This window comes from Bdellovibrio sp. (assembly GCF_047637665.1).
In the GTDB taxonomy this organism is placed as follows: Bacteria; Bdellovibrionota; Bdellovibrionia; order Bdellovibrionales; family Bdellovibrionaceae; genus Bdellovibrio.
Genome location: NZ_JBLJBT010000036.1, coordinates 1 through 56,021 on the forward strand (window position 1 = coordinate 1; position 56,021 = coordinate 56,021).

The 56,021-nt window shown below is 46.8% G+C and carries 56 protein-coding genes and 4 tRNA genes (1 of these 60 running past the window's edge); 35 read left to right on the plus strand and 25 right to left on the minus strand.

The window, feature by feature from the left end; translation table 11 throughout:
• The first annotated feature begins 999 nt into the window (after positions 1-999).
• The gene (gene rho / locus ACM64D_RS12140; protein ID WP_415063554.1) at positions 1,000-2,253 is read left to right on the plus strand and encodes a transcription termination factor Rho; all 1,254 of its coding nucleotides are present in this window, start codon (positions 1,000-1,002) and stop codon (positions 2,251-2,253) included.
• Positions 2,254-2,317: 64 nt separating this feature from the next.
• On the opposite strand, the gene ACM64D_RS12145 is transcribed toward rho, so the two are convergent.
• Positions 2,318-2,668, minus strand: a complete 351-nt coding sequence (locus ACM64D_RS12145) for a hypothetical protein (protein ID WP_415063490.1) — start codon at positions 2,666-2,668, stop codon at positions 2,318-2,320.
• Between the two features lie 336 nt (positions 2,669-3,004).
• On the opposite strand from ACM64D_RS12145, the gene ACM64D_RS12150 reads away from it, so the two are divergent.
• From ACM64D_RS12150 to murA, 4 genes are all read left to right on the plus strand, one after another.
• On the plus strand, positions 3,005-3,250 hold the full coding sequence (locus ACM64D_RS12150) for a type B 50S ribosomal protein L31 (RefSeq protein ID WP_415063491.1): 246 nt from the start codon (positions 3,005-3,007) through the stop codon (positions 3,248-3,250).
• A 129-nt stretch (positions 3,251-3,379) separates the two neighbouring features.
• Positions 3,380-4,453 carry a peptide chain release factor 1 gene (prfA, locus tag ACM64D_RS12155; RefSeq protein WP_415063492.1) on the plus strand — a complete coding sequence of 358 codons (1,074 nt, stop codon included), beginning with the start codon at positions 3,380-3,382 and terminating at the stop codon, positions 4,451-4,453.
• 3 nt (positions 4,454-4,456) lie between these two features.
• Complete coding sequence (gene prmC, locus ACM64D_RS12160) at positions 4,457-5,338, plus strand: peptide chain release factor N(5)-glutamine methyltransferase (RefSeq protein WP_415063493.1); 882 nt, start codon at positions 4,457-4,459, stop codon at positions 5,336-5,338.
• Positions 5,331-6,584: a UDP-N-acetylglucosamine 1-carboxyvinyltransferase gene (gene murA / locus ACM64D_RS12165; RefSeq protein WP_415063494.1), complete on the plus strand. Its 1,254-nt coding sequence runs from the start codon at positions 5,331-5,333 to the stop codon at positions 6,582-6,584. The genes prmC and murA overlap by 8 nt, the downstream gene beginning before the upstream one ends.
• Before the next feature lie 175 nt (positions 6,585-6,759).
• Here the strand turns inward: murA and ACM64D_RS12170 are convergent, their stop codons facing one another.
• Positions 6,760-7,155 (minus strand): hypothetical protein, encoded by a 396-nt coding sequence (locus ACM64D_RS12170; protein WP_415063495.1) that lies wholly within the window; start codon positions 7,153-7,155, stop codon positions 6,760-6,762.
• Positions 7,156-7,426: 271 nt separating this feature from the next.
• Here ACM64D_RS12170 and ACM64D_RS12175 point away from each other — a divergent pair, with 271 nt between their 5' ends.
• The 5 genes from ACM64D_RS12175 to ACM64D_RS12195 all read left to right on the plus strand — a co-directional run bounded on the left by ACM64D_RS12175 (position 7,427) and on the right by ACM64D_RS12195 (position 12,851).
• A complete protein-coding gene (locus ACM64D_RS12175) occupies positions 7,427-10,312 on the plus strand; it encodes a tetratricopeptide repeat protein (protein ID WP_415063496.1) in 2,886 nt (961 codons plus the stop codon).
• A gap of 24 nt (positions 10,313-10,336) precedes the next feature.
• The gene (locus tag ACM64D_RS12180) at positions 10,337-10,645 is read left to right on the plus strand and encodes a hypothetical protein (RefSeq protein WP_415063497.1); all 309 of its coding nucleotides are present in this window, start codon (positions 10,337-10,339) and stop codon (positions 10,643-10,645) included.
• 15 nt (positions 10,646-10,660) lie between these two features.
• Positions 10,661-11,953, plus strand: a complete 1,293-nt coding sequence (gene serS, locus ACM64D_RS12185) for a serine--tRNA ligase (protein ID WP_415063498.1) — start codon at positions 10,661-10,663, stop codon at positions 11,951-11,953.
• Positions 11,954-12,039: 86 nt separating this feature from the next.
• A tRNA-Ser gene (locus ACM64D_RS12190) sits at positions 12,040-12,129 on the plus strand.
• 95 nt (positions 12,130-12,224) lie between these two features.
• The gene (locus ACM64D_RS12195; protein WP_415063555.1) at positions 12,225-12,851 is read left to right on the plus strand and encodes a DedA family protein; all 627 of its coding nucleotides are present in this window, start codon (positions 12,225-12,227) and stop codon (positions 12,849-12,851) included.
• A 16-nt stretch (positions 12,852-12,867) separates the two neighbouring features.
• Here the strand turns inward: ACM64D_RS12195 and ACM64D_RS12200 are convergent, their stop codons facing one another.
• Complete coding sequence (locus tag ACM64D_RS12200) at positions 12,868-13,551, minus strand: substrate-binding periplasmic protein (RefSeq protein ID WP_415063499.1); 684 nt, start codon at positions 13,549-13,551, stop codon at positions 12,868-12,870.
• A gap of 17 nt (positions 13,552-13,568) precedes the next feature.
• Here ACM64D_RS12200 and ACM64D_RS12205 point away from each other — a divergent pair, with 17 nt between their 5' ends.
• From ACM64D_RS12205 to queF, 6 genes are all read left to right on the plus strand, one after another.
• Complete coding sequence (locus ACM64D_RS12205) at positions 13,569-13,712, plus strand: hypothetical protein (protein ID WP_415063500.1); 144 nt, start codon at positions 13,569-13,571, stop codon at positions 13,710-13,712.
• A 133-nt stretch (positions 13,713-13,845) separates the two neighbouring features.
• Entirely contained in the window at positions 13,846-14,313 is a 468-nt protein-coding gene (locus ACM64D_RS12210) for a nucleoside deaminase (protein ID WP_415063501.1), read from the plus strand.
• 58 nt (positions 14,314-14,371) lie between these two features.
• On the plus strand, positions 14,372-16,411 hold the full coding sequence (locus ACM64D_RS12215; protein WP_415063502.1) for a hypothetical protein: 2,040 nt from the start codon (positions 14,372-14,374) through the stop codon (positions 16,409-16,411).
• Positions 16,401-17,732, plus strand: a complete 1,332-nt coding sequence (locus ACM64D_RS12220) for a hypothetical protein (RefSeq protein ID WP_415063503.1) — start codon at positions 16,401-16,403, stop codon at positions 17,730-17,732. The genes ACM64D_RS12215 and ACM64D_RS12220 overlap by 11 nt, the downstream gene beginning before the upstream one ends.
• Positions 17,729-18,214 carry a hypothetical protein gene (locus ACM64D_RS12225; RefSeq protein ID WP_415063504.1) on the plus strand — a complete coding sequence of 162 codons (486 nt, stop codon included), beginning with the start codon at positions 17,729-17,731 and terminating at the stop codon, positions 18,212-18,214. The genes ACM64D_RS12220 and ACM64D_RS12225 overlap by 4 nt, the downstream gene beginning before the upstream one ends.
• A 46-nt stretch (positions 18,215-18,260) precedes the next feature.
• Positions 18,261-18,773, plus strand: a complete 513-nt coding sequence (gene queF, locus ACM64D_RS12230; protein ID WP_415063505.1) for a preQ(1) synthase — start codon at positions 18,261-18,263, stop codon at positions 18,771-18,773.
• Between the two features lie 14 nt (positions 18,774-18,787).
• Here queF and ACM64D_RS12235 read toward each other — a convergent pair whose 3' ends face one another.
• Complete coding sequence (locus tag ACM64D_RS12235) at positions 18,788-20,548, minus strand: methyl-accepting chemotaxis protein (RefSeq protein WP_415063506.1); 1,761 nt, start codon at positions 20,546-20,548, stop codon at positions 18,788-18,790.
• Between the two features lie 239 nt (positions 20,549-20,787).
• On the opposite strand from ACM64D_RS12235, the gene ACM64D_RS12240 reads away from it, so the two are divergent.
• Complete coding sequence (locus ACM64D_RS12240) at positions 20,788-22,266, plus strand: methyl-accepting chemotaxis protein (protein ID WP_415063507.1); 1,479 nt, start codon at positions 20,788-20,790, stop codon at positions 22,264-22,266.
• Here ACM64D_RS12240 and ACM64D_RS12245 read toward each other — a convergent pair whose 3' ends face one another.
• Both ACM64D_RS12245 and ACM64D_RS12250 read right to left on the minus strand, forming a co-directional pair.
• Positions 22,267-23,196 carry a hypothetical protein gene (locus ACM64D_RS12245; protein WP_415063508.1) on the minus strand — a complete coding sequence of 310 codons (930 nt, stop codon included), beginning with the start codon at positions 23,194-23,196 and terminating at the stop codon, positions 22,267-22,269.
• A 92-nt stretch (positions 23,197-23,288) separates the two neighbouring features.
• A tRNA-Ser gene (locus ACM64D_RS12250) sits at positions 23,289-23,379 on the minus strand.
• Between the two features lie 142 nt (positions 23,380-23,521).
• On the opposite strand from ACM64D_RS12250, the gene ACM64D_RS12255 reads away from it, so the two are divergent.
• The 6 genes from ACM64D_RS12255 (at position 23,522) to groL (ending at position 27,085) form a co-directional block, all read left to right on the plus strand.
• Positions 23,522-23,598, plus strand: a tRNA-Arg gene (locus ACM64D_RS12255).
• 59 nt (positions 23,599-23,657) lie between these two features.
• A complete protein-coding gene (locus tag ACM64D_RS12260; protein ID WP_415063509.1) occupies positions 23,658-24,110 on the plus strand; it encodes a hypothetical protein in 453 nt (150 codons plus the stop codon).
• A 55-nt stretch (positions 24,111-24,165) separates the two neighbouring features.
• A tRNA-Asn gene (locus ACM64D_RS12265) sits at positions 24,166-24,241 on the plus strand.
• Positions 24,242-24,487: 246 nt separating this feature from the next.
• Positions 24,488-24,994, plus strand: coding sequence for a hypothetical protein (locus tag ACM64D_RS12270; RefSeq protein WP_415063510.1), 507 nt, complete (start codon positions 24,488-24,490; stop codon positions 24,992-24,994).
• A gap of 114 nt (positions 24,995-25,108) precedes the next feature.
• Positions 25,109-25,411: a co-chaperone GroES gene (gene groES / locus ACM64D_RS12275; RefSeq protein ID WP_088616100.1), complete on the plus strand. Its 303-nt coding sequence runs from the start codon at positions 25,109-25,111 to the stop codon at positions 25,409-25,411.
• A gap of 33 nt (positions 25,412-25,444) precedes the next feature.
• Positions 25,445-27,085, plus strand: coding sequence for a chaperonin GroEL (gene groL, locus ACM64D_RS12280; RefSeq protein WP_415063511.1), 1,641 nt, complete (start codon positions 25,445-25,447; stop codon positions 27,083-27,085).
• Between the two features lie 113 nt (positions 27,086-27,198).
• On the opposite strand, the gene ACM64D_RS12285 is transcribed toward groL, so the two are convergent.
• Positions 27,199-28,797, minus strand: coding sequence for a hypothetical protein (locus ACM64D_RS12285; RefSeq protein WP_415063512.1), 1,599 nt, complete (start codon positions 28,795-28,797; stop codon positions 27,199-27,201).
• 77 nt (positions 28,798-28,874) lie between these two features.
• Between ACM64D_RS12285 and ACM64D_RS12290 the strand changes: the two genes are divergently transcribed.
• Genes ACM64D_RS12290 through ACM64D_RS12300 form a run of 3 tightly spaced genes read left to right on the plus strand, consistent with a single transcriptional unit; the run spans position 28,875 to position 30,709 of the window.
• A complete protein-coding gene (locus ACM64D_RS12290) occupies positions 28,875-30,026 on the plus strand; it encodes a hypothetical protein (RefSeq protein WP_415063513.1) in 1,152 nt (383 codons plus the stop codon).
• A gap of 43 nt (positions 30,027-30,069) precedes the next feature.
• On the plus strand, positions 30,070-30,462 hold the full coding sequence (locus ACM64D_RS12295; protein ID WP_415063514.1) for a response regulator: 393 nt from the start codon (positions 30,070-30,072) through the stop codon (positions 30,460-30,462).
• Positions 30,449-30,709, plus strand: coding sequence for a hypothetical protein (locus ACM64D_RS12300; RefSeq protein ID WP_415063515.1), 261 nt, complete (start codon positions 30,449-30,451; stop codon positions 30,707-30,709). The genes ACM64D_RS12295 and ACM64D_RS12300 overlap by 14 nt, the downstream gene beginning before the upstream one ends.
• An 81-nt stretch (positions 30,710-30,790) precedes the next feature.
• On the opposite strand, the gene ACM64D_RS12305 is transcribed toward ACM64D_RS12300, so the two are convergent.
• The 17 genes from ACM64D_RS12305 to ACM64D_RS12385 form a co-directional block, all read right to left on the minus strand.
• Entirely contained in the window at positions 30,791-30,988 is a 198-nt protein-coding gene (locus ACM64D_RS12305; RefSeq protein ID WP_415063516.1) for a hypothetical protein, read from the minus strand.
• Between the two features lie 190 nt (positions 30,989-31,178).
• The gene (locus ACM64D_RS12310) at positions 31,179-31,472 is read right to left on the minus strand and encodes a hit locus (protein WP_415063517.1); all 294 of its coding nucleotides are present in this window, start codon (positions 31,470-31,472) and stop codon (positions 31,179-31,181) included.
• Between the two features lie 16 nt (positions 31,473-31,488).
• The gene (locus ACM64D_RS12315) at positions 31,489-33,141 is read right to left on the minus strand and encodes a DUF6531 domain-containing protein (protein ID WP_415063518.1); all 1,653 of its coding nucleotides are present in this window, start codon (positions 33,139-33,141) and stop codon (positions 31,489-31,491) included.
• Positions 33,142-33,171: 30 nt separating this feature from the next.
• Positions 33,172-34,047: a type II secretion system F family protein gene (locus tag ACM64D_RS12320; RefSeq protein WP_415063519.1), complete on the minus strand. Its 876-nt coding sequence runs from the start codon at positions 34,045-34,047 to the stop codon at positions 33,172-33,174.
• Between the two features lie 3 nt (positions 34,048-34,050).
• A complete protein-coding gene (locus ACM64D_RS12325) occupies positions 34,051-36,270 on the minus strand; it encodes an ATPase, T2SS/T4P/T4SS family (RefSeq protein WP_415063520.1) in 2,220 nt (739 codons plus the stop codon).
• 53 nt (positions 36,271-36,323) lie between these two features.
• Complete coding sequence (locus ACM64D_RS12330; RefSeq protein WP_415063521.1) at positions 36,324-37,853, minus strand: BON domain-containing protein; 1,530 nt, start codon at positions 37,851-37,853, stop codon at positions 36,324-36,326.
• A gap of 24 nt (positions 37,854-37,877) precedes the next feature.
• Positions 37,878-38,807, minus strand: coding sequence for a Flp pilus assembly protein CpaB (gene cpaB, locus ACM64D_RS12335; RefSeq protein ID WP_415063522.1), 930 nt, complete (start codon positions 38,805-38,807; stop codon positions 37,878-37,880).
• Between the two features lie 16 nt (positions 38,808-38,823).
• Positions 38,824-39,327 carry a hypothetical protein gene (locus tag ACM64D_RS12340; RefSeq protein WP_415063523.1) on the minus strand — a complete coding sequence of 168 codons (504 nt, stop codon included), beginning with the start codon at positions 39,325-39,327 and terminating at the stop codon, positions 38,824-38,826.
• Positions 39,321-39,971, minus strand: a complete 651-nt coding sequence (locus ACM64D_RS12345; RefSeq protein ID WP_415063524.1) for a hypothetical protein — start codon at positions 39,969-39,971, stop codon at positions 39,321-39,323. Before ACM64D_RS12345 ends, ACM64D_RS12340 begins: the two co-directional genes overlap by 7 nt.
• Positions 39,972-39,983: 12 nt before the next feature.
• The gene (locus ACM64D_RS12350; RefSeq protein WP_415063525.1) at positions 39,984-40,238 is read right to left on the minus strand and encodes a hypothetical protein; all 255 of its coding nucleotides are present in this window, start codon (positions 40,236-40,238) and stop codon (positions 39,984-39,986) included.
• Positions 40,235-40,426: a hypothetical protein gene (locus ACM64D_RS12355; protein ID WP_415063526.1), complete on the minus strand. Its 192-nt coding sequence runs from the start codon at positions 40,424-40,426 to the stop codon at positions 40,235-40,237. Before ACM64D_RS12355 ends, ACM64D_RS12350 begins: the two co-directional genes overlap by 4 nt.
• A gap of 27 nt (positions 40,427-40,453) precedes the next feature.
• A complete protein-coding gene (locus ACM64D_RS12360; protein ID WP_415063527.1) occupies positions 40,454-40,639 on the minus strand; it encodes a Flp1 family type IVb pilin in 186 nt (61 codons plus the stop codon).
• A 397-nt stretch (positions 40,640-41,036) separates the two neighbouring features.
• Positions 41,037-42,389 (minus strand): hypothetical protein, encoded by a 1,353-nt coding sequence (locus ACM64D_RS12365; protein ID WP_415063528.1) that lies wholly within the window; start codon positions 42,387-42,389, stop codon positions 41,037-41,039.
• Positions 42,390-42,474: 85 nt separating this feature from the next.
• Complete coding sequence (hpt, locus tag ACM64D_RS12370; RefSeq protein WP_415063529.1) at positions 42,475-42,993, minus strand: hypoxanthine phosphoribosyltransferase; 519 nt, start codon at positions 42,991-42,993, stop codon at positions 42,475-42,477.
• Positions 42,994-43,005: 12 nt separating this feature from the next.
• Complete coding sequence (locus ACM64D_RS12375; protein WP_415063530.1) at positions 43,006-43,728, minus strand: tetratricopeptide repeat protein; 723 nt, start codon at positions 43,726-43,728, stop codon at positions 43,006-43,008.
• Positions 43,728-44,468 carry an outer membrane protein assembly factor BamD gene (locus tag ACM64D_RS12380; RefSeq protein ID WP_415063531.1) on the minus strand — a complete coding sequence of 247 codons (741 nt, stop codon included), beginning with the start codon at positions 44,466-44,468 and terminating at the stop codon, positions 43,728-43,730. The genes ACM64D_RS12375 and ACM64D_RS12380 overlap by 1 nt, the downstream gene beginning before the upstream one ends.
• Positions 44,469-44,502: 34 nt before the next feature.
• Entirely contained in the window at positions 44,503-45,288 is a 786-nt protein-coding gene (locus ACM64D_RS12385) for a tetratricopeptide repeat protein (RefSeq protein ID WP_415063532.1), read from the minus strand.
• A gap of 135 nt (positions 45,289-45,423) precedes the next feature.
• On the opposite strand from ACM64D_RS12385, the gene ACM64D_RS12390 reads away from it, so the two are divergent.
• Genes ACM64D_RS12390 through mltG form a run of 5 tightly spaced genes read left to right on the plus strand, consistent with a single transcriptional unit; the run spans position 45,424 to position 51,774 of the window.
• On the plus strand, positions 45,424-46,800 hold the full coding sequence (locus ACM64D_RS12390) for an aminotransferase class III-fold pyridoxal phosphate-dependent enzyme (protein WP_415063533.1): 1,377 nt from the start codon (positions 45,424-45,426) through the stop codon (positions 46,798-46,800).
• Complete coding sequence (locus tag ACM64D_RS12395; RefSeq protein ID WP_415063534.1) at positions 46,801-48,147, plus strand: M20 family metallopeptidase; 1,347 nt, start codon at positions 46,801-46,803, stop codon at positions 48,145-48,147.
• A complete protein-coding gene (locus ACM64D_RS12400; RefSeq protein WP_415063535.1) occupies positions 48,144-49,172 on the plus strand; it encodes an arginine N-succinyltransferase in 1,029 nt (342 codons plus the stop codon). The genes ACM64D_RS12395 and ACM64D_RS12400 overlap by 4 nt, the downstream gene beginning before the upstream one ends.
• A 2-nt stretch (positions 49,173-49,174) precedes the next feature.
• Positions 49,175-50,692: a succinylglutamate-semialdehyde dehydrogenase gene (locus tag ACM64D_RS12405; RefSeq protein WP_415063536.1), complete on the plus strand. Its 1,518-nt coding sequence runs from the start codon at positions 49,175-49,177 to the stop codon at positions 50,690-50,692.
• Positions 50,692-51,774, plus strand: a complete 1,083-nt coding sequence (mltG, locus tag ACM64D_RS12410) for an endolytic transglycosylase MltG (RefSeq protein ID WP_415063537.1) — start codon at positions 50,692-50,694, stop codon at positions 51,772-51,774. The genes ACM64D_RS12405 and mltG overlap by 1 nt, the downstream gene beginning before the upstream one ends.
• Here the strand turns inward: mltG and ACM64D_RS12415 are convergent.
• A complete protein-coding gene (locus ACM64D_RS12415) occupies positions 51,771-52,262 on the minus strand; it encodes a hypothetical protein (protein WP_415063538.1) in 492 nt (163 codons plus the stop codon). The two genes, mltG and ACM64D_RS12415, sit on opposite strands and share 4 nt — an antisense overlap.
• A 90-nt stretch (positions 52,263-52,352) precedes the next feature.
• Between ACM64D_RS12415 and lysC the strand changes: the two genes are divergently transcribed.
• The 4 genes from lysC to typA form a co-directional block, all read left to right on the plus strand.
• Positions 52,353-53,735 carry a lysine-sensitive aspartokinase 3 gene (lysC, locus tag ACM64D_RS12420; RefSeq protein ID WP_415063539.1) on the plus strand — a complete coding sequence of 461 codons (1,383 nt, stop codon included), beginning with the start codon at positions 52,353-52,355 and terminating at the stop codon, positions 53,733-53,735.
• Between the two features lie 3 nt (positions 53,736-53,738).
• Positions 53,739-54,335, plus strand: coding sequence for a nitroreductase family protein (locus ACM64D_RS12425; protein ID WP_415063540.1), 597 nt, complete (start codon positions 53,739-53,741; stop codon positions 54,333-54,335).
• 123 nt (positions 54,336-54,458) lie between these two features.
• Complete coding sequence (gene dusB, locus ACM64D_RS12430; protein ID WP_415063541.1) at positions 54,459-55,472, plus strand: tRNA dihydrouridine synthase DusB; 1,014 nt, start codon at positions 54,459-54,461, stop codon at positions 55,470-55,472.
• An 85-nt stretch (positions 55,473-55,557) separates the two neighbouring features.
• Positions 55,558-56,021 carry the 5' portion of a translational GTPase TypA gene (gene typA, locus ACM64D_RS12435; RefSeq protein ID WP_415063542.1) on the plus strand. 1,351 nt of this gene lie beyond the right edge of the window, so 464 of the gene's 1,815 nt are visible here — the first part of the coding sequence; it begins with the start codon at positions 55,558-55,560; the stop codon falls past the right edge of the window.

Sequence of the window (56,021 nt, forward strand, 5' to 3'; positions counted from 1 at the left end):
TTACGAAAAATTAATAGGTGGTCGAGCTCATTTTTATTAAAATGACGTAAATTTTTAGGAAACTGGACTCATTTAGAAACATATTTAAATATCCGAAATACCTTCAAATCTGCAAAACTCACGAAGTGTTTAGCTGTGATACAAATTCTATTTACTGGACCAAAGTTAGATCCCCCTGGTCTAGCTTTGGAGGGCGAAACTTCTCATTTTGAGACGCCCTTTTTTTGGGTCAAAAAAGATGAAGGAGGTCTCACAAGCGACAAAACGGGGGTCTTGGCGGGCCTTCAAAAAGGTTCCGAGGAGTTTGTAAATTTATAAGTAATTACAGCTCTTTGTGATCTATTCGAGGGTGGCACCCATTTTTGGAGAAAGAGGATCTGGGTCATCTCAAAAAAGATTTTCGATTGACAAGGGATGGCTATTTCAAGGAAAGTTAGGGCAAGCATAACAGTTTAGTTCCAATCGGATCAAACTTCTTAAATCTTTCTCACTCGTTCTTTATTTATTCCTACAAGGAGAATTTGTTTGTCTGAACCCAAAGATTCACAAGGCGTTGAAGTCGTTAAAAAGCGCACTCGCTCAAAGTCTGCTGAAGAGACACCCGCTGAGTCTGCACCCGTAGCTGCTGCGGCCCCCGCACCAGCTACCGAGCCTCCTCCTCCCGCTGCCAGCGCCCCAGCAACAGCTCCAGCCCCTCAAGAGCCGCAACAACAAACTCAAAGGCAAGACCGCCCCCAACACCAACAACGCCGGGACTTCCGCCCCAATAACCGTGACAATCGCGGGGACAGAGACAATCGTGGAGACCGTGGCGACAGAGGCGATCGCGACCGTGGTCACCGTCATGGTGGCGGTGGCGGACAACGCCGAGACTTCCGTAACGACAGACATCGTGATGAGGGACAGCCCCTTGGTGATGATGCCCACGCAACACCTCCAGCACAAACTCAAGAAGTTGACTTGGCCGACATTCAATTGACCGATGAAGAAAAAAGCTGGTTGTCTTCAAAGGATTTGAAATCAAAAAACATCACTCAGCTCACGGAGCTTGCGACTAAACTTAAAATTGAAAACGCCGCGGGCCTTCGTCGCCAAGATATGATTTTTGAAATCTTGAAACGCGCCGCAAAGCTCGGACAAGATATTTACGGCTCTGGTGTTCTTGAGATCTTGCCGGATGGTTACGGATTCTTGCGTTCGCCCGATTACAACTATCTTCCAGGTCCTGATGATATCTATGTCAGCCCGTCGCAAATTCGTCGTTTTGGCTTAAGAACCGGCGATACGGTGACAGGAACAGTTCGTCCTCCGAAAGATGGCGAACGTTATTTTGCACTTTTAAAAGTTGATTCTCTGAATTTTGAGACGACGGAAAATGGAAAAGACAAAATTCTTTTCGACAACCTGACGCCTCTTTATCCGAACGAAAGACTGAAGCTTGAGCACAGCCCCGGCGAATACACAACACGTGTTGTGGATTTGATGGCTCCTCTTGGAAAAGGTCAGCGCGCTTTGATCGTGGCGCCACCAAGAACTGGTAAAACAGTTTTGATGCAACAAATCGCCAATGCAATCACTCACAATCACCCCGAAGTAAAACTCATCGTTCTTTTGATCGACGAGCGCCCTGAAGAGGTGACGGATATGCAAAGAACCGTTAAGGGTGAAGTCGTATCGTCTACGTTTGATGAACCACCGACTCGTCACGTTCAGGTTGCAGAGATGGTTATTGAAAAAGCGAAACGTTTGGTTGAGCACAAGCATGACGTCGTCATCTTGCTGGATTCCATCACGCGTTTGGCTCGTGCTTACAACACGGTTGTTCCGCCTTCTGGAAAGATCTTGTCAGGTGGTGTGGACTCGAACGCCCTTCACAAGCCAAAACGTTTCTTCGGTGCTGCTCGTAACATTGAAGAGGGTGGATCTTTGACAATCATCGCAACGGCGTTGATTGATACAGGATCTCGTATGGACGAGGTTATCTTTGAGGAATTTAAAGGTACTGGTAACGCCGAGATTCACTTGGATCGTAAGCTCATGGAAAAGCGTATCTTCCCATGTATGGACATCAACAAATCAGGGACTCGTAAAGAAGACCTTCTTGTTGAGAGAGCCGATCTGAACCGCTTGTGGGTTTTGAGAAAAGTTTTGGCTCCGATGAACGTCGTCGATGCGATGGAGTTCTTGTTGGACAAGGTTCAAGGAACGAAAACCAACACAGACTTCCTGAAAGCGATGTCGGGACCGGGCTAACGATTTTGTTAAAATCAAAAAAGCAAAAAGGAGTCCTCGCGGACTCCTTTTTTTATTCCAACAGTTACTGTCTTTTCAGCGAATCCGTCTCGCATCCGCCGTATAAAGTGCCGTTGATGATTCCTTCAAATGGATAAACAAAATCCGACATTCCGTCAGAACCTTCTTTGGTCAGATCGACCTCCAGATATTGCGTAACCCCCTCCGCAGAAATTTTCAGAAGGCCGCCCTTTTGATAGATCACGGATCCATTCAGCTCCACAGAGCCGTCTTGGGGAGAGTCCACCTTCACCTTATTGGTGTCAGAATTATAAGTGACGGTCAGAAAAGGTTCAGTGAAATAGCAGTAGATGCTTTCAGCCTTCGCTGTTCCAGTCAGAACCAGCAAAACAGTGACAAGAAAGAGTGGTTTCATCGGGTGCCTCCCTTGGTTTTTGCCAGAGTAGTGAAGCCTAAAATGAGCGGCAAGAAGCAGCTTAAACTGTCGTTAAAAAGCAAAAGTGGACTTTGTTGATAGAGGGGGAGGTCTTGAATTTATCGGGGCGGATGAATTTTCAAGGGAATACGGGCGGAACTTGTGATATAAGTTAAGATATTGAAAATACGAGATTATTTTTAAACCAAAGAGGGCCTTCATCGGCTATGTTGTTGCTAAAAAAAGCAGCGATTTATGCTCGACAGGGGGGACCCAGTGTGTTAAACCCTTTTAGCTTAAGACCCATAGTTTTGACTATTTATAAGGAATCAGGTCATGAAACAGAACTTACATCCAAAAGTAAATACCGTTGTATTTAAAGACATCTCTTGCGATTACTCTTTCTTGGGAACAACAACCCTTCACTCTTCAGAAACAGTAAAATGGGAAGACGGTAAAGAGTATCCATTGGTTAAAGTTGAGATCTCTTCTGCATCTCACCCTTTCTTCACTGGAAAACAACGTGTGATGGATACTGAAGGTCGTATCGATCGTTTCAAAAAACGTTACGGCAAGAAATAAATTTCGGCCCTCCAATCGGAGGACGTTCTTGTATGAAATGCGGTTCACTCTTGGAGCCGCATTTTCGTTTTCAGTTCTCACAGTTTAAAAAATCATCTTGATGTACCAACGGAATTAGAGGCGGTTCGCATGTTCTCGAAGTTGAATGAGGTGGAATCTCGTTACGAAGAAGTCAATATGGCTCTTCAAAGACCCGATATTGCTTCCAATCAAACTCAGTACCGCGCTCTTATGAAAGAGTTGGGAAATCTTGAGAAGATCGTTGTGGTCTATCGTGACTACAAAAAGAAGACTGAAAACCTTAAGGCGAGCAAAGAGCTTTTAACAGCCGAACAAGATTCTGAAATGCGTGAGCTGATCCGTGAGGAAGTGAAGGAACTTGAGGCCGCGATCCCTGAGTTGGAGCAGCAGCTTAAAATTGCATTGATTCCGAAAGATCCGAACGACGATAAAAATATCATCCTCGAAATTCGTGCCGGTGCCGGCGGTGATGAGGCCGCTCTTTTTGCCGATGAAATGTTCCGTGGATATATTCATTATGCCACCTCTCAAGGATGGAAAGTCGAAATGCTTTCTTATTCTGAAGGGAATGCCGGGGGCGCCAAAGAGATCATTGCCAGCGTTACGGGTGAATCGGTTTTCAGTAAACTTAAATATGAAAGCGGTGTTCATCGCGTTCAGCGCGTTCCTAAAACGGAGGCTGCGGGGCGTATTCACACCTCGACCGTGACGGTAGCGGTGATTCCTGAAGTCGAAGTTACGGAAATTAAGATCCCTATGAGCGATGTTCGTATTGAGACCATGCGCTCTCAAGGGTCTGGCGGTCAGTCCGTCAACAGAACAGAATCGGCAGTCCGTGTTGTTCATATTCCCACAGGTTTGGATGTTAAGTGCCAAGAGGGAAAATCCCAGTCCGCCAACAGAGAGCGCGCTTTCCAGATCCTTTACGCAAAATTGCAGCAGATCGAAGATGAAAAGGCCCGCAAAGAGGCTTCGGATGTTCGCCTAGAACAAATCGGCACGGGTGATCGCTCAGAGCGAATTCGCACCTACAACTTCCCGCAGACCCGCATCACCGATCATCGCATCGGTTTGACCATCCATCAGCTAGACCAGGTCATGAATGGTTCATTTGAGTTGCTGATTGATCCGCTCGTTGCTAACTTTCAAGCAGAGGCACTTAAAAGACAGACCTCTGCTTAATGAATGAAACTTAAAGAAATCCTCGATAAGACGACTGCCTTTTTCAAAGATAAAAAAATCGAGACTCCCCGTCTTGATGCCGAGCTGTTGTTAGCCCATGGTTTAAAGCTGGATCGGATTCAGCTCTACCTTCGCTTTGATCAGCCTATGAAGGAAGACGAGTTGGTTGTGTTGCGGGAGCTGGTTCGTCGTCGTGCCTCAGGAGAACCGGTGGCCTATATTCTTGGCTATCGGGATTTTTATAAATACCGCTTTGAAGTCAATTCGTCAGTCCTCATCCCCCGACCTGAAACGGAACATATTGTTGAAGAGGTTTTGTCGTGGGTAAAGACAAACGACGACACAATCGGAATTCTTGATTTGGGGGCCGGATCGGGCTGCATTGGCTTGAGTCTTCTTAAAGAACTTCCTAATGCACGATTGGTTTCTGTCGACATGTCCGAGTCCGCGTTGGTCGTGGCAAAGCGCAATGCTCAGATGTTGGAAGTTTCTGACCGGGTTAAGTTTGTTCACGCAGATGCCGCTCAATGGGAGACCATTTTGTCGGTTTACAAAGAGTGGACTGGTTTTGATAAAATCGATGTTCTTGTTTCCAACCCACCCTACATCGCCCCACAAGACCCGCAGGTGGAAGAAAATGTCCGAAAGTTTGAGCCCTCCACGGCGCTTTTTGCTGAAGACAACGGACTTGCACTTTTAAAATCCTGGTCGCAGCTTTATGGAAGCCAGCTCAACACTCCGGGTCTTATGCTTATGGAGATGGGAATGAGTCAGGGGGCTGCGATGAGGGAACATTTTCAGAACTTAAAAATATTTAACGAAATAAATGTCATCAAAGATCTTTCCGGGCATGATAGAGTGATTCGTGGAGTAACGCATGGATAAAATGGTTGTCATGGGCAATGGCCCTTTAAAAGGTACTGTCGCTACGAGTGGCGCAAAAAACGCGGCTCTTCCGATTCTCTTTTCAACACTTCTTGCTGAAGGGGCGCATGTTTTTAAAAACGTTCCGAAGCTTAAAGATATCGAATCCACCGCAGAGCTTTTGCACAGCCTGGGATGCGAAACGAAGTGGGTTGGCGATGAGTTTCATGTGACAGTCAGTCCGCTGCAATCCTATGAAGCCTCTTATGATCTTGTTCGAAAAATGCGCGCAAGCTTCCTTTGTATGGGGCCGATGTTGGCGAAATACGGTGAGGCCGTCGTTTCCCAGCCCGGCGGTTGTGCAATCGGAAGTCGTCCGATTGATCTTCACCTTGAAGGTTTTAAAGCCCTGGGTGCTGAGATTACCCAAAGAGAAGGATATGTTCATGCGGCTGCAAAAAAACTTAAAGGCGCGACATTCCTTTTTGAAACCGTCACGGTGGGTGGTACTGAGAACGTCATGATGGCGGCAGCTCTTGCCGAGGGCGTGACCATTCTTGAAAACGCCGCCAAGGAACCAGAGATCGTGGATCTTGCAGAGTATCTTAACAAGATGGGAGCAAAGATCACGGGTCATGGAACCAGCGTGATTCGCATTGAAGGGGTTTCTAAATTGAAGCCCGCTGTGCACTCGATCATGCCCGATCGAATTGAAGCCGGAACATTGTTAATTGCCGGAGCCATCACGAAGGGTCAGGTCACGGTCACGAAGTGTGTTCCTGCCCATTTAGAAGCTTTGATTTTGAAAATGCGCGAGGCGGGTTTTAAAATTGAAACCACGGCCGACACAATGACCGTTTTTCCATGTGATAAGTGGGAAGCGGTGGATATCACGACGGCTCCCCACCCCTTGTTCCCAACGGATCTTCAGGCGCAGTTTATGGCTCTGATGACAGTGGCGCACGGAACCAGCGTGATTACGGAAACGGTTTTTGAAAATCGTTTCATGCACGTGACAGAGCTGACTCGCCTGGGTGCGGATATCACTCCCAAAACGCGAGTGGCCGTTGTGCGTGGGCAGCCGGGTCAGTTGACTGGGGCGCCGGTGATGGCGACAGATCTTCGTGCCAGTGCGTCCTTGGTTTTGGCGGGGCTTGTGGCAAGTGGAGAAACGGTTGTAAATCGTATCTATCACTTGGATCGTGGTTACGAAAAATTGGAAGACAAACTTTCAAGTCTGGGTGCGAAGATTCGTCGAATCGACTAAATGGTTTTAAAAAGTAAAATACGTGAAGGCTTCCTCAAAGGGAGCCTTTCTTTTTTTGCGTAAGTTGAAAAAGAAAAAGGCCTACAAGGAGGGGATCCGTAGGCCTTTTAAGGGATAAAAAGAAAAGTCTCAGCCCGCGGAGGGGATGGGGCTGAGACTCAATGATCAAAGGTTATTATCTAACCTCGCTGATACCGAACACAAAGAAGACGACTGCTTTGTTCCCAGAACCGAAACCAGGGAGGGGGTCCACAGTTTCCAGTTCAAAATTGGGAGCAAGTTGATGTTCAAGCTCGATACCACTAATCATAACTTTAGAACCAATAAAAGCTGTCAGATCCATTTGTGACTTCAATACGAAGAAGGATTGCTGATCTTCCATCGCCAAAACGAGAGAACCATCAGCCAAAGCCACGATTTCACCAACATGAGTTTTGAAGTTGTAATTTTGAAGCTCAGAAGCTGCGGCTTCTTCATTAAGAGCATTGTTTGGAAGAACGCCCGCGCGAGCTACTGCTGAAATCGCGAGAACTGCCAAGATGTAAAATGCGATTAATGCGTTACGAATCACTTACCGACTCCTCAAAATAACAACGAACGCTTTCTATTAAAGCAAGTCGTGTGCCAACTTGAGACAGTCCTGGAGTGGTCTTAAATTTGATTTGAGGGTCGAAGCCTGCGCTCCGCACACTCAAATCGGAACCAAGGGTAATTCCATATTGGGACGGAGGTTCTATTCTGGAACCACAATAGGTCCCTTTCCTTGACTAAAGCACAGACCTGATGGCGGGGGGCAGAGGAGCATAGTCCTCAGTAGAAAAGCTCAGTATAATCAGGTGTCTATGTCGCGTATTCAAGTTACTTGGGTTGTAAAAACACGGAATGGTCAGGTTAAGGGCCCGTATTCCACTGAAGCCATTCTTCGAATGATTGGTGAGGGCGCCTTTTCGGGTCAAGAGATGATCTCGCGACTTCCCGATGGTCAGTGGACGTTGATTTCCAAAGAGCCTGCATTTTACGACAAACTTCTTGAAGCGCTTGAGGGGGTTGTTGATGTCGATCCCAAAAAAGCACAGAAGATGGAAGCTGAGACGGTCATCACACGAGCGCCGAAGCCGCCCAAACCTCAGGCTCAAACACCCTCTTCAGAAAGCTTTGCCAATATCAAAATTGAGAAACCTCCTCAACAGGTGGATATCTACGATGCTCCGGCTTATGTGCCTCCGGCCAGCACTCCGATAGAGAACGTGTCGGCCAATAAAAAATCCGACTCGGTCATTGAGCTTTCCAATTTGAAGAACATGGAAAAGGGAGAGCTTATCCAGACTCTCCGCGTTCCAGTTTTGATTCTTGTTTTGGTGATTGTCTTTGGTGCGTGGTTTTTGTGGGATAGCGGACCGAGCGATGGATCAAAAATTCATCTTCTGGCGCCGGGAAGATCGACTTCGACATTGTCCGAAGCTCAAGTTAAAGAAAAATTGAATGAAGCTCTTTTTGCGATGGAGCAAGACACTTTTGAGTCCTATTTTTCGGCACAGAACAAGCTTGTGGCTATTGTGGAAGGGGCTCCGATGAATATCGAAGTCCGGGCTCTTCTGTGTGTGGTGTATCGGGAGTTATGGCCTTTTGCGGTCCAAGATGCCCAAGACATCAAAACAATTTCCTTTGCAACTCAGTCAACGCGGGCTCTGAATGTGGTGAGTCCTTTTGGGCAGGTGTGTGAAGCTGTGAAGCTCATGACCTCGGGTCGTTACAAGGAAGCCAAGGGTGTCGTTGAGGCGACCTTAGAAAGCAATGAGCCCTTTTCATTGTTGCCCGTGGTTTATAATTTCAAGGGCGAGCTTTTGGAGGGGGAAAAAGATCTCAACAACGCCGCCCCTTACTATGAAAAAGCCGCACAACTTTGGGAAAAATGGTTGAGCCCTCAGGTCGCTTTGGGAAAGGTCTTGTTAGAGCAAGGCGATTACACCTCTGCGGCAAGTCTTTTAAAGAATGTATTGGCGAAAAATCCAAAACATCGTGAGGCAAAAATTCTTTTAGGAATTATTGAATATCGAGGTTTTAAAAAATCAGATACGGCCTACAGCTATTTGAGCACAGCCCTTGAGGCGAAGGGTCGTATTTCGCAACTGACTGAAGCCGATGGATACGCCATTTTAGCGGAAATATTTGTGTTGCGTGGAGAGAAGAAGAAAGCTCTGGATATGGCTCAGCGGGGCTTTGCTCTGAACCCCAACAACAGCGACGTTCGTCAGTTGGTGATTCGTTTGGGGGGCTCGGATAAAATCAAGGGAGATAAGGGTAAAAACAACGAGCTTTTATATCTTGGAGATCAGTATGTGCGCCAGGGGGATTTCCTAGCCGCGCAAGCCGAATTTAAAGCGGCCTTTGAGGTCGATCCTAAGAATGGAACTGCGGCTATGAAGGCGGCCAAGTGTCTTTGGCAGCTCAATCAAAGTTTTGAGGCCATTGAATGGCTAAATAAAGCCATGAAGGCCGAACCCAAACTGGTGTCCGCCTATGTTCTTCAGGCCGACTATATGTCGCAAAGATTTGATTTTACGGGCTCGCTGCAGGTTCTGACCAACGCCCTCAGAATTGCTCCGAACAACTATGAAGTTTTGCGCGGTTTGGCCATGTTGGAGTTTCGAAAGAACAATATGATCGGCGCGATCAATTATGCAACCCGTGCAGTGAAAGCTTATGATGGAGATATCGAGACTTATATTCTTTTGTCGAAGGCCAATGGACTGCTGGCTCGTTCAGTCATGCCGATCAATAAAAAAGAAATTGAGAAGAAAGAGAACGCTGCCAAAGATGCCATTCGTTATGCGACCAAGGCTGTCGAGATAGACGCTACGAACCCAGAGGCTCAGATCACTTATGCAAAGATGCTGGCACAAACCAACGGAGTGGATTCGGGGATAGCGTATTTAAATGAGCTTATTAAACGTTTTTCGTACACCTTGGATTATCGTGTGGCTTTGGCTGAAGTGTACAAATCAGAAGACCGTTACTCGCAGTCCAAAGAAATTTATGAAAGAGTTGTTGAAGCTGATCCTCGCAACAAGAAAGGATGGCTGGGTTTGGGAGAGAGCGAAAAAGCCCTGGGTTTGAATGACAAGGCCTTGAAGGCATTTTTAAGTGCAGCTGTCTTAGACCCCACCGATGGGGAAGCCCTCTTTCAGGCGGGAAAGTTATATCTGGAAACCAGTCGTTTTGAAGAGGCGATCCAACAGTTCAAACGTGTGCAACGCCTGAATCCAAACTACCCAAGAACTTATTACTACATTGGTAAAGCGGCCTTTTCTTCGGGTGATTTTGCCACGGCTTTAGAGGCATCAAAGGCCGAGAAAAAACTAAACCCCAATGTGGCGGATTCATACATTTTGGCAGCAGAGGTCTATACCGCTCGACGCCAGTATGCGGAGTGCGCTGCGGAGTACTCTCAAGCAATGAAACTTCGCCCCCAGGGGGCTGATATCTATGTAAAGTCAGCAACGTGCTATCGTCAGTCGGGATCTTTGGATGTGGCTGAAGATATGCTGGCTCTAGCGGCCGCGCGCGAAAGTGGATTTGCGGAAATTTATCGTGAACAAGGTGCGATCTATGAGCTGAAGGGCGACACCCGCTCTGCGGCGCAGGCCTATAATAAATATTTAGGCCTCTCGCCAAATGCACCAGATCGTGTTGAAATAGAGAGCAAAATCTCAAGACTCGGCAACTAAGGACGGACAACGGAGGATTAAGCCATGGGAATCGGCGACAAAATGAGAGGACTTGCAAGCAGCGCACAAGAGGGCGTGAAATCATCGAGCCTCTCCTTCTTTCATTTCAGTTTGCGTTTTATTACAGGAATTTTGTTGGGCCTGGTGCTGGCTTTGATTGGCCAGGAGTTGATGGGCTATGGAACATTTGCTCTGCTTTTTGTCATGGTCGTCGTACTCGCCGTCATTATAAAGTTGTTGGCGAGCTGGAGCGTCAGTCAGATTTTAATTTTTGATTTGATCTGCGTCCTTGTCGCCATGCTGTTGAGAATGTATATATTGGTCGCGCCGTAGAAAAGGATTCTTGAGATGATCGACATTAAACTTCTGGAAAAAAAAGCTGAAAATGGACCTTCTTATTACGATGAGTATAAGCAAGGGCTTATCAATCGCGGAGCCTCCACGGAAATTCTTGAGCAAATTACGGAGCTCAATAAAAAACGCAAAGAGATGATCACTCAAGCGGAGTCCGCGAAGGCCAATCAAAACAAACTCAGTGGAGAAATTGGCAAACTTAAGCGTGAAGGCAAAGATGCGTCGGCGATTTTGGCTGAGGTGGATGTTTTAAAGGGTCAAGTGAAGGATCTTGAGGCCAAGGCCGCAGAGGCCGACCAAGAAGTGACGAAGCTCGCTTTGGTCATTCCGAACAAACCCCATTCTTCAGTTCCCGTGGGCTTGTCTGAAAAAGACAATAAAGAGATGAAGGTTGTGGGAACGCCTACGAAGTTCTCCTTCAAACCCAAGGAACATTGGGAATTGGGCGAGTCATTGAATATTATTGATTTTGAAAGAGCGGGAAAAACCACCGGAACGCGCTTTGCGTTTCTAAAGGGTGCGGCTGCCCAGATGGAGCGCGCTTTAATCCAATTGATGATGGATTTGCACTCTACTCAGCATGGTTATACTGAGATGATTCCGCCGTTCATGGTGAATAGCAATAGCTTGTTGGGCACGGGGAACTTTCCAAAGTTTAAAGAAGACGTGTTTCATCTGGAGGGGTCTGATCTTTATTTGATTCCCACAGCGGAAGTTCCTGTGACGAACTACTACAATGGCGAGATCTTGGATGAAAAAGATTTGCCACAAAGTTTTTGTGCGTACTCTCCTTGCTTCCGCTCTGAGGCCGGAAGTGCAGGAAGGGACACGAAAGGTTTAATCCGTCAGCATCAGTTCGACAAAGTGGAATTGATGACGTTCTGTCATCCAGACAAGTCTCACGAGGTGCATGAGGCGTTGACGTCCCATGCGGAGCAGGTCTTGATGAATCTAGAACTTCCCTTCCGTCGGATGCTTCTTTGTACGGGAGACATGGGCTTTGGATCGGCAAAAACCTATGACCTTGAAGTGTGGTTGCCAGGGCAGAACACGTACCGTGAGATCAGCTCGTGTTCAAACTTCGAGGACTTCCAGGCTCGTCGCGCCAACATTCGCTTCCGTTCTGCCGGAGGAAAACCTCAATTTGTTCATACCCTCAACGGTTCAGCCTTGGCCGTCGGGAGAACATTAGTGGCCATTCTCGAGAACTACCAACGCGAAGACGGCTCCGTCGCCATCCCCAAAGCTCTCCAAAGCTATATGGGCGGCAAAACCGAAATCCGCTAAAGGTGCCTGCTTCTTTTTTGGATCTACGGCGCGTCAAAGAGAACAACTGCTTGAATACCTTCGTGAAAACCCATAAAACGGTCGACGGAGAGTTGGTAGAGTGGTTGAATACACCAGTCTTGAAAACTGGCAGCCCTTCGCGGGGCTCGAGGGTTCGAATCCCTCACTCTCCGCCATTTAATAAAAGCCGCTTAAACAGCGGCTTTTTTATTTTTAAGGTACCTAAAGAGCTTGCCCTTCTTTGAGATTCCAAAGATTCTAGGCCCCTATGATGGAACTCGTCGATATTATCTTGCATCTTGATCAGCATATCCCGGAGTGGATCACCTTTTTTGGCCCCTGGCTTTATGTCATTCTATTTTTAATTATCTTTGCAGAGACTGGCCTTGTTGTGACTCCGTTTTTGCCGGGGGATTCATTATTATTTGCCCTGGGGGCGTTCACAACTATGGAAAACGGTCTGAACCTTTGGATTCTTCTTTCAAGTTTGACCATCGCGGGAATCTTGGGAGACACCGTCAACTACCACATTGGAAAATATTTGGGTCCCAAGGTTTTTGAGGGGAATTCGCGCATCTTCAAAAGACAGTATCTTGATCAGACCCACGCTTTCTATGAAAAGTGGGGTGCTTTCACGATCGTTGCGGCTCGCTTTGCGCCGATTGTTCGCACGTTCGCGCCCTTTGTGGCGGGCATTGGTGAGATGAAGTATCGCCGATTTCTTTTATATAATGTCATCGGTGCGATCGCCTGGGTTTTTCTGTTTGTTTTGGCGGGACATTTCTTTGGAAACCTTCCCGTTGTAAAAAGAAACTTCCACGTCGTGATTTTTGGTGTGATCGGCGTGTCCTTGTTGCCGATGGTTTGGCCGTGGATTTCTTCAAAGTTAAAAAAATAGAGAATCTTTGCCGCTGTTACTTTGACAGCACATCATTAGGAACTTGGCCGACGCCGTAGTAGCGTTCGGCAATTTTCTTGAGATCTCCGTTAAGTCTCATCTTTGCGAGGTTTTCAGAGATCATCGGAAAAATCTTGTCATAATGAGGATGGCTTTTTGCTATGAGGAAAGAGAGCGGCACATCAGTGATGGATGAGGGAACTTTGGCAATTTTTATCTGTGGGTGATCTTTCAAATAAAAATCTCCAGATAGATCTAACACCAACGAAACATCAATTCTGTTTGAAGCAAGCACCTTAAAGAGCTGCTCAATGTTGCTCACTTCCAAAGGGTTAATACCCGAGTGCTTGAGTATTGGAACCACGGCACTTCCACGAAGGGCGGCGACCCGATAGGACCGCAGCATTTCAACGGTGACGGAGGGGCCTTTTGTCAGAGAGCTTTTGGGGGAAACATAGGCCGCAAAGGCACCAGTGATCATGGTGATATCAGAGAAAACACCTGCACTGATTTCGTTTTTAAAATTAAGAGCTGTTCCTAGGTGGACAAATTTCTCTATGTTTCGAGGTTTTTGCATTTCCACTACGGATCGTCGCAGAGGAAAGATGTGATAGTCGGGCTTTAAGCGAAGAGGCTTAATTGTTTGCTCAAATATTTCTACCATCAGGCCCTCAACAGAACCATCTTTGCTGTCCATCATATAAGGCGGATAGTAGAATGTCGAAACCTCTAGTGACCTCGGCGGGGCTGCGTATGCCAGGCAACCCAACAACAGAACAAGAAGAGCGGATAAACAGCGCATATTTAAAGATGGTAGACCATGTGGGTGGAAAAACAAGTTTCCATTTGATTTTAGTCTAGATGGGTGTTTGCGCAGGGGCATCAGCGTGGCAAAAGTTCCTATAATTGATTTGGGGGTGCGGCCAAAACGTGAGGACCGCTTCATAGTCCAAGAGTTGACTAACGAGAAAACTCCCGCGAGTATGGGCGCCTTATGAAAAAGGAATTCATGATCAGAGCCATCGAGCTCTCTCGAAAGAACATGCAAGCTGGTGCCGGTGGGCCTTTTGGTGCCGTGATCGTTAAAGATGGAAAGGTTATTGGCGAAGGCTGGAATAAAGTGACTTCTTCCAATGATCCCACGGCTCATGCTGAAGTTGTTGCCATCCGAAACGCCTGCGAGAACGCAAATAATTTTAGCCTTGAGGGTGCTGAGATCTACACAAGCTGCGAACCTTGCCCTATGTGTTTGTCGGCGATCTACTGGGCCCGCATTGAGAAGATTTACTACGGGAACACTCGCAAAGATGCGGCCAACATTGATTTTGATGATGACTTTCTTTACCAAGAGATTCCTAAGGACATTTCTCAGCGCAAAGTGCCGATGATCCAATGTGCTCACGAGGAGGCCTTGGGGGTCTTCAAAGAGTGGCAAGCCAAGTCTGACAAGGTTCCCTACTAAAGACGAGGTTGTCCTTTCAGGACTCCTGTGCGTAAGTCTTCTTAGAGACAATAAAGGAATGAAAGCATTGAGTTCATTCCTTTTTTTATTTTTGAGCGTTCTTATCTTTAACTCTTGCGCCCACAAAGAAAGACAAGTTCCCCGCGACATTGCCTCACTGCAGGCCAACGGTGGCATGGAAGGGATCTGGTTTTTACAAGGGACCTCCTCGACTCGCGGACCCTACAATGGTGAGCTGGAGTTGAGAAAGGCCGGTGATGGCACGTTTAATGTCGTTCGTATTGTCACCTACATTAACTACTTCTTTGATGGTCTTCGGGTTCAAGAAGTTTGGACTGGAAAAGCCGTCGCCAATGCAGGCACGTTGACTGTGACCTATGATATCCGCCAAGGTGATTTTATAACAAAGTTGAGTTCGCAAAAACGTGAGGCCTCTGACTTTAGAAATCCTATTACAATTCTTGCTAGATTTTCGCCGACCTCGGCTGGTTTGGCGACTTCGTTTAGCGACAAAAAAGTATCTGATTATTCCGAGTGGATCACAACCAGACGAGATTTAGAGAGTCGACCTCTTTGGGTCAATGAGCGAAAATATTTAGATGCCAAGGGAAAAAATATTCCGCTGCTTGTTCGTGGAATTATCAAGGCATTTAAAATGGACATTGGCTATGACAAAGACTCATTGGTGAAGTCGTACAAAAACAGACCAGAATTTAAGAATGAACAGCCTTACATGGTTTTTGATCCGACGGACTTTGAGTTTTATCGCAACAACAAAGATATAATTCGCGTGGTGAACAAGATCACGGACGCCATTAGTATCACAGAATCTGCCGTTAAACGAAACGCCTACGCTCCATCGCTGGATGAAAAAGCACAGGGCTATGATCGCAATGCCGCAGACTTTCACTTGAATGAAGCCGGAATGTTGTCTCACGCTATCTTGGATGAGAAGGGGCAGCTGGTGTCATATTCTCCTGACGGAGACTCGGCCCTGTGGACGGGAATGTATCTGGGCTCTCAAGCCATGCGCTATTTGACGACGAAGGATACGGAGGCGTTGCAGAACGTGCGCAAAGCTTTAAAGGGCCTGATGACTTTGATGGACGTGACCGGCAATCCCCAGGAGTTTGCGCGAACTCTGGCGGTGTATGACCCTAAATCCCCGCCAACGGGCTCTTGGCATCGCGGCTCGGGAGCCTTCGAAAATCTGGTGTGGTTAGAGGGTGGAAACAATGACATGTTGAAGGGCCTCACTCACGGTTTTATGTGGGCCGGATTGGTGATTCCCAAATCAGACACTGAAACATGGAATGAATTAAAAGAAAAATCTCGCCGCCTGATCGATCTTAAAATCATGTCTGAGAAACCTCACAATAAGCCCCCCGCTTTGGGTTTGGCGGCGTGGATGACTGGGGACCCTTCACTAAAAGAACAATATATAAAGTCTTATGATGCCATTTCCATGAAGGTTTCCGGCTATAGCTTCGATACTTCTTTTTATTGGCACGGCACTTCGGACTGGAGTGGCATCAACCTGGGGATCGTCGGAGATATCACCAACATCACGCTAGCGGACCTTCTGGGGCAAACAAAAATTCGCGATCAGTTGCGCGAACGCTTGATGGATTCGTGGGTGACTTTTGAACCCGCACAAAGACATCTCTTGACGATGGCCGCCTATGGTTTTGCTTATAGACACGGAACACGAGGAGGAAACTTTCGGTCTGAAACCAATGACGCTCGCTTTGAGTCTGCGTTGGCTCAGTCCATATGGGGCCTCAGAGAAATTCCCTATCCGCGTCCGAACCTGACAGTCAGCATTGATCACTCGCTAAAACCAGAATGGTGTATTTCTCCAATCCCCCGTCTTTTCTGGAAGGCCGTGAAAAAGCCAGAACCGCCGATCGACTTCTTCTATCAAGGCCTCTACAACTATCCTCTCTTCGAGTATCAGGCGTTCGCAAGTAACTTTGTTTGGAAAGACTCGGCCTTCCTCTATCAAACGAGCCACAATAAGGGCGATGAAAATTCTGGAGTGGATTACCTTTATGCCTATTGGCTGGCGCGGTATGTGGGAGTGAAGAATGTGGATTAGAGGGGCGCTTTCGGCGCTCCTGATTTTTTCGCTTTCGATTTCATCTTGGGCGAAAAAGGAAGTGGTGTTTTTTGGAGGCGGTGGCGAGCCCGCCACTCCAGGGACAATCTTTGATAAAACTTACGAACAGTTTGCGCCCTTTGCAAATGGGAGTGGTTGGACGTCGCGGTCGTATTTTAATGGAGGGCATCCGCAGTCAGAAGCTTTGGCCCAAAAAATCTTGCCGAATCAGAATAAGCCCATGACAACGCAGAATATTCAGGAAGAGATCGCAAGTCTTAAAAAAAGAATTTTAAACAAGAACCTAAAAAGTGGTGATCAGGTCATGCTCACTTTGGCAACACATGGCTTGCCAGCAAGCGACTCAAAAAAGGCGCACCAGGTGGCGACCTCTGATAAGCAATTTGACTTGAACGAACTAAAAGAACTTCGAGATCTGGCAGAGAAAAATGGGGTGCAGCTTGCGATATTGGATTTTTCCTGCCATTCGGGCTCTTCCCTTGCGTTAGCGACGGATAAAACGTGCGTTGTTTCAGGAGCCTCCCACAATCTGGGGTATGTTAATGCCGGCCAGTATATTGGAAAAAGTTTGAAGTCGGGAACAAATCTAGAAGAGGCGTTTCTTTCCGCCCGCTTGAAGAGGGGAGCTCTTTCCCCGGGAACCCCGCAGATCTCAACGGAGGCCGGGAAGAAGGCGTATGAGCTGACGAAATTTCTTTCGGACTCAATGTTAGAAGCAACATCGCTGACCGAGGAGCTTGACAAAAAAGGCACTTGCGAAGGATTGAGTTCTTCACCCTATAAAAAACTGATCGCTCAGTTGCGCGAAATTCAGAAGTCGCCGGACATGTACACTCAAATTAAGATTCGCTATGAAATCGAAAAGCTTTCCTTAGAGCCGGTGTTTAAGAACTTGGAAGCGTCGATGAAAAACTATCAAGAAAAACGTTCTGGAGCGGAGCTGGCTTATCGGGCGGCTCAGCGTGAAAATCAAAAACGCTGCGTCCCTTTAGGTCGTAACCAACTTTGCGGCAACAATAGACAATGGGAATATGGGTATTCGGATCTTATGTTTCAGCAAAAAGAGGGAAAGTTGCGTGGGGATGGAATTGCTGAATTGAATATCTATAAAGAACAAGTCGCCAGCGCATCGTTTAAAAGATGGAAGTCTTTGAAAGCGCAATATGAAAAAAAAGTTTCGGGCATCTATTTCACGGCCAAAGAGGTGGCGAAGGCTGAAAGAGATGTTTATCAGATGTTATATGAGCACTTTTCGTCTCAAGAAAAAAAGGCAAATCCTTGCCGGAGTTTTGTATTATGAAGATGTGGAAAAACTTGTTAATGATGTGGATTTCTTTTTTCGCTCTGAGCGCTCTTGGCGAAGAGCCGTTTCGTTGTGGAGAGTACGAAATCAGCGGAGTGATTCGTAAGGTGGATGGCCAGAATGTTGTGAAGCTTTACGATGGTTCCATGAGTGAAACAACCTTGAGTCTGGCTCCCGATTTGGCCGAACTGGCCGAGATCTATTTGGGGAGCGCTGTGACCTTGCGTGGGCGCTTGTCTGAACCCGTGAAGAACTATCGTGGCTCGGTGGAGTCTCTGTTAAGTGCCGAAGAGGTTCGCCGCCTCACCGCCCCCGACAAACCCTACACGGCTCGTTTCATGCGAGAAGACATTAAAGAGAGAGTGCCGGACCCCCTTCATCCTGACATGGACTCGGGATTAAAGTTGATCAAGGAGCGTCCCTGCGGAGGGCGAGAGCCCACGGCAACCCCGACAAAGAAGAAGTCGGTAAAAAAGTAAGTAGCAATTGATCTTCACAATTTAATGAAATAAAAGAGCCCACATTATGAAAAAGAAAACCGGTCGAGACGCAAAAGAATTAAAAGATTTCGCTTTGGGCGAAAATCAAACTCAATACCCCGAAACTTATGCACCAGAGGTTTTGGAGGCGTTTGATAATAAGAACCCTGGAAAAATTGCGTGGACAACGTTTGTTTGTACTGAGTTTACCTCGCTGTGTCCGAAGACGCGACAACCAGATTTTGCGAAAATATTTATTAATTATATCGCCGACAAAACGATGGTCGAATCGAAGTCTTTAAAACTTTATCTTTTCAGCTTTCGCAATCACGGAGATTTTCACGAGGACTGTGTGCAAACAATTTGTGACGATCTTGTGAAACTTATGAAACCCAAATATATCGAGGTCGTTGGGGAATTCACTCCGCGCGGAGGCATCGCCATTTATCCCTACGCAAGCTACTCGTCGAAGGAAAAATTCTTTGTCGATCTTTATAAGAAGCGTCTGAGTGAGTACGCTCCAGGGAAATATTCCATGGAGCTCTCAAAGTTGTATTAGAGGTTCGTCAGGGGCTAAGCCGCCCCGTCGACGATTCCTTGCAGGGTGTGAACGAGCTGGCCGATGCTACTGACTTGACCATTCATTTGATCTGCAGAGGCAGAGACCTCTTCCGCCACCGAGGCATTTTGCTGCGTGGACGTATCCAGTTCCGTCATGGCTTTATTGATCTGTTGAATGCCCAGAGCTTGTTCATTGCTGGCGGCGGAGATTTCGCCATTGAGAACTGCCACTTTATTAATTTCCTGAACGATCGACGACAGAACAGCTTCGCTGGAGTCGGCAACGCGAGTTCCGTTTTCGACCTGCTCAACACTTTCTTTGATAAGAATACTGATGTCTTTGGCGGCCACAGCACTTCGTTGCGCGAGAGATCTTACGGCCTCTGCCACTACGGCAAATCCCTTTCCTTGTTCCCCAGCGCGTGCGGCTTCCACGGAGGCATTGAGAGCTAGCAGATTGGTCTGGAAAGCGATATCATCAATGACCGTGATGATTTCCTCGATGCGACGAGAACTGGAGGCAATTCCATTCATGGCCGTGATCAGCGTGGTAATTTCTTTTTGTCCGTTTTCAGCGACACCACAACCGTGAGCGGAAAGTTTTGCGGCCTCTTCAGCTCGGGCGGCATTTTGTTTCACAATACTGTTAAGCTCTTCAACAGAAGCCACGATTTCTTCCAGGGCGCTGGCTGACTCGACGGCGCTGGACGAAACCTGATGACTGGCTTCAGTCACTTGACCGCCACTCAAGGCAATCGAATCGGAAGCCTCATTCAGACTGATGATAGCTTTATGAAGGGGTTTGGTGAGGCTGTTGATAAGAACGACGGAGATCACGACAAGAGAAACCGTGCCCAACATGAGAATAATCGCAGTGATCCACATGTCTCGGCTGGCGCCAGCGCGGATGCTCTCGGAGGTCTTTTCGACGTCCACCAGTTCATGCAAAACGATTTCCCGAAGGCTATTTATCGAGACCGTGATGTCTTGATAAAATTGTTTCGGATCGGTTGCAAAATTTCCGGTTTGTGATTCTGCAAAAACATTTTCGTAGGCCGAGTCCACCTTTTTCCATTGATCGCCAGCCAAGAAACTTTCGATAAGCTTTCTTCCCTCAGGAGAAATATCAGAAATAGGTGATTGAAGATTTGTATAGATCCGACTTTGGAGATCCTGAAGAAGTGAAATTTGTTTCATGGTCAGAGGCTTCTTGGCGCCTAGAATGTTGGCCATATTGGCTCTCATGCGGCCCGTATACTCTTTGGCAAGCTCCAACATATTGATGCCGAGCATGTGCATTTCAATACCATCCAGAATAGAACTCTTAGAGATTTTCACCTGAGACTCAATGAGAAGCACAACCGCCTCAGTGTATTTTGCGATCACTGTCGGAGTGGCTTCTTTATCATCGGCCATCTTTCGCGCCGAGGTCAGGAGATCTTTGAGAGCCTTAACATCGGAAAGGTCTTGGTAGCCGTGCTTTTCTTGAGAGTCAGAAAAATCTGAAAAACTTTTGTCGACAAGAACGCGATGGTCTTTAAGTTCGGTCTCAGAACTTCCGCCACCTAGAAAAAGAGCTGTCTGACCACGCTCAACTTGCATCTCATGAATAAGCTGTGAGGTAATTTTGAAAAAGGCACTTCTCAGGACGATATCTTTGGCGTCTTGGGAGCGCCTGATATTTCCATACAAATGAATGCCACCATAAACCAAAGCCAGTATCAGTGACATTGATACTAGGCCAGCAATCTTAACGCGCAAACTTAAACCCATGTAAATCCTCCGGGTGGTGAAATTGTAAAAATAGTTCGGATTATTTATGAACAAATAAAGGGTCCAATGTTTATTTTCATGAGAATTTATATATTTTCCGTGTATTTGGACTAGTTTAAAACATAAGTATATATTGGCTCCAATATTGCAGCCAGGCTTGCATCTAGGTGTTATCCACCGTTGGATGAATTTCCCGAAAATTTCTCAATATGAACTGCAAATTCTCCGAATATAGCCTCATGAAAAAGCTATTCAAATTCTTCAAAGGTTTACGTGGTCGTTTTCTAGGAATTTCTGTTTTGCCGGCAGTGGGGTTTGTGACCCTATGTCTGATTGCCGTGTTTACGACGGGAAAACTTTCAACCATCCTGGATGATGCTTATGATGATTTGATTCCCGCTGTGGATCTGTTTAACAAGATGTCTACAGCGAAGGCCTCATATGGTTACTATATGTATGGAGCTCTTGCGAATAACAACAACGAGCTTCTAAAAAACTATTACACGGGCCAAGCTCAGGTGATCTTAGATCAAATGCACGACTACATTCAGCAGTTGGATGCCAAGCCTAAAGATCCAGAAGAGCTGCGCATCTATCAGAACATGGAAAAAATCATTCCGGGCTTTTTTGAAGTTTCAGAGAAGATGCTTCAAGAGCTTCAGAAGCACACTCCCGAGGGGGATCAGTTCGTCCGGGATGCCTTGAAGTTGGATGGGGCATGGTTTATTAGCTCTGCCTACGTGGATGCGGTCTTGATGGAAGAGATTGATCTGCACTTTAATCAAACGGAAGACAATAAAGTCGAAAAAGAGCTTATTCAGAAAAATTCAAAAACCGGCTTGATTGGCGTAAGTATCGTTGTTGGCCTTCTGATTTTCGGTTTGTTGTCTTGGCTGTCGGCCATCACCGGCCGTCGTATCGAGATGCTGACGCAAGAGTTGAAACAATCTATCGAAAATGTGAATCAATCGGTCGATGTTGTTACAAGCTCTGTGTCCGTGCTTTCAACGTCGGCCACACAGTCGGCGGACTCTGTAGATAAAACGGCTCATGCGGTCCGTGAGATTCGTGACAAGGTTGAGAGATCTGCGGATCACGCGTCGATTGCAGCGGGACTGTCTGAAAAGTCAGAGGAAGCGGCGACGCTGGGTGAAAAAGAACTTCAAGAGCTGATGCATTCTATGAAAGCGATTTCGGACTCTGCGAAAAAGATCGATAACTTTGTCAGTATCATTAACGACATTTCTTTCCAGACCAATCTTCTGGCTTTGAATGCGGCGGTGGAAGCGGCTCGGGCGGGAGAGGCCGGAAAAGGTTTTGCCGTGGTGGCGGATGCCGTTCGCCAGCTTTCGACAAAATCTTCGTTGGCAGCTCAAGACATCGCAAGCCAAATTGAAGACGTTACGGGAAAGATTGCCCATGGATTGTCCGTCGCAAATAAATCCGCAACGGTTTTTAGTGATATCGTGAGCTCGGTGAAGAAAGTGTCGAACCTCAATAAAGAAATTGCGGTGGCGACTCATGAAGAAAAAAGCAGTCTGGTTATGATTGATGAGAACTTGGGTGAAATCGACTCGGCGGTTCAGGCCAATGCACAGAACTCGACGATGATTTCACACAACAGTATGGATATCGCAAAACAGACAAACAAGATTTCGTCCTTGGTGATCGAACTAAATACGTTCGTTCAAGGTCACGACGACGAGAACGCGGCCTAATTAAAAGGTCGCGTAAGCATTCAGGTTGTAGCTCAGGGTTTCATAAGAAAAAACTCTTGAGCTTTTGCTGAAGACGGAACCATCGCTAGTGTCGAGGTTGGTTTCGCTGATAAGTGCGGGATTAAAAAGAAAAGGCCCAGTTCCAATATACATTCCAATTTCATGAGCGCCGACATTGGCCATGTCAGGTGTCCAATTCCCTCTCTGTGCCTGACTGTATTTCTGGTTCAGAGCGCACGCGTAGTAAGCAGAGACATTGTCATTGAAGTAATAAGACAGATAAGGAGCAAACTTTATCTGATAGTATTCCGCATCAGCGCCGACGGCTTTGTTGGGATTGTCGGCACTGTTGAGCTGAATTCGTGGGGACAGCCACGTCGCTAAAGACCATTTGGGATTCATCATCCACTCTGCATAGTAGTCCGCGCGAAGGCGACCCAGTTCTCTATTTTGTTGAGCCACGCGATCCACGGGGATGTAGTATCGCAACTCAAAGATGATGGGTTTTGAACCCCAAAGACTCCACTCAGGCTTTGCGGCTATGCGAAGCAGAGTTTCTGCGACAGCGAGGTCATTTGTGTTTAGAACTTTGTCACGACCAGTGAGCTTTTCTTTATTTGTCGCATACTGAAAATGCTGGCGCAGTTCGATCGCCCACTTGGGATTCACGTTGTAAACGGCCCCGATCCAATTCGATGAGACGACAGGTGCCTGTGCCCCCAGGGTGCGCTGTTCAATCTCATAGGTATAGTTTTCTGAACCAAGGGACAACTTCCAGGGGGATTGCGTTTCTGAGGCCGAGATGCTGGAGGATGCCACCGCTTGTTCCGGAGTCTGCACGGCCACAGTCTGTGGTAAGGTCGTTGTGCTTTGTTGGGCGAGGCCTGTTGAGCAAATAAATGAGGAAATCAATAACCCTTTGCGCAGCATAAGTGCCTCCCTATGAGTCTTTCAGGGTGACAACTTGATCCGGGGCCGGTCAAACAAAAAACTGAATACTTGTGCAGATATTGGGAGTTAAATGGCGGAGAGGGAGGGATTCGAACCCTCGGTACACTTTTGGTGTACGAGCATTTAGCAAACGCTTGGTTTCAGCCACTCACCCACCTCTCCGCGGTCGGTTTTCTCGACTGAGGATCCAAATTGCCATAGCCAGGCCCTTTAATCAAGGTATTGCCCTGCCTCTTTTTGTAATTTTATCAAGAATGCTTGATTTTTCCCTGGCCGCAGTCTATCAATACGTCTCTTTCACAGTGCACTCGTAGCTCAGCTGGATAGAGTACATGACTACGAATCATGTGGTCAGAGGTTCGAATCCTCTCGAGTGCACCATTTTTTCCTCCTCATTTTATCGCTAGACCTAGTTCAACTCGCCGAGTTACAACTAAAGCATGAAAATTTCGTTTTATCTCAAAATTGGCGTGATGTTGATTTCGTTCGGGGCCGTTTTATATGCGATCCAGGCTCTGCGTTCACGGGATGTAGCCAATAAAATTTCAGACCCTCAAAGTGCTTTGGGGATTTTAATTGGCAGTGACTATCGACCCTTGAATTGGTGCCCTGCGGACACCGTCAAAGTCGAAGTCTATTCTTTTCAGGGAACTCTTCTTAAAACTTTAAACTCCCCCGAGGATCTCAGTGCTGTCTGTGAAATTATGATGGGCACCTTTTCCAGCGAAGGAATTGAGGAAAAGGCCTATCGTCAGCGCCTGGTCGCCATCGACGCGAAGGGTGAAAACAAGATTTTGCAGCAACACGAGGGGCGCCCCATCTTTCGCGTCCAGGGAATGCCATTTAGCTCCCCCATGTTAGAAAAGGCTCTGGTCAGGATTGAGGCTCCTTAGGAGAAATCTGTTTGACAAGAAAAGCACAAGGCCCTAATTTAGCCTCTCACCGAGTTCAGAAGTAGCTCAGTCGGTAGAGCAAGCGGCTGTTAACCGCTGGGTCGGGGGTTCGAGTCCCTCCTTCTGAGCCAATCTTTTAGATTGTGATTAAGAAAACCAAGTCCCAAAGGGCTTGGTTTTTTTATTTTTAAAGCTCGAAAACTTTAGATTTTTGACCCTCTTACTGTCTCAAAGTGATCAACTAATTACGGCTCAAACTGACACAAATGGTCCCCCCGATACCCTCAAACTCAATATATTGCAGATAATCCATCTTTTGAGGGGCACGGGACTTGTAAAAAGAGTCCTTGGAAATTCGGACGTTTGTTGGAGGAGCCATGCGCTTTCTTAAATTTTTACCCCTTATCGCCTTCTGGTCGATGACGGCCTTCACTCTCAAAGCGGGAGCCGAGGTGAAGAGCTATCGCGAATGGAAGACGGAGAAGGTTCAGGTCGCTCAGAATAAAATCTCTTCGATCAAGGCTCAAATCGACGTGAAAAGATCCCTTCGCCTTATGGCTCAAGGAATGGACCCCAATCTTGCGCAGAGGAATTCATTAGAGGCGGTGTCCTCTGGTGATATGTCTGTGGAAAAACTGGAGCGGCAGCTTCGCCAGGATACCTATGAACTTGAAGTTGCGAAGGACCTCTCTGTGACTGACTATTTTGTGGGTTATTTGACCAAAGTACAGGATAAGAAATCGGCCTTTAACGAAGTTGCAGGTAAATTGTCCCCCGAAGAGGTGGCCGAGCTTATGACCGCCTATGCGAATTCGGTATTTGGAGCCCACGCTTCGGATTTGCCCGTTAGCGCCACAAATGTAGGAAAAGACTCTGTAAAGTAGTTCCTGAAGATTCTGAAATTATTCGGCGTGTCTAATGAAATTTAGGGCGCCCGACCTTGACTCCTTCCCGATCCAATTCATATTACCTTCGTTGAATTAAAAACGGAGGAAAAAATGGCTAAGAACGAAATTGGCGTTCGTCCACTTCATGATAGAATTTTGGTTCGCAGAATGGCGGAAGAAGAAAAAACCGCGGGCGGACTTTTCATCCCTGATACGGCAAAAGAAAAACCACAAAAAGGTGAAATCATCGCGACTGGAAAAGGTCGTGTGACTGAAGACGGAAAGATCCTTCCGTTGGAAGTGAAAGTGGGCGACAAAGTGCTTTTCAGCAAATACGCAGGCACAGAGTTGAAGCTAGAGGGCGCTGAGTACCTAATGATGCGCGAAGAAGACATCTTGGGTGTCTTTAACTAAATCTTTTTTAAGTAATAAATAACGGAGATAAAAATGAGCAAGGTAATTACATTCTCAGAAGACGCTCGCGCTCACATCCTTAAAGGTGTGAACACTTTGGCGAATGCAGTAAAAGTAACTTTGGGACCTAAAGGTCGTAACGTTGTTATCGATAAATCTTTCGGTTCGCCTTTGATCACTAAAGACGGCGTAACTGTGGCAAAAGAAATCGAATTGGAAAATAAATTCGAAAACATGGGCGCTCAGATGGTTAAAGAAGTTGCTTCTAAGACCAACGACGAAGCCGGTGACGGAACGACGACGGCAACAGTTTTGGCTCAAGCGATCTATCGCGAAGGTGCGAAACTTGTTTCTGCGGGTCACAACCCAATGTCTATTAAGCGTGGTATCGATAAGGCCGTGGCCATCGTTATCGACGAATTGAAATCTATGTCTAAGCCAGTAAAAGGCTCTAACGAAGTCGCTCAAGTTGGATCGATCTCTGCAAACAACGACAAAGAAATCGGTCAAATGTTGGCAGACGCGATGGATAAAGTCGGCCGTGAAGGCGTGATCACTATCGAGGAATCTAAAACAGCTAAAACAGAAGTGACAGTTGTTGAGGGTATGCAATTCGACCGTGGTTACCTTTCTCCGTACTTCGTTACGAACGCGGAAAGAATGGAAGCTGTTCTTGAGAACGCTTATGTTCTTGTTTACGACAAAAAAATCTCTTCAATGAAAGACATGATCGGAATTCTTGAAGGCGTTGCAAAGCAAGGTCGTCAATTGTTGATCATCGCTGAAGATGTTGAAGGCGAAGCATTGGCAACTTTGGTTGTGAATAAGCTTCGTGGCACTTTGCACATCTGTGCAGTAAAAGCTCCTGGTTTCGGTGATCGTCGTAAGGCGATGCTTGAAGACATCGCGATCTTGACTGGCGCGAAGGTGATCTCTGAAGACATCGGTCGTAAGCTTGAACAAGCGACCGTGGCAGATCTTGGTATTGCAAAACGTATCGTTGTCGACAAAGACAACACAACTGTGATCGATGGCGCTGGTAAAAAAGCCGACATCACAGCTCGTGTTTCTGCTATCAAAGCTCAAATCGAGGAAACTTCTTCTGACTATGATAAAGAAAAATTGAAAGAGCGTTTGGCGAAATTGGCTGGCGGCGTAGCTGTTATCCACGTAGGTGCTCCTTCTGAAGTTGAAATGAAAGAGAAAAAACACCGCGTAGAAGATGCGTTGAACGCAACTCGCGCTGCGGTTGAAGAAGGTATCGTTGCGGGTGGTGGTACTGCTTTGCTTCGCGCTTCAACAAAAGTTGATAAGTCTAAATTCTCTGAAGAAGAGCAATTTGGTGCTGTGATCATTAAGCGCGCTTGTGAAGAGCCGATCCGTCAAATCTCTGCTAACGCAGGTCTTGATGGCGCGATCGTTTTGGATCGTATCCTTCAAAACAAGTCTGTGACTTGGGGATTCAACGCTTACTCTGACGAATACACTGATCTTATTAAAGATGGTGTTATCGATCCAGTGAAAGTGGTTCGTTGTGCATTGACGAACGCAGCGTCTGTGGCGTCTTTGATGCTGACGACTGAAACAATGATCGCAGAAGCTCCTAAGAAAGAGACTGCGGCTCCGGCAATGCCTGACCATGGTGGTATGGGCGGCATGGGCGGTATGATGTAATAAAGCCTGCGACCCATTCAGGTCGCGGCAACATCCATCGCGGAATCTTTAAAAAGATTTCCTAAAAAGCCTGGGATTTAAATCCCGGGCTTTTTTATTTGTCTCATTGAGTATTAGAACAAGTACTGAACTCCACCCATGAGGGTTGTGAGCTTGTGACTGGCGCTGGTGGCGGATTCCGTACGTTGACCCGTTCCACTAAAATCAGAGTTGTAGTTCTCTAAAAGAATTTCGCCGCGAATTTTAAAGCGGGTTTTCATTTTATAATCCACAAAGAAGCTAAACGCATTGATCTTGTTGTCTGAAGAGGCGCCGCTGCTTTTGCTTTCGCTTAAAGCGCTATTGAGGAAGAAATCAAGTTTTCCTCCGATGTCCACCGGAACTTCTTCTGAAACGGGAAACTGACCCGCAAGACTGATCATGAATCCACCGTACTTCATCGTGGTGAAGGCTGTGGGCGTGCTGTCATCCACGGTAAAGTTGGTATTCAGGTACCCGGCGGCAATTTGGAGTTTGGGTCCAAAAAAATCGTTGGTAAGAAGAAAATTGTATCCCAGGTTCACACCATACTGACCTAGGGCCATGTTGAGTTTGCTGGGTGAAGAGCCCGCCAAGTTGTTATCAATTGAGAAAACGGACTGTCGCAGCTGAAGGCCCACATACCATTCAGGGTTGAGCCACAGTTCTCCGCGCGCCATGATGTTGGGGGCTAGATTATTGCTCCCACTGATAGACCCTGAAGTCACTAACGTCGCGTTTTGAGTATAGTTAGACAGACCCGCCATCAGTTCAATTTTTCCAAACTGCGGAGGCATTGTGGGGAGCCACTCTTGAGGCTCTTCGCCGAACGCAACGTCTTTGTCCGGGCGTGTGGTGATATCTTGAAGAACTTTTCCCGAAGGGGTCGTCACGGGCACAGAGTATTTCACAAACTCATCAGGCATCACTTTAGAACCGACACTGATCACGCCAGGTTCTTTTTCCATTTCAACATAACCAAAGCTGAGATAGGGCTCGACCTTAAAAAGTTTCACGCGACCCAAAACTTCTTTCTCAGTACTGATCATAAATTTCAATTTGGGGTGACGATTGATTTTAATAATCTGTACAACAGAAACACGGCTGTCTGGCTTTAGGCCATAAGCGCTACCCAGGTTCAAGGTCACTTGCTGACCTCGACGACTGAGAATTGTTGAACGAAAGGGCATGCGGTATTTGAGATTCTCAAAGAGTTTTTTTACTTCCGCACGGATTTCGGCAGTTTCAAAACCCTTGTAGTCCGTGAGGGACTCTTGGAGAAGAGGCAGGCCTTCTCGCCCCACAAACAATGTCAAAGTGATCGAGATGCCGCGAGGGCCGCGAATAATTTTTGAGGTGAGAGCAGCTTCGCTTTGGGCTGCTTGCAGAATGTTTTGAACATCCTGGGGACGTTCATCCAAAATCTCGGATTTAATTTTTAAATCAGGGGGGAAATTGGCAAGAGACCACTGTTTGTCGTCGTTCAGAAGTTGTCGAAGTTCATCTTCAACAGGTTTCGCGTAGATGCCTCCAACATTGTCTGTGGTTGGCACCAGAACAATGGACTTGATGGCTAGATCTTGATCCACAGCGCTGATGTATGCATTCTGGGCGTTGGTCTGGGCCCACGCGGCGAGGGATATTGAAATGAAACAAGACGCGACGAGGAAAAATCTAAGAAGAAATGATTTCATAAAATAATTCTGCCCTGCCTCGGAAAACTCGTCAATTTGACGTCAAGTAATTCGGACCGAGAGCCGAAAGAATTCTTATGACGTCGTCTCTTTCTTTTTTGATTATTGCAGCTTTAATGACTTTGAGTCTTCCGACCTTTGCGCAGACAGGTCTTGAGGGATTTTCCTCGGGCCGCTACGAGGTTCGCAAGTCTAAAGTTCCTACGAAGGGACGTCACCCTGCTTCTGAGGGCGAGGCCGGCGCTGTTGTGACGGATTCAGATGGTCTTAAGGTCCGAACCTTGAAGGCCAGCGAACTTGCCGCCGAGGAAAAAGTTCGTAAAGAGGAAGAACAAAAAAAGTTGGAAGAAGAGAAAAAGCAAGAGGCTGAAAAGGCTGCCGCAGTGTCGGCTCCTAAAGAGGTCGAGGTTGTTGAGGTCCAGGAACCCACGATCAGCGAGCAAGCAGAAAGTCTTTTTTCAAGTAAGGCTGAAAAGATCTACGACTTCTATCGCGAACAGATACATCCTGATGATATCAGAAACAACCGAGTTGAAATTGATCTGACACCCGTTGTGTCTTATACGGATTCGCAGTCCAACTACTCCTTTAGAGACTATCAAAGCTTTTTTAATGCCTTAAAGATCAAATCGAATGTTTGGTTCACGCCGCTGATCGGTGTGAGCGGACAGATTATGTTTTCTCTGGCTGCGGATGTGGACTCTTTGGCTGCCGACAAATCACGAATCCCTGCAAAGTATGAATTCGTAGACTTGGGAGTGAACTTTAGAAAGTTCTTTGGGGTTTCGCGAAAATCGAGCTCTGTGGAATTTTCGGTGCTTTATAGCGACAACAAGATGACTGTTCCTAGTGATAACACCTCACGGGCGCGTTTGAAGTCTCAAGGGTTTGGAATGGGTCTCAAAGCACGTATTCCGACGTCGGCAAACTATTCTTGGGTGGTGGGTGGAACCTTCTTCCCCCGCTTGCAGCATACGGAATCAGCGACGGGCGCAGCAATCAGTTCTGGGTCCCCTGAGGAAAGCATCCGTATTGGCCTTGATCTGGGGGGCGAGTGGAAGTTTACTCGCGAAGGTCAGATGATTTGGAATCTAGGTCTCAGTGCTGAACGCAATGTCTTTGATGGCGCTGCCGGCCTTCCAGACCCAAGTACAGGATCAACGCCGTCGAACGTGAGTGTCACAAATTCGTTGTACATGTTCTCCCTAGGCTATCGTTGGGGCCACTAAAATCCGCTAATCAAAAGTTTCTATAAATCCTATACTAAAGCGTATGAACATACGTTTTGCCGTCATTGACGATGCTGCATTTTTGCGTGAACTGGTGAAGAACATTGTGACTTCTGCGGGTGGCACATGTGTGGGCGAAGCGGCCAATGGGGACGAGGGTATTTCTCTTATTCAGTCTACACTGCCCGAGCTTGTATTTTTAGATATGGTGATGCCTCTTCGTAATGGGATTGAAACTGCCAAAATTCTTAAGGAGCTTCACCCTGAAATTAAAATCATCGGGTGTTCGACAATAGATCAAGAGGTTCTGGTGCAGAAAGCTCTGGAGTCCGGATTTGATGACTACGTCACGAAGCCATTTAGCAAAGAACAAATTATCAACGCCATCTTTAAAGTATTACCGCATCTAGGAGAATCCACTCATGGAAGAACTTAAATTTGTACTAAAGTGCTTTTGTTTCACAGCGCTTGTGATTGTGCTTATGCAAGTGAAGGTCGGTGGAGCTTCCATTGAAGCGCATTCGTTTCGATGGCTGCAAAGCTCAACGGTCTCTCAATATATTCAAAGTGCTGCGGCCGGCGGGGCTATGGCGATTCGCAATCTGGGGCAAACCTTGAAGGATGGCGTAGCCAGCACTGTGGATGGTTTCCAAGAAGGCGCTCACGAAAAGGCGATCCGCTAAAGGTTGTTTTTCAAAAGGAAATGGGAGAGCAACTGGGGGATGTCGCTCTCCCTTTTGGGGGCTTGTGTTTTCGGGCTCGATCTAGCGAACGCCGGATTTAATTTTTGACTGACCAGTTTGCGTCGTATCTTTAGCAACCTGTACTTTTACGGGGTTGGTGTTTTTAAAGAGATCATTTGTAGAAGAAACAACTCGATGAGAGCACTTCGGGTTTGCCATTGCGAAAGATGTAAATGTAATAACCGACAATGTGGCAGCCGCTTTCAATATTTTAGTCATGTAAAACTCCTTTAAAGAGAGTAATAAAAATATAAATACTCATAGGAGATCTATTGCATCGCTCATGCCAGGGGAATGTTTCATTTTGATACATTAAGAGGGAACTTAGGGAGACTTCAGGGGAAACTAAAAGGGCTTTGGATGTCCAAAGCCCCTTTTAGGTTATCGTGTGACAAATCTTTAGACAGGTTTAACGAGTACCCTCTTTAGCCGTCTCTTTGGCGCCGCCCACGTCAGCTCCAGAACCTTTGGGTCTGAAAGTAGTATCATCTCCCAAGCGAGTGTGCTTCATCCGCGCTAAACATTCTGGACAAATTCCAGGTGCCGCAACGTCAGCCTCATAGGGTTTTGTAGAGTGGGCTTCATTAGGGTCTTCGCCCGGATTTGCTGTTCTTTTGGAGTCTCCGTCCTGAGCCCAGGAGGAGGTGCCTACTGCGGAAAAACCGAGAGCCATCAAAATGGAAAGAGCTAAAAGTCTTTTCATAAATTCACCTTCTCCTTTATAGATACAATTCCGCAGTTGCGGGGGCAATGATATCTAGCAGGTTGTTGAATGTACTTGCAACTTGCATTGCGACGGAAGGACCTTCTTTGCTGTCCACTTTGTTGATTTCTCCGTTTGGCTTATAGCTAACAACGATGGTTCCCAATCCTGGGCGGGTGACAACAGAAGGCTTGCCATAGCGTTCTTCATATTCAATTTTCACGACCTTTTTGGCTTGATCGGTGATTGTGGCAATACGTCCTCGATTGTCGTAGGTCATATTAATCTTTTGGCCGTCACTGTTTTGTGCGAAAGCAAGATTTCCTTTTCCGTCGTACTTAAACTGAGTTGTCTTAACTGAGACTTTCTGTCCTTTTTCGTTGAAGAAAGTACTGCTGACGGCGCTGACCTTTTTGACTTTAGAATCATACTCAAACGCCATTCTTAAGTTCGGAGCGGCTTTGACCTTCACAAGTCCATCGGGATAGTACTCGTAAGACACGCGATCGGCGTTACGACGAATAGAGACAGGCTTTCCAAACACCTCATGGTAGGTGATGTCGGTGACGTTGCCACCCTCCGTGGTCATCACTCTTTGCAGATAGTACTGACCATCGGCACGTTGTTGATGCCAGAATTCGTATTTATTTTCAGCCATCACCTCTTTGCCACAAGTCTTCTTCACAGATGACCAGTAGTGGTTCTTAGGATCATTGGGAGAGAATTCATATTTGTACGACTCAAGGCACTTTTCGCGGTTTGCAAAGGCCACGACCCAGTCATTCTTTTTATCGTACTTGATGGCAATAAAAGTTTTATCTGGCCAGTTGGCTTTAGTCAGGTTGTGAAGCTCATCGTATTCATAGGTATAGGTTTTCAACCAAGCATTTTTAACCAAAGAAAGATCATCCAGATTTGCGAACTTATATTCAGCCATCAAACCGTTGGGCCCGACGATGGATTTCACTTTTTTATTTTGATAGTATTTGAAACTCAAACGACGGCCGTTATTGTCTTGAATGGAGGCAATCACGTCTTTGTCATACTCAAACTTTAAGAAGTTCCCGTTCTTGTCGTAAATATGAGTCATCTTGCCCTGAGGGCTAAAGCGCTGAGCACTGCCATCGGGAAGATTGCGAGTGTAGTAAGTTTTGTTGAAGATAAAATGTTCAACCTCGCGACCATTGGCATAGAACTTTGTGCCCTCGCGAACAGGCACAGAAATGCCGTATTGCGAAGCATATTCAGAGCGAAGGCTGTCATCCTCAAGAAGTTGAGTTTTAAGATTGTTCAGATAAGTCTCTGTCAATCCCACTTTCTTTTCGGCCTTCATCTTGTTAATGATTTGAGCGATTGTTCCTTCCACCTCTTTGCGAGTCACCTCACGAGGAGAGAACGTCACTTCCAGACCACCGCCGCACTCTTTTACTTTGATGTTCCCTTCGGCGTTGACCTCCATGGAGGTTTCGAAATCAGAACACCATCCGAATCCGAACATTCCATTGAAAAGAGAACGGCTGTTATAAGTGCGCACGATCTTCAGATCGTAACCACTTCCAGGAACATCCATGTCAATCCATGTATTTGAGTAGTTGGCATTTTTCATATCCACAAGAGCAAACGCTTGTGCTGAAAAAAGAAAAGCGAACGCCAAAATTGCTTTCTTCATTATCAATACCTCTTCCTTGAAACTGACAAACTACACTTTAATGGTAACAATCTTTTTAATTATTACGCCACCGATTATTTGAAGGCCAAGCATCACGAACAACAACACTAGACCTAAGGTTGTGTTAAACATGGGCTTGATGAAAGCGGGATCCACCATAAAGAAAACGCCCATAAGGATGAACGGAATCATCGTGACGATAATTCCCTGCATAAGTCCCTGAGCGGTGAGAGCCTGAATTTTTTTCTCTACCTTTTGTCTTTCGCGAATCGTTATGACGATGGTCTGGAAAGTTTCGGCCAAGTTACCGCCGGTTTCTTTCAAGATGTTGATAGAGGTTACGAACATTTGTACGTCAGGACGTGGAATGCGATTACCTAAGTCGTTGAGCGCGCTTTCAAAACTATCACCAACTTGCATTTGATAAAGGACTTGTGAGAACTCTTGGCTGATGGGGTTTCCCATGATCTCAACCACACGTTTCATGGACTCTTGGGGATTTGAACCAGCCTTGATTCCGTTCGCCATGATAGTGAGACCATCCACCATTTGATCGACAAACTTGGTGCAGCGTTGTTCATAAGTCATTCGAACCAATAGGAGCGGAAGCTGCCATCCCGCCACCGTGATGGAGGCACCAAAAAAGAACCCCAAAAGAACATTGGGCCAAAACGCCAAAAAGGCGAGGGCACCGACACCGAAACTCATTAACAAGATCAGGATTGTGATCTTCTTTTCGTTGATGTCCATTCCCATCAAACGAAGGATTTTGATGACTTCATCTCTTTGCCCCAGGCTGCGCTTGTGAAGCCAAGCAATCGCCTTATCGGCCCAAAGGATGACAAGGACAAAAACGCAGATACCAAAAAGAGGAATCATGACCCATTCGTTAAAGAGAAAGCTCATATGTTACCCCGACTTCTTCACCGGACCAACACCAGGCATTTTAGGCATGGCGGCTGCAATCGGGGGTTTGGCTCCCGCTGCAGGTGTTCCGGGTGAGTTGGTGTTTGGATCATTGGCAAAGATTTCACGAGGAATAACGACGCCTTTGTCACTGAGCTTTTGAATGAAGCTAGGAATTGTTCCCGTTGCCTGGAAGATTCCTTGAATCTTTCTATTTTTGTCATAGCCGGTTTCTTTAAAGCGGAAGATTTCCGCCAAAGTCACAACGTCCCCTTGCATGCCCGCGACTTCGGTGATGCTAAGGATTTTACGGCTCCCATCAGAAAGACGAGAAATCTGAACAATCAAATTCACCGCTCCTGAAATCTGTTCGCGAATGGCGCGCACGGGAAGTTCCATTCCTGACATCATACAAAGTGTTTCCAAACGAGCAATACACTCGCGAGGACTGTTGGCGTGAGTCGTCGTCATCGAACCATCGTGACCTGTGTTCATCGCCTGCAACATATCCAAGGCGGCGCCGTCACGGCACTCACCCACGATGATACGGTCAGGACGCATACGCAGGGCGTTCTTAATAAGGTCACGGATGCTCACGGCATTATTTCCCTCCATGGAAGGAGGGCGTGTTTCAAGGCGCACGACGTGCTCTTGTTGCAATTGCAACTCGGCCGCATCCTCGACAGTAATGACCCGTTCGTTGGAGGGAATAAAGGTAGAAAGCATGTTCAGCAAAGAGGTTTTACCGGAACCGGTACCGCCGGAGATCACAACGTTAAGTCCGTTTTCAACGCAAATGCGCAGAAAGTCGATCATGCTTTTGGTGACGCTTCCGTAGTTGATATACTTCTCGGGTGTGATACCGCCCTTTTTAAACTTACGAATTGTCAAAGCGGGTCCGTCAATGGCTAAGGGCTCAATCACTGCGTTCACACGTGAGCCGTCTTTTAAACGAGCATCCACATATGGAGTCGAGTCATTAATCTGACGTCCCAAGGGTGTTACGATCCGCTCGATGATACGACGAAGGTGATCGTTAGACGTAAATGTCACGGGGCTCAGTTGTACCTTACCACTTTTTTCGATAAAGATTTTCTTAAAGCCATTGACCATGATCTCTGAAACATCTGAATCTGCAAGCAGATCTTCGAGGGGACCTAAGCCCAAGGCCTCTTCCAGTACTTCCTTGATAATCTTGGAGCGCTCTTCGCGAGCAGTGTCTGGAGCTTCGCGATCTACGATCAAGGTGATTTCTCTTTTGGTTTTTTCGCGAACTTCTTTTTCTTTGTTTTCATCTTGTTTGGTGTCGACCAAAAGCTTCTTCAGATCCACGGTGCGAATCAATTCGTTATGCACGCGAATTTTGAGAAGAGTACGCGCATCCATTCCGGCCACAGGTAAAGCGGCGTTGCCACCCGCCGCAGGGTCTGCAGCAGGAGCCGCAGGCTTGGGGCGCGAAAGGGTTTTAAGCCGTTGCAGGACTCCACCGGTCAATTTTCGAGCGACGTCATAATAAGCCGCCGTGACGGGTGCTTTCGGTGCGGCAAGAACAAAAGGAGTGTACTTCTGCAAAGCCATCATAGACGTGGCTTCGTCTTGCGGGATAATTCCTAAAAAGGGAAGTTGCAGTTGGTTTGAAATCGTTTGAGGTGATAAACCCGTAGGAGAAGCCTTATTGATGACCAACTGAAACATGTCTTTGGGAAAGGTCGCCGAAAGAAGTTCGTTGATCAAACGTTGAGTTTGAGTCACTACCAGAACTTCAGGGCTGGTGACGATCATGATGGCCGTGGCTTCCTGAAGAACAGCCATCTGAGCAGGACCCAAATCAGTTCCCACATCGACAACGATAAACTTGAAAGCGCGACTGAAAAATTCTAAAAGTTTTCCCAAAAGATCCGGAGAAATATTCAAAGATTCTTCGGGGCCTCGGACCGCACCAAGATAAGCAAGGCCTGACTGGTGCATGGTGACCAGTGAGTTCATAGGTTGAGAGTTTAAAGAGCCTTGGAAGTTGGCGAGTTCTTTGAGGGTTTTTTGAGGTTTGATCCCCATAATGACGTTTTGATCGCCGACACTTTTTCCGTCAGCATCAATGAGGAGCACTTGTGCACGCAGTTCTGTCATGAGGGTACAAGCAAAGTTCGCCGCAAAGACGCTCTTACCAACGCCGCCCTTACCGCCAACCACCGCGATGAGATTACAATTCGGATTAATAGCCAATGCAGACCTCCATTTCCTTTATCGGCTGGAAGGGGAGGTCCGTTTACGAGATTTTAGTCGCGTAAACGGAACTTCTTCTTAATTTGCTCGGCTCCAGAGCTCGCAGAAGTTTTCACGATGGGAGTCACAAAGACCACAAACTGGCTTTGTTGTTTGATGAAGTCTTTTGATGCATACAAGCTGATAATGGGGTTCTTTTGTCCGGCAGGACGATTGTACCCTGTTGAAGTCGAGTTACGAATCAATCCCCCGACCGCCGCACTTTGACGATCGCGAATGGTCACGGAACTGGACATCTGGTTTTTACTCACAATCGGAGCCCCGAGGGGTGTGTTTCCAAGCAAGCTGGAGACCTCAAAGTTCATATCCATTTGAACACTTCCAGATTTTTCACCTAAGAGCGTAGGAGTGATGGCGGTAACGATACCCACGGACGCAAAGGCGGTCCCTTGAGTGCCATCCTTCCCGATCACGGGATAAGGTTGGTCCGTCACTTGTTTGATTTCACCCTTTTTTCCATCTTCGACAATCAAACTAGTACTTTCTAGAACGCGTGCATGGCCATGTTGTTTTGCCCAATTCAATTTAGGCAAAAGATTGGAAACGGTTCCAGTGATCGTACTCACCACGCCTCCAGGGCTGTCGCCGCCGGTTTGGAAAGTGAGTTGCGAGTTGTCACCCAATTCCGGAGTGAATTGGAACTTAAAGGCCTTTGAATAGTCCTTGGCAAGTTCCACATAGTGAACCACCAATTGAATCATTTTTGCTGGCGGCTTCGGAGCGGCCTCTTTAATTTGAATGAGGTTAATAACCCCGTCATTCAGAGGTCTTCTTTTTTTAATAGGTCCGCCGTCTTCTGCCGCATCAATAACGATGTCAGGAAGATAGGTCTTCGCAATGATCTCAGCGCGTTTGGATTCTTCTTCGCTGTTAGCCCAGCCTTGCAAAATGATTTTATCATTCACGGCGCGGACTTCGATTTCCGGATTATTGATATCGCGAGCGATAAACTCCGCAATCTTCTTTTGCGCCAGAGGGCTTAATGTCACAAGGGAAGAAGCCTGATCTCCAAACTGCTTTACCACATTGAAGATTCGAGCCAGATCCTTGGGTAAAAGAATCTGACCATCGACGACGACTTTATTGTTCACGATTTTGATGTTGATACCTTCGATGTCACCTAGAAGGGCGCGCATCTCGCGGACTACTTTGTCCAGTTTACTTTTCTTTACGTCAATACGGAACTCGGCCACGACTTTGCCGTTGCGTTTGTCATGAATAGTCAGTGTGGCAAAACCCTCTGCGCGAGGCGTGAAGCGCATGATATTCAAATCTTTTGCGTAAGCGGCGGTGACAATGCGTCGGAAGTCGCCTTTAAATTCAATGCTATCAGGAAGAGGTGGCAATTTTTCGTCTTGTTCGATCCCCAAGGTCAGATTGATGAACTTGCGAGAACGATAGACGCCGGTGCCTTCATCTGGCGTTACAGAGGAGGGTTCAGCCACAAGCTCTTCCTGGGCACTGGCCATGTGTCCACACGAAAGGCTGAGGAGTAGTCCTGCTAAAATAAAATGTTGTTTCATACCCGTTCCCCCTGAGTGACCCATTTACAAAGTTTGAAATCCGTTGCCACGAGGTTGTTGTGCTGGCGGCGCCGGAGCTCTTTGCTGTGCTGGTGGCGCATATCCGGGTCTGCCTGGCGGCATCGCAATCGGCGCGGCAGCGGCCGGCGCTGCGGGAGGCCCATCCAAAGAGACCATAGGTTTTCCTAAAACAGAATCTGATGTCGAACTTGGCAAACGAGGCGGAACAGTTCTGTCGCTGGGATTTCTCAGTGCGAAGAATAGATTTCCCGGAGCTGTTGAAAGTATATAGAAAAGATCTTGCGCCTCTTTGGGAGTCGCTTCAACCGTGATTGTGGTGTACTTCGTGTCCCCGGTCAGGGCAATTTGCGTTAGATTTTTTCCCGTGGAATCGAGCTCAAACATACGGGGAATGTTATTCACAACACTGACTCCCGTAGCCAACACGACAACATCTGAAAGCATTGTGAAAACTTCACGACGTTGATTGACGCCTTTTCCGGTGTCAACGGCAGCGAAAATATCCACGCGGTCTCCGGGGCGAATAAGTTTTGCAACCCCGCGCACTTCATCGACGGGGATGGTCACAGCGCGTTTGCTGGGCGCCACTTGCAAAGCAATCCCCGTATCAGGACCCGGAGTCAGTAGATTATTTTTTACGATCATCTGGCCCTTACGAATAGGTACGGCGGCCACGTTCCCGATGATTTCATCGGGGATCGTGATGGAGTCGGGTTGAATAAAGTCCGCGGGCAACTCTTTCGTTTCAACCATGGTGTCGTAGATCGTTTGCATCTCGGCGATGTCTTCTTTGGCGACGACGACTCGCTTTGTGGAACCAAAACGCTTGTCATATTCGGCCTTCTTTTCCTGGGAATAGCTGTACAGCAAGAAAGTCGCAAAGACCCCTGCTGCAATCGAAAGCCATAGATTTCTTGTCTCGTTAGATCCCATAAAGTCCTACTTCTTTCTAAGTTCCACACTTCGCGTTGAGGCAAATACCATAAGCTGTCTTAATCCAGATGGGATTCACACCCACAGTGGTGTTTCTTCCGTCTGGAACTTCCCGCACTTTTTGGTGGGTCCCCTTATCGGTACCTATCTGGTCTGCGGCTCTCTTTTCAAAACTCATAAAATCAATCAAACGGGAGGTGGCGGTCCACGGAGGATTTCCACTTTTCCCCACGCTCTTTTCGGAGTTGGTTCCGTGGACACGCATTCCAATGGTTGCGTATTGATAGCTTAAGTCCACTTGGCCCTTGTTGCGGAAATAGTTAAGATTGGATCTGTTATTAAAAGTTTCAAAGGCATAGTTGCGGGATGCAATGGAATTCAAGATGCCGGTATGGATGGCACCAAAAAATCCCAGCGAAAAGTTCACGAATAAAACAATAACGACCAGAATGGGGATCATTTCAAAGACCGCCATCCCTTTTTCGTTATTTAAAGTAGAGGACTTCTGTTTTTTTAACATCCGTTGTCCTCCATAGGAACGTACTTATTTTCGCCACTAGAGCCGAGCAGCTTAAAGCGTCCGGACTCAAGATTGAGAATATTTGTGTAGCGAGGTTTTACCTGCAATTCCCAGCATTCTTTCTGAGTGGGTTCACGAATGAGGAATCCAGTGATTTTGGCTGAAAATCCTTGGCCGTCTTCACTGGTAGAGCCTAAAAAGGCAATTTTCAAATTTAGAATTTTAGGTTGAAAGTCGAAACGAACACCGACTTGAGGGGCACGATCTGCCGTTGCCGGATAGTCTTCATCAAAGTTACGACCATTCGGACCGCCTCCGCGCACGTCGATATCGTCAGAGAGTTTGAACCAACCACCACCTGCGGAACTATTAAAAAGAGGTTTTAAGATGGGGTTATTCACCAGTTCTTTGTATTTGTCTTTAGCAAGCTGTTCTTGCTTATCTTGATCGACGTGGCCAGCGGCATGGGCACGTGCCGAAGAAAAGGCGATATACTGCGCCACCTCAGCCATGGTGAGCGTGAAATTCAGAGAGAACAGGATAATACATAAGCCTGCGCACAAGACGAGCGCAAAAATAAACTCTGTGGAAATCATTCCACGAGAATTTTTTAACGGCTTAAAGGGTCCTCTCAAAGTTTTCATATCTCCCCAAAATTAATGATTGGGATCCACTGTCACGGATCGTTCGATTTGGTTAGGATGAAGCTTGCGAGCCTTGTCGGGAGTTTCCCAAACGCCCGCCTCGATCATGCCAGCCACTTTCTGCCAGGGGCCGCCGATCATCTTCGCCAAGAATTTTCCTTCACGAAGCTGATTTGTGCCCCACAGAAAAAATCCAATGGTTACAACCATCATCAGGACGGTTTCGATGACAAACTGACCCTTGTTATTAGAAATAACGGGTTTCATTTGTCCTCCTCCCAACCAATGTGATTGCCCCCAATAGGTTTGAAACCATCGCCTGTCGCTAATTGTTGCTCAATCCGCGCCCCCAATCTGGGGCCAGACTCTTTAAATGCCTTTGCCGGAGCTGACATAAATGCTTTCAGTCCGAAAAAGAACACTGCAAAAAGCAACAGGACGTATTCTATGGTCATCGAACCTCCAAATCGGAGAAGCCGATACTATTGGCTTACGGAACCAATCATTCCCTGTAGCTCTTGAATTTTAGAGCTGACAGTGCTTTGAATTTGGCTCTTAAACATGATTACCAACGCAACCACGACAACCAATAACAAGATGTACTCGGTAGCACCTTGACCTGATTGATTTTTCAATAGTTTCTTAGAAAAGTTACTGAACTTCTTCATAGATGTTCCCCCTTAAACACGATATCGGCTAATTTTGGGATTCTCTTTAGAGGACGGGCTAGAAAATGACGGGAGAAAAAGCCGTCTCATTATGAGACTTGCGAGGAGAAAACTCGTTCCTCACCCTCAACGCTGTCGAAATTCTTGTCGCCAGGACCTTTAGACAGGTTTCATTCGAGTTTTAAGGGAAATTGTTAATTAAATAGTCGGTTTTAAAATTTGAACCTGAGTCAGAAATTGAAAAGGATATTTATGGACCTTCGTTGGGCCCAGCTATTGACGAAGGTCCTAAGACTGCTTAGATTGGGCTTTAGGAGACCCTCAGCATGCCAAAACAACTTGTGTTCCTTTATGCCTTTTGTGTCGTCATTCTTTTTCTAGTGAACGTCGCAGTATCTTAAGGGCTTTGACGCTGTAAAAGAACGTATCCGTTCTCTGAGAAAACGGTTTTAAACCGATATTCTGTCTGCATTTTTCCAATCAAATTTGAAGAGCGACTTTGTGACAAAATCACAAAGCAAGGTGCCGTTGTTGAGATCAAAGAATCCGTTTGTGTCCCGTTCATGAAAGAAAGATACGTTGAAAGGGCTTTTTTGGTATAGGGGGTAATTCGTCCGTCCATTAACAAGGGATTGGTCGTCTTTAGAAGAAGAAAATGTCCCAGATTCAGGTCGTTGAGGATCGGGCATTGAGCTTGTTTTGAGTCTTCAATGTAGTTTGTAATTCCAAAGATGCTGGCCTCATCGAAGCGATGGGTTTCCTTAAAATAAGGTGAAAATCGAATCATGATAAAGGTGATGACCCCGAGCGCGGCCAAAGCGGCCCACGGGCTTGAACTGGTTTTTTGGGCCGGTCGCTGGGCATACAAAGTCGTCCAGTGAGACAGAAAAATCGGCAGCGCAAAAAAAGCAAAAACACTGAGGCGAAGTCCCCCCAAGAGCGGAAGAAGAAGCAGAGGTGTGAAGGCAGATCGAAGTAAATTTGAGTTCTTAGGCCGCGAAAAGAAAACCAGATAGATCATCCCCCAAAAAAGCAGCCAGTAGCAAATAAGCTGTGTGGGATATTCCCAAGATAACACTGAGATCCATTCAGAAATCCCAAGAAGTTCGCTGAATTCCTTGGTTTTGAAAACATAGGGATAAATTTGAAAACCGAAGGGGTTGATTAAGGTCGCAAGAAGAAGGCCGACGAAACCTGCGAGGTTCTGCCCTTGAAACCGCGGCCGTTGAAAGAGAAGCACCCATCCCGCCATGAGCGGCAAAAGAACAAAACTTCCATGCACATTGACCCAAAGAATCTGCAGAAGAATCAAAGCCCGCCAGTCCCTCCAAGTGAGGGTTTCCTTCGAGGAGGACCGTTTATCCAAAATAAGATAAGAGAAAACAAAAGGCAAAAAAGCCAGAAGAGCTGGACGGGGTGAAAAGTAAGCCCCACTCCCAAGCCACATCAGATAGATGGTGGCACGTTCACCCAGGGTCCAAGGCCAGGCATTTTTAAAGATCGTCTTTGAGTAAACGACACCTAAAAGTGCCAAAAGGACAAGGTGATGAAGATGCGCAACCGCAAAAAGATCCCCCAACCGATAAGCCCCATAATAAATCAGCGAAAGAAGCCAAGCACTGGTGACATTATTGTCGGTGGGGAGCACGCTCGCGGTGTCCTGATAAAGAAAATGCCAATCACTCCAGAGATGTTTTCCGTAGCCAGTCCACAGCGCTGTTTCGCTGAGTTGCCAGGGGGTGATGATCATAAACGTGAGAGGGACGAAAAAAAGAAGCCATCGATTGAGAACTTGGTTCAAACTTGAACTGGTTATCACGCGATGGCCTTAAGATTTAGTTCTTCAAAGTATAAATGTCTGGATAATTTCTTCCGACTTCTTCAGAGTCCATGCCGTAACCAACCACATAACGATCATCAATCGTTTTTCCGATATAGTCCGCACGAATTGGCAGCTCACGACGAGCCGGCTTATCAAGCAAAGTCACAATTTTCAAAGAGGCTGGCGCCGACGCAAAAAGGCGACTGCGTAGGAAACTCAAGGTGCGACCGGTGTCGATAATTTCTTCCACGATCAAGACGTGTTTGCCGGCAATATTCACCGAGATATCTTTAACGATTTTAATGGCGCCACCTTTTTCAACGGCCTGGACATGGACGAAATCCACTTGCTGCGGAAGATCCACCTTGCGCATAAGATCTGCTGTGAAGTGAACGGAGCCACGCAAAGGGCAGATGAAGATGACTTCTTTACCCTCATAATCGCTTTCGATTTGTTCGGCGAGGCCTTCAACAAGTTCGTTGATTTCTTCGCTAGTTAAAAATGGAACCATTTGTTCTTTAAGTTGTGCCATGTTGCGCCTCTATTACAAGTCGATGGAAGTGATGCCTGCAGCTTGAGCCATCTTTAGATAGCGCAAGGCTTCGGGGTGTTGTGGGTCCCGAATAAGAATATTCTCCCACTGTTCAGTCGCTTCAGCAATATTGTTTGAGTTGTAATAGATAGCCCCCAGCTTTAGGCGAGCTGGAATAAGGTGGGGATATTCGCGGATCAAAGCTTTAAGGTCTTTGATGGCGCGATCAGCTTGGCCTAATTGCACATACACTTCAGAAATACGCAAAGTGACTTCCGCTTTACGGCTGGAAAGCTTTTGTGCTTTTAAGAGTTGTTCAAGGGCTTCGTTATAACGTTTGTATTGATAATAAAGATCCGCCAACTCTTCATGCTTAGAGGCGAGCTTTTCATCGACGAAAGGATCTTGCTTGCCAGACTTTTTTTCAAGTTGAACTTGGGCATCCAGAAAGACTTGCTTTCCTTCATCGTATTTACCCAAGTCATTCAGGATGATGGAAAGTCCTACGCTGGCGTCCGTATAAGTGGGATCGATCTCTAAAGCACGGCGAAAAGTTTTAATAGCTTTGCTGAACTGACCCTTATCATAAAAGATCGTCGCCAGCATTTGATAGACTTCGGGATTGCGAGTGTTTTGCAGCAACATTTGATTCAAGATGGGTTCTGCCATCTTATAGTTGCCATTGATGAAATACCCTCTTGCTTCCGAGAGCATGTCGTCGTGCAGAGCATTCATTACTCGATCTCCTTTTCGGCGTCTTTCAATTCTTTGCTACCAGGGAATTCGCGAGCCAAGAGTTGCTGATATTTTTTTGCCTTCGGAGAGTCGCCGATCTTTTGCGCGCAGATGGCCGCGCGAGAAAGGGCTTTGGCGTCAAAGCCGAGACCTCGGAAGTTGTTGTAAAGTCCTTCGTAGCGTCCCAAGGCGCTATCGAAAATTTTGCGTTTGAAGTAGAAATCCGCAATGTACTCTTCTTTTTCTGCGAGCATTTTGATCGCAGCACTGCGCTTTTCTTTGGCTTCAACAACGTGGGTTGAGTTCGGATATTTCTTAATAAGTTCAGATAGATTGAGGATGGCATCGTTCGCCAAAGTTAAATCACGATCAATGGTGGAAGGCAGTTGGTTATAGTAGCTCATACCAATACGGAACTGCACGTAATCAGATTGCGGGACCGTGGGGTGAAGTTCTTTAAACATCTGATAAGAGACTTGCGCCTCTGCGTAGGATTCTTGTTTGAAATAAACGTCGGCGATCGCCAACTCTGATTTAGTCGCAAAGTTGCTATACGGAAATTTATTTTTTACTTCCGTGTAACGGCGAATCGCTTCTTCATAGCGTTCGCCTTGGTCATACTCTTCGGCAATAGCAAAAGCACCTTCCGGTGTGTTGGAGTTTTTCTCAGTGCTGGCGCAACCAGAAACCAAAAGTCCCAGGGCTGCGAGGATAGTTATGACTCGGAGCGTTTTTAGCATAGGAATAAATCATATTTTGGTCTAGGTCCTGCTGTCAACGCGTCATCAGTAGCGAGGATTTTTTAATCCATCCCGTGAGAGATCCGGGGTAGGTGACTTGGACCCAGTCCCCCTCGGTTTTATGAGCGATCACCTCTAAACCACCGTAAAGATCAAGAATTGCGACTTGGTTGTCCCCGGGGGCCGTTTGCAACGAAACTTTCTCTTCAATGATGGTTCCTCGCAACACCGTCGCGTCGTAACTTTTCAACGCTAAAAGCCCTGTAAATATAACAAACGCTAGAGTCAAAAATGAACCGATCATAGGAAACGGCGGTAAAGAGCGCTCTTCATGGAGGGCCTTCTTGCGCCGCCCAATGTAGGAAATAAGGGACCAGCCGGCAGCAAAGAAAGTGATCGCAGATAAAACCAAATAGGCAGACAGAGGAATTGGCTGAAGAAGTTTTGCCCTTAAGGTTTCGTAGGCTTCAATCTGATGGGGGACGTCTTTGACCTGCATCTGTGAAAGTACAAACTTCAAACCCGCGTGAGCAGTGGGAAGCTCGGGGTCATGGGCCAGTGCTTTGCGCAGAAGGCCAATTGCAAGGGGCTTTTTCCCCATTTGAAATTCAGCCAAGGCCAAGTTGGTGAGAGTCGTTGCATTATCAGGATCTTTGTCTAGTGCCGTCCTGAAAAGTGATTGAGCCTTAGTATAGTCTTTTGCCAGATAAGCTTGAGTTCCTTGCGTGAAAAGGTCGGCAACAGATTCGTTCTGAGCCATGACCAGAGCGGGCAAAACAAGAAATAGAAAGAACACAGAGAGAGATTTCAATTTCGACATAGCCCTTCAAGTTTACAGATAAAAGTCTTTCCGTGTCTACCACGTGTCTTGTCTTAGTCCTGGGCGCGGAGTAAACTAGCCTGGCATTTCAAATAACAATGGGTCCTGCTCATTCTTGGACCCGCGAAAGGTATTATGAGCTCTCTTGTTGGTCATCAGATACAGCAATCCGAAAAAGTGAAAACCCTGATTCAAGATCTTGTGGGTGAAGTGACAAAACTCAACTCGCAGATATCAGGAATGCGTGCACCGCTAGATGAGTTCAAAGACGCTGGAAAACAAAAAGTCGATTTGACCGGACAATTCCGTGGCCGTCCTTTGCATTATCCCTATATGGGAACGGGCGCGGGACGTGGTCCTTATGTGGAGCTTGAAGACGGCAGTGTGAAGTTGGATCTGATCAATGGAATCGGTATCCATTTGATGGGTCATGCTCATCCTCGCGTGATTGCCGCAGCTGTTCGCGGTTCTTTGTCAGACATTTTAACGCAAGGAAATTTGCAGCCCAATAACGAGTATCGTCTGTTCACGGAAAAAATGGTGAAGCTGGCCAGTAAAAAAAGTCGCATCAAGTATGCATGGATTGCGACTTGCGGAACGATGGCAAACGAAAATGCGCTGAAGTTGTCTCGTCAAAAAAATTCACCAGCTCGTTTTGTGATGGGCTTTAAGGATGCGTTTGCAGGGCGCTCAACCATGATGGCGGAAGTCACCGACAACCCTGCTTACAAACAAGGTTTGCCGGAGTATCATGAGGTTTTGCGTGTGCCTTTCTATGACAAAAGAGATCCTCGTTCTGGCGAAAAGGCTTTGACGGCGATGAAAGAGCACGTGGCGAAGCATGAAGGAAATATTTCTGTGTTCGGCTTTGAGCCCATGCTGGGTGAGGGCGGCTATCAAGCGGCTCCGCGCGAATTCTTCGTGCCTCTTCTTGAGTTCTGTAAATCAAAAAATATTGCTGTGTGGGCGGATGAAGTTCAAACATTCACTCGTACGGGCGAATACTTTGCGTTTGAGACTTTGGATATTGGACAATATATCGACATCTGCACGATTGCAAAAACAGCGCAAATTGGGGCGACTCTTTATACGGAAGAGTACAATCCGAAACCAGGTCTTATTGCGGGAACCTTCTCGGGTTCAACACCGTCCTTGGCGGCGGGCATGGAAATGCTAGACATGTTGAGTGAGGGTTTCTTGGGTCCTAATGGACGTATCAATCAAATTCACAAACGTTTTATTGACGGCATTAACCGCATGAATGAAACAACCTGCAAAGGGATTGCTCAAGATGCCGGCGGCATGGGCCTCATGATTGCGTTTACTCCGCACGATGGAAAAAAAGAGAGCGTGAATACCTTCTTAAATAAACTTTTCCAAAACGGTGTGATCGCTTTCCCTTGTGGAAAAGACCCTGTACGCGCGCGCTTCTTGGTGCCGGCGATTATTCAAGATGAAGATATTGATATCGCGCTAAAGACCATCGAAAAAACTTTGCTCGAAGGAGTTTAGTTGAATTTTATTGAGGCCTGCCGGCAACTTATTTCTATCGACAGCACGCCCACTCATGGCAACAAAGAATTGGCCAAGTGGGCGGCGGCCTTTTGTCGTCAAAAAGGACTTCACGTCGAAGAACAAGAAGAGGTTGTTGGCGATTTGCCTCAAGTGAATGTGATTGCTCGCCCGCAGTCGGAACGACCCGGGGCGGAGTTTTTGTTGCAAACTCATTTAGACACGGTCGATCCGGGGCCATTTTCTCTTTGGACTGAAACCGGGGCCAATCCCTTTGATGCTCATATCATCGATGGAAAAATTCATGGTTTAGGTGCGGCGGATGTGAAGCTTGATTTTTTGTGCAAGCTTGAAGCGCTCTCCTCTTTTGGAAGCAATCGTCAATGGCGATTGCCGCCGGTGCTGGTAGGAACCTTCGGTGAAGAGTCCGGTATGCAGGGGGCCTTGAAGCTTATTCGAAAAAATAAGATTGCTGCGAAAATGGCTCTTATTGGCGAGCCCAGTAATTTACAAGTTATTAATGCCGCCAAAGGCTTTGCGAGTGTTGAGATTCGTGTGCCATTTTCTGAACAAGAGATGAACTATCGCCAAGAACATAATTTGCGCGAGAGCACCTCGACCCAGTCAAAACTCTTCCGTGGGAAGGCGGCACATAGTTCGGTGCCACATTTGGGGGAGAGTGCGATTGTCAAAATGCTGGATGCGATCATGATGCTTCCGGATTCAGTCAACATTATGGAGATGGATGGTGGGATCAACTTTAATACGGTCCCAAGCCATGCGTTTTTGGAAATAGACATGGTGTCGACGGTAGAAAGTCCGATTTCACGGAAGATTGCAAACATTTATCGTGCGGTGAAGACTTTGGAGTTGGAGTTTTTAGAACATAAAGATAATGAATTCCATCCCAGCTCTCCGACTTTGAATATCGGTCTGGTGAGAACCAACGAGGATGACATTCAACTTTCGGGAACTTGTCGGATTCCTCCGATTATCACTCAAGAGATTTACGAAGGATGGATGGATCGTCTGCGCGGAGTGTGTGAAGAAAATGGAGCCAGCTTCCGAGTGAATGACTACAAAAAACCCTTCCGCACAGAGATGAATTCCATCTTGGTGAAGGGCTGCTTGGATGAGCTTCGGGCGATGGGATTAAATGATCAGCCCATTTCTCAAGCTTCGACCAATGAGGCGAGTATTTTTTCTCGCGTTGGTATTGAATGTGTGTGTTTTGGTCCCGGAAAACGGGAAGGGAACGTACATACGCCTCAAGAACACGTCGCCTTGGCCGACTTGGAAAAGGCCGTAGAATTTTATAAAAGGATCATAGAAAGGTTTTGTCTGTGAGTTTCATCATTCGTTCAGCTCAGCACGATGATCTGAATCAATTGGTCGATTTGGCCAAACAGTTTAATTTGTTAAATCTGCCGGGAGACAAAAAAGTCATTAGCGATAAAATTGATCGCAGTCAGCAGTCCTTCGAAGGGAAGCTTCCTAAGAATCAAGCGGAGTACTTGTTTGTTGTGGAAGATATCGAAGAAAAAATGGTCGTGGGCAGCTCATTGGTCATTGCTAAGCATGGTTCAGAAGAGGTCCCCCATAGTTTCTTTAAAATTTTTAAAAGAGACCACTTTTCCCAGGATTTAGGCATAGGATTTATTCATCAAGTTTTGCGCTTTCAGCTGGATTTTGACGGTCCAACAGAAATCGGAGGACTTCTTGTCGACAAGTCCTATCGTCGCCGTCCAGAAAAACTGGGTAAACAAATCAGTTTATCGCGTTTCCTCTATATGGGTCTTCATCCTGAAAAGTTTGAACAGCGTGTTTTGTGTGAGTTGACGCCACCGCTGACTGAAGAAGGTCGCAGTGAGTTCTGGGAGGCTTTGGGAAGACGTTTTACGGGTCTTCCTTACCAAGAGGCGGATCTTTTAAGTCAGTCGCACAAAGAGTTTATTGAAAGTCTTTTTCCGCAAGATGATATTTATTTGTGCCTGCTAGACTCCAAGGCGCGTCTTGTTTTGGGGCGCGTGGGAGAAGCCACCAAACCCGCTCAACATCTTCTTGAAAGCATCGGGTTTAGTTACCTTGATGAGGTCGATCCTTTTGATGGGGGGCCTCACTACGGCGCAAATACATCTGAAATTTTGCCTATCAAATACGGCCGTCGTTTGAAGGTCAGTGAATTCAAAGATGCCGCTTACAAAGAACAAGGCCTTGTCGCCACAACAGGTGACGAATTTAAAGTGGCTTTGGCGTCAGCCGATGTGCGCGGGCAAGAAGTGGCGTTGGCTCCGAAAGTGCGACAACTTTTGGATATTGAAGTTGGCGAAGAAATTTATATGTCTCCATTTAATTACAATAGAGGAAGATAGACATGAGCACCACCATGTTTGAAGTGAATTATAAAGGTGATTTTATCAACGGACGATTCGTTCCAGTGCAAAAAGGAGACGGAGAGTTCAAAGATATCAGTCCGTCTGATTTGAACGACCTGGTGATGACGGTTCCATTTAAACATGATCACATCGATGAAGCCTGTGTGGCCGCAAAAAAAGCCTATCCTGCGTGGGCGACATTGTCCTTGGCAGAGCGAAGAAACTATTTGATGCGTTTGAAAGAGCTTTTTGACAGTCATGCAGAGCAAATGGCGCAAATTATTTCTCGCGACACGGGAAAGCCCTCTTGGGAGGCTTTGACTGAGGCCAAACTTTTGGGTGGCAAAATTGATGTGACCCTAAATCATTCATTGAACCTTGTCGCAGAAGAAAGAATTACCAACGCCCTTCCGCAAGTTGACGGGGTGATTCGCCATCGCTCGCGTGGTGTGATGGCGGTGGTGGGTCCGTTTAATTTCCCGGCCCACTTGCCCAATGGACATATCATTCCGGCATTAATCGCTGGAAACACCGTTGTCTTTAAGCCCTCAGAACAAACGCCCGCCGTGGGTCAGTTTATGGCCGAGATCTTTGAAAAGGCTCAGTTTCCCCCCGGTGTTTTCAATCTAGTGCAAGGTGATGGCGCCGCCGGAGGACGTCTGGTCGCTCATGAGCATGTGGACGGCATTTTGTTCACGGGTTCTTATGAAGTCGGACTCAAGATCAAACAAGAAACGCTCACTCACTACTGGAAGATTTTGGCTCTGGAAATGGGCGGTAAAAACGCCACGATTGTTTGGGAAGACGCCGACATGGACAAGGCGATCTATGAAAGTTTAGTGGGCGCTTATATGACGGCGGGACAACGCTGTTCTTGCACCAGTCGAATCATCTTACATCCGAAGTTGGCAGACGAGTTTACGGAGAGATTTTATCAAGCGGCTAAAAAGTTGACCATTGGACACTGGAAGGAAAACACCTTCATGGGGACTTTGATCAATGCGGCGGCGGTTGAAAAATACATCCGTTTCCAGGAAATTGCGAATCGTGAAAACTGTGAAAGTTTGATGCGCGGAAAGTCGCTGGATCTTAAACACAAAGGTTACTATGTGACTCCGAGTATTCACTTGGTAAAGAAATTTGATCCGAATAGCGTTTATCAAAAAAGTGAAATTTTTGGCCCGAACGTCGCGATCTATCAGACGGATAATTTTGACGAAGCAATGACGATCGTTAATTCGACGGGCTATGGCCTGGTCATGGCATTGTTCTCGAAAGATAAAGCACTTTATGAAGAGGCTTTATTTAAGGCTCGCGTGGGGCTGTTGAACTGGAATCGAACGACGAACGGAGCCAGCTCGCGTCTTCCGTTTGGAGGCATGGGTAAATCCGGGAATGATCGTCCTTCGGCTCACTATGCAATTCAGTATTGCACGGTGCCGATGGCGAGCTTGGAAGATCCGACTCCTTTTGATCCGACAAAAATTTTGCCGGGTATGAATTTGGATCTGAAATAATGAAGAAGAATTTTTTGGTATTAACGGTTGCGGTGGTGGCATTGGTTCTCGCAATAGGTGCGGGAGCTGGTTATCTGGCGTATGAGTTTTTGAAAGCTCCTCCCAGTCAAGTGGCTCAGGACGTGGTCTATGAGGTGACTCCGGGAAAAGGATTTAACTCCATCGCCCAGGAACTTCAGGAAAAAGGCCTCGTTAAAAATGCGCTGTTCTTTTCCATCTATGCTCGCATTAAGGGAGATCGCTCCAAGTTGAAGGTGGGTGAATATCTTCTGCGCACGAATATGATGCCTTCTGAAGTATTGGCCGTGATCACCTCGGGAAAAAGTATTGCACGCAGCTTTACGGTCAGCGAGGGCCTCAGCATTTACGAGATTGCTGACCTTTACGAAAAACAGGGGTTTGGAACCGCAGCTGATTTTTTAAGTGTCGTTCGGGAACCCGAATTTATCAAAAGCCTTCTTGGGGAATCACAGGCAAGTCTAGAGGGATATCTTTTCCCTGAAACATACATGCTGACCAAATACACAGACACAAGAACTTTAGTCGCAAACATGGTGAAGAGATTCCTCTATGTTTTCAACGAGGTTTTGCCTCTGGCGACGGTGCAAGGATGGAAGCGTCATCAAGTCGTCACTTTAGCGAGTATTATTGAAAAAGAAACGGGGGCTCCTGAAGAGCGACCGTTGATTTCCTCCGTCTTTCATAACCGCCTTTTAAAAAAGATGCGTTTGCAAACAGATCCTACGGTGATCTATGGAAAAGCAGAAAAGACAGGGCGTATCGAAATCAATATCACTCGCAATGATCTTGTGACGCCCACTCCGTACAACACCTACGTTATCAGTGGTTTGCCTCCAGGACCTATCGCGAATCCTGGGCGCGAGGCGCTGTTGGCGGCGTTAAAGCCCGAAGAAAGTTTGTATTTGTTTTTTGTCAGTCAGAACGACGGCACTCATGTGTTTTCCGAAGACTATCAGGGCCACAAAAAGGCGGTCGAAAAGTTTCAACTAGATCGTCGTGCCCGTGAGGGAAAATCTTGGCGTGACCTCAAAAAGCGCGAAGCGGCCCCTGCTAAAAACTAAGGTTCAAAATCATCGGGAGCACTGACTCGATCGAATGATTTTGTGTTTGGGTTGTATTTGAAGATATTCAGTCGTGGCACCATCTGGTCATCATAGGTGGGGGCCACGATCTCTAGGTTCCCATCCTTATCCACGTCCGTGAGTGCCAAATTTGTGGCATTTCCTTGCACCAAAAAGTAGCCATCACGAGTTTCAAAAAGTGGCAGTCGACTGAGAAGATGCATTTCGTTCGCATTATCTACGGAGTAAACCTCGAGGCTGAGGTTGCCTTTACTTTTGATTTTCAAGATAGTGACTCGAGGTCCTTCTGGCGTAAGGCTGCCGCTGACTTTCGCGATCACGTCACGCTCTGATCTGAGGAATGTTTCCTTGATCTTATTGCGCAACGAAGGCACCACGACCACTGTCACCAAAGCCATCGCTACGAGTGTTAAGAGGCCCATCAGGGCGAGTTCCTTCTTTTTGAATGTCGAGTCAGATGTGGTCATGCTCAAAGTCTGCCATAAAATTCGTTGAATGAAAAAGCAGAAAAGGAATAAGATGCCTGGGAAGTCGAGCCTACGGCGTAAGGAGTTTTTGTGGGACAATTGATTGTTTCGAAGTTCGGTGGCACGTCCATGGGTGATGCTGAGTGCATGCTTCGCAGTGCGGAGGTCAGCTTCCGTCAGGGTTCAAGCCTTATTGCGGTTTCCGCGACGTCGGGAACGACCAATGATCTTATCGCCTTAGGGAAGACCGCCGAAGCTCAGGTGTGGCCTGAAGCGGAAAAAATTCTGACGAAGATCGAAAGTCGGCATAGAAAAATTGCTGGAGACCTGCAAATCTCAGGGGAGTCGCAAAAAAAATTAGAAGTTCTTTTTGAAGAGATGAACTCGTTGGCAAAAGGGGTGTATCTACTACGTGATTGTTCCACCAAGGCCATGGATACGCTGATGAGCTTGGGGGAAAGAATGTCCTCCGTTCTTTTTGCCGAGGCCATGGGGCGGGTTTTGACAAAACACGGTTCGACAAAAAAGGCGGAACTCTTTGATGTCAGAACGGTTTTGCGTACGGATGATTCTTTTGGAAAAGCCAAGGCTTTGACTGGTGAAATTGCAACTTTGTGTTCTCAGTATCTGGGTTTTTTGCGTGATGGGAAGCGGGTTGTTGTCACTCAAGGTTTTATCGGAATGACAGAGGACGGCTTCACCACAACTTTGGGTCGAGGAGGCAGCGACTATTCGGCCGCGATTTTGGCGGAGGGAGTTGCGGCGGATGTGTTAGAGATCTGGACCGATGTGGCAGGAATTGCCACCACCGATCCGCGACTGTGTCCTCAAGCCAAACCTATTCGCGAGATCTCTTTTAAAGAAGCTTCGGAGCTTGCAACCTTCGGAGCAAAAGTTCTTCACCCAGCGACCTTGCTTCCCGCGATTCGGAAAAATATTCCAGTGTTTGTGGGCTCTAGTTTCGACTCGGAGGCCAAGGGCACGTGGGTTCGCAAAGACGTTGAAGATCACCCCCTGATTCGTGCGATGGCGTTGCGAAAGAAGCAGGTTCTTGTGACGCTGTCGACTCCTGAGATGTTGCACGCGCACGGCTTCCTATTTCAGATCTTTAAGATATTCAACGATCACAAAGTCAGTATTGATGCCATCACGACCTCTGAGATCTCTGTCAGCGTGACCTTGGACGACTCAACACTTCTGAATAAAAAGCTGATCAGTGATCTTTCGCAGATTGCGGAGGTGCAGGTTGAGGAAAATCTTTCTTTAATTTCGCTGATTGGCAATAACATCAATCACACGCCGGGTCTCGGGAAGCAGATTTTTGAGGCGATCTCTGATATCAATGTACGTATGATTTGCCTCGGAGCCAGTAAGCACAACTTCTGCTTCCTCGTTAATGAAGATCAAGGGGCGGAGGCGGTTCGTCGTCTGCATGAGTGTTTCATTGAGGCGGGCACAGAGGAGATGGGCTAGGTTATGGAAAAACACGATTTCTATCAGTTGATTGAGTCTCGAAAGTCGATCCGCAAATACAAGACGGATCCTGTTCCCCAAGAGGTGATTGAAAGAGTTTTGCTGGCGGGTATGCACGCGCCTTCCGGTAAGAACCGGCAGAACTGGCGATTTTTTGTCGTTACTGGAAAGAAGCGAGAGGAATACCTTCAATATTCGCAAAAGTCTTGGTTGGGCATTAAAGATATTTTGTCGCAAAGACTGAAGCCTTCTCTTTATCAGTTCACGGAAAGATTTTTTTATACGCTGGGGGATGCTCCGGTGATTGTCTTTGCGTATTCCCATAACGACTCCGAAGAGCGCTATCACACCAGCATTGGCTCTGTGTATATGGCTGTGGAAAACATGAATCTTGCCTGCCTGGTAGAGGGTTTGGGCTCTTGCACTATGGGGGCGCCCCTAGAGATCAAAGACGAAGTGGATCGGTTTTTAGGTGTGGATAAACTTCCGGAATACCAGCGAGGGGAACTGGAGCTTCTTTGTGCGATGGTGTGCGGATATCCCGATCACAATCCCCCGAAGGCACCCCGGCAGTTGGAAGGGCGAGTGACCTGGCTTTAGTTAGTGGGTCTTGTCGGCTCAGATCGAATACATTGCTTATGAACTCATAAACCTATGAAATAAGGTCATTTTTTTAAAACAAATGTACCTTTTTTGGGACCTTTTTGATATACCGCTTCCCTTATGAATCCAGTTCAAGCCTTAAAGACAAATCCCTTTGTCCTTGCCCCTATGGCCGGGATCACGGACCACGCTTTTCGCACATTCATGAAGAAACTAGATACCAGTGTGGTTGTGACCGAGTTGGTCAGCGCCAATGGTATTGAGTATAAATCTGAACGCACGATGAAGTTGATGAGTTTTGATGAGTCGCAAAGACCGATCGGTATTCAACTTTTTGGCGAAGAACCTGAGGTGATCGCGCGGGCCGCGCAGGTTGCCGAAGCTGAGGGCTGTGATTTTGTAGATTTGAACTTTGGATGTCCCGTTCCCAAAGTCGTAAAAAAAGGGGCGGGCTCGGCGATGTTAAAAGATCCCGTGGCTTTGCAAAAGGTGCTTTCGACGGTCAAGAGTGCGATCAAAATTCCTCTGACAATCAAGATTCGCACGGGGTGGGATGCCAACTCTCGGAATGCGATTGAGGTGTGCAATATCGCCTACAATGAAGGCATCGAATGGGTCGCCATTCACGGACGCACCCGTGCTCAAGGTTATTCCGGACTTGCGGACTGGGATTTTATCGCTGAAGTGAAGGCGAACTCAAAAATCCCTATTCTTGGAAATGGAGATATTCTCACACCTCGACAGGCTAACTTAAGACTAGAGCAATCCGGCTGTGACGGTGTGATGATTGGCCGGGGATGCCTTAAAAATCCATTTATCTTTATGGATGCCCTCTCTTTGTGGAGAGGGGAATCCCTCAAAGAGGTTCGTCGCGACTATGTGAGCCTATTTAATAACCTCAAAGATGAGGTGGTGGCGCATTGTGATGAGCACGTCACAGGTATTCAATTGAGAAAGTTTGCAGCTTGGTTCTCGACAGGTTATGCTGGGGCATCCCAGTTCAGAAAGAATCTTTTCCAATCCAAATGCAACGAAGAGATCGTGTCCTTGGCAAATGAGTTTTTTGCTAACATTGGTAATGTGGAGCAAGAGGACACCAGTGGGGAAGAGTTTCTCATGGGTGGTCACGGATAGGAACCGTGACGGAAACTTGGCGTGAAATTTATTGATTTTAGTTTTAGTGTTTTTAGGTTTTTAAGAGAAATAACGAAGGGTAAATATGAGTCAAGATCCAAAGAAAATTAGAAATATCGCTATCATCGCACACGTCGACCACGGAAAGACAACCCTGGTTGATCACTTGATCAAACAAGCAGGAACTTTCCGTGACAACGAACACGTTGAAGAGCGTCTCATGGACTCAATGGATCTTGAAAGAGAGCGTGGTATTACCATCGCAGCCAAGAACGCGTCCTTCATGTACAAAGACATTAAAGTAAATATCGTCGATACTCCGGGCCATAGTGACTTCGGTGGTGAGGTTGAGCGTATCTTGAACATGGTTGATGGTTGTATCCTTCTTTGTGATGCTTCCGAAGGCCCCCTTCCGCAAACTCGCTTCGTGTTGAAAAAGGCTCTTGAGGGCGGCAAAAAGGTAATCGTTTGTATCAATAAGATCGACCGTTCCGATGCTCGTATTCAAGAGGTTCACAACGAACTTTTTGATCTATTCATCGACCTCGA

What these genes read in the sequence shown, in the direction of transcription:
- ACM64D_RS12145 (WP_415063490.1), bottom strand. Translation starts at nt 2,668, where the DNA reads ATGAAACCACTCTTTCTTGTCACTGTTTTGCTGGTTCTGACTGGAACA.
- ACM64D_RS12150 (WP_415063491.1), top strand. Translation starts at nt 3,005, where the DNA reads ATGAAACAGAACTTACATCCAAAAGTAAATACCGTTGTATTTAAAGAC.
- prfA (WP_415063492.1), top strand. Translation starts at nt 3,380, where the DNA reads ATGTTCTCGAAGTTGAATGAGGTGGAATCTCGTTACGAAGAAGTCAAT.
- prmC (WP_415063493.1), top strand. Translation starts at nt 4,457, where the DNA reads ATGAAACTTAAAGAAATCCTCGATAAGACGACTGCCTTTTTCAAAGAT.
- murA (WP_415063494.1), top strand. Translation starts at nt 5,331, where the DNA reads ATGGATAAAATGGTTGTCATGGGCAATGGCCCTTTAAAAGGTACTGTC.
- ACM64D_RS12175 (WP_415063496.1), top strand. Translation starts at nt 7,427, where the DNA reads ATGTCGCGTATTCAAGTTACTTGGGTTGTAAAAACACGGAATGGTCAG.
- ACM64D_RS12180 (WP_415063497.1), top strand. Translation starts at nt 10,337, where the DNA reads ATGGGAATCGGCGACAAAATGAGAGGACTTGCAAGCAGCGCACAAGAG.
- serS (WP_415063498.1), top strand. Translation starts at nt 10,661, where the DNA reads ATGATCGACATTAAACTTCTGGAAAAAAAAGCTGAAAATGGACCTTCT.
- ACM64D_RS12195 (WP_415063555.1), top strand. Translation starts at nt 12,225, where the DNA reads ATGGAACTCGTCGATATTATCTTGCATCTTGATCAGCATATCCCGGAG.
- ACM64D_RS12200 (WP_415063499.1), bottom strand. Translation starts at nt 13,551, where the DNA reads ATGATGGACAGCAAAGATGGTTCTGTTGAGGGCCTGATGGTAGAAATA.
- ACM64D_RS12205 (WP_415063500.1), top strand. Translation starts at nt 13,569, where the DNA reads ATGTCGAAACCTCTAGTGACCTCGGCGGGGCTGCGTATGCCAGGCAAC.
- ACM64D_RS12210 (WP_415063501.1), top strand. Translation starts at nt 13,846, where the DNA reads ATGAAAAAGGAATTCATGATCAGAGCCATCGAGCTCTCTCGAAAGAAC.
- ACM64D_RS12215 (WP_415063502.1), top strand. Translation starts at nt 14,372, where the DNA reads ATGAAAGCATTGAGTTCATTCCTTTTTTTATTTTTGAGCGTTCTTATC.
- ACM64D_RS12220 (WP_415063503.1), top strand. Translation starts at nt 16,401, where the DNA reads ATGTGGATTAGAGGGGCGCTTTCGGCGCTCCTGATTTTTTCGCTTTCG.
- ACM64D_RS12225 (WP_415063504.1), top strand. Translation starts at nt 17,729, where the DNA reads ATGAAGATGTGGAAAAACTTGTTAATGATGTGGATTTCTTTTTTCGCT.
- queF (WP_415063505.1), top strand. Translation starts at nt 18,261, where the DNA reads ATGAAAAAGAAAACCGGTCGAGACGCAAAAGAATTAAAAGATTTCGCT.
- ACM64D_RS12235 (WP_415063506.1), bottom strand. Translation starts at nt 20,548, where the DNA reads ATGGGTTTAAGTTTGCGCGTTAAGATTGCTGGCCTAGTATCAATGTCA.
- ACM64D_RS12240 (WP_415063507.1), top strand. Translation starts at nt 20,788, where the DNA reads ATGAAAAAGCTATTCAAATTCTTCAAAGGTTTACGTGGTCGTTTTCTA.
- ACM64D_RS12245 (WP_415063508.1), bottom strand. Translation starts at nt 23,196, where the DNA reads ATGCTGCGCAAAGGGTTATTGATTTCCTCATTTATTTGCTCAACAGGC.
- ACM64D_RS12260 (WP_415063509.1), top strand. Translation starts at nt 23,658, where the DNA reads ATGAAAATTTCGTTTTATCTCAAAATTGGCGTGATGTTGATTTCGTTC.
- ACM64D_RS12270 (WP_415063510.1), top strand. Translation starts at nt 24,488, where the DNA reads ATGCGCTTTCTTAAATTTTTACCCCTTATCGCCTTCTGGTCGATGACG.
- groES (WP_088616100.1), top strand. Translation starts at nt 25,109, where the DNA reads ATGGCTAAGAACGAAATTGGCGTTCGTCCACTTCATGATAGAATTTTG.
- groL (WP_415063511.1), top strand. Translation starts at nt 25,445, where the DNA reads ATGAGCAAGGTAATTACATTCTCAGAAGACGCTCGCGCTCACATCCTT.
- ACM64D_RS12285 (WP_415063512.1), bottom strand. Translation starts at nt 28,797, where the DNA reads ATGAAATCATTTCTTCTTAGATTTTTCCTCGTCGCGTCTTGTTTCATT.
- ACM64D_RS12290 (WP_415063513.1), top strand. Translation starts at nt 28,875, where the DNA reads ATGACGTCGTCTCTTTCTTTTTTGATTATTGCAGCTTTAATGACTTTG.
- ACM64D_RS12295 (WP_415063514.1), top strand. Translation starts at nt 30,070, where the DNA reads ATGAACATACGTTTTGCCGTCATTGACGATGCTGCATTTTTGCGTGAA.
- ACM64D_RS12300 (WP_415063515.1), top strand. Translation starts at nt 30,449, where the DNA reads ATGGAAGAACTTAAATTTGTACTAAAGTGCTTTTGTTTCACAGCGCTT.
- ACM64D_RS12305 (WP_415063516.1), bottom strand. Translation starts at nt 30,988, where the DNA reads ATGACTAAAATATTGAAAGCGGCTGCCACATTGTCGGTTATTACATTT.
- ACM64D_RS12310 (WP_415063517.1), bottom strand. Translation starts at nt 31,472, where the DNA reads ATGAAAAGACTTTTAGCTCTTTCCATTTTGATGGCTCTCGGTTTTTCC.
- ACM64D_RS12315 (WP_415063518.1), bottom strand. Translation starts at nt 33,141, where the DNA reads ATGAAGAAAGCAATTTTGGCGTTCGCTTTTCTTTTTTCAGCACAAGCG.
- ACM64D_RS12320 (WP_415063519.1), bottom strand. Translation starts at nt 34,047, where the DNA reads ATGAGCTTTCTCTTTAACGAATGGGTCATGATTCCTCTTTTTGGTATC.
- ACM64D_RS12330 (WP_415063521.1), bottom strand. Translation starts at nt 37,853, where the DNA reads ATGAAACAACATTTTATTTTAGCAGGACTACTCCTCAGCCTTTCGTGT.
- cpaB (WP_415063522.1), bottom strand. Translation starts at nt 38,807, where the DNA reads ATGGGATCTAACGAGACAAGAAATCTATGGCTTTCGATTGCAGCAGGG.
- ACM64D_RS12340 (WP_415063523.1), bottom strand. Translation starts at nt 39,327, where the DNA reads ATGTTAAAAAAACAGAAGTCCTCTACTTTAAATAACGAAAAAGGGATG.
- ACM64D_RS12345 (WP_415063524.1), bottom strand. Translation starts at nt 39,971, where the DNA reads ATGAAAACTTTGAGAGGACCCTTTAAGCCGTTAAAAAATTCTCGTGGA.
- ACM64D_RS12350 (WP_415063525.1), bottom strand. Translation starts at nt 40,238, where the DNA reads ATGAAACCCGTTATTTCTAATAACAAGGGTCAGTTTGTCATCGAAACC.
- ACM64D_RS12355 (WP_415063526.1), bottom strand. Translation starts at nt 40,426, where the DNA reads ATGACCATAGAATACGTCCTGTTGCTTTTTGCAGTGTTCTTTTTCGGA.
- ACM64D_RS12360 (WP_415063527.1), bottom strand. Translation starts at nt 40,639, where the DNA reads ATGAAGAAGTTCAGTAACTTTTCTAAGAAACTATTGAAAAATCAATCA.
- ACM64D_RS12365 (WP_415063528.1), bottom strand. Translation starts at nt 42,389, where the DNA reads ATGATCATCACCCCCTGGCAACTCAGCGAAACAGCGCTGTGGACTGGC.
- hpt (WP_415063529.1), bottom strand. Translation starts at nt 42,993, where the DNA reads ATGGCACAACTTAAAGAACAAATGGTTCCATTTTTAACTAGCGAAGAA.
- ACM64D_RS12375 (WP_415063530.1), bottom strand. Translation starts at nt 43,728, where the DNA reads ATGAATGCTCTGCACGACGACATGCTCTCGGAAGCAAGAGGGTATTTC.
- ACM64D_RS12380 (WP_415063531.1), bottom strand. Translation starts at nt 44,468, where the DNA reads ATGCTAAAAACGCTCCGAGTCATAACTATCCTCGCAGCCCTGGGACTT.
- ACM64D_RS12385 (WP_415063532.1), bottom strand. Translation starts at nt 45,288, where the DNA reads ATGTCGAAATTGAAATCTCTCTCTGTGTTCTTTCTATTTCTTGTTTTG.
- ACM64D_RS12390 (WP_415063533.1), top strand. Translation starts at nt 45,424, where the DNA reads ATGAGCTCTCTTGTTGGTCATCAGATACAGCAATCCGAAAAAGTGAAA.
- ACM64D_RS12405 (WP_415063536.1), top strand. Translation starts at nt 49,175, where the DNA reads ATGAGCACCACCATGTTTGAAGTGAATTATAAAGGTGATTTTATCAAC.
- mltG (WP_415063537.1), top strand. Translation starts at nt 50,692, where the DNA reads ATGAAGAAGAATTTTTTGGTATTAACGGTTGCGGTGGTGGCATTGGTT.
- ACM64D_RS12415 (WP_415063538.1), bottom strand. Translation starts at nt 52,262, where the DNA reads ATGACCACATCTGACTCGACATTCAAAAAGAAGGAACTCGCCCTGATG.
- ACM64D_RS12425 (WP_415063540.1), top strand. Translation starts at nt 53,739, where the DNA reads ATGGAAAAACACGATTTCTATCAGTTGATTGAGTCTCGAAAGTCGATC.
- dusB (WP_415063541.1), top strand. Translation starts at nt 54,459, where the DNA reads ATGAATCCAGTTCAAGCCTTAAAGACAAATCCCTTTGTCCTTGCCCCT.